Here is a 57,064-nt window from a genome sequence, read left to right as displayed (position 1 = left end):
GACCGACCCCTTGGCGTAGGCGACGCCGCTCGGTGACGCCTCGGAGGTCTTCCACTGGGCGACCGGGTCGTGATACCCCTCCTCGCCGGACTTGCCCTCGACGTCCGGCCAGCCGTAGTTGTCACCGGACTTGATCTCGTTCAGCTCGTCCCAGGTGTCCTGGCCGAACTCCGAGGCCCACAGCCGCTTCTTCTCGTCCCAGGCGAGACCCTGCACATTGCGGTGGCCGTACGAATAGACGGGGGAGTCGCCGAAGGGATTGCCGGGGGCGGGCTCGCCGTCCGCGGTGAGGCGCAGGATCTTGCCGCCCAGGGACTTCTTGTCCTGCGCCAGGCCGGTGTCGCCCGTCTCGCCCGTGCCCGCGTACAGCATCTTGTCCGGGCCGAAGGCGATCCGGCCGCCGTTGTGGATCATGCCCTTGGGGATGCCCTTGAAGAGGGTGTCGGGTGCGCCCAACTGCTCGCCGGACGGCTTCTTCTCGTCGTACAGCATGCGGGCGATACGGTTGTCGGACTCGGTCGTGAAGTACGCGTACACCATGTGGTCCGACGCGTACGCCGGGGAGATGGCGAGGCCCATCAGGCCGCCCTCGCCGCCGGGGGCGACGCCGGGCACGGAGCCGAGCTCCGTCTTCTTGCCCGACGTGGCGTCGACGCGGGTGATCGTCCCCTCGTCGCGCGAGGACACCAGCAGGTCCCCGTCCGGGAGCGCCGCGAGGCCCCAGGGGGACTTCAGGTCCTTGGTGAGGGTGCGGGTGACTTTCGCCGAGCCCTTCTCCGGCGGGGCGTCGGCGCCCGGCTTCCCGCTGGGGGACTGGCTCGGCCTCCCCGGCTCCAGCGGGCTGTCGCGCCCGCCGGAATCGTCACCTCCACCGGATGAGCACCCGGCCGCGAAGACGAGGGCGGCGGCGGCCAACACGGCCGTAACAGCAGGTCGTTGCACGATCAGGTCCCTTCGACGCAGCGCTTCTACTGTTCATACACCGCTCGCGCCCCGCAGGTTCCCGATCCACCGCCACGAGAGCCGAACGGTCTCAGTCCCACGACCCCAACGCCGCGGGCAGCGCCGCGATCTCGCTCAGGTCCTTCGCCGTCAGCCGCACCGCGGCGGCGCCCGCGTTCTCCACCGCCCAGCGCTCCCGCTTCGCGCCGGGCACCGGCACCACGTGCGGGCCCTGTTCGAGCACCCACGCGAGCGCGACCTGGGCGGGCGTCGCGCCGTGCCGCTCCGCGATCTTGCGCAGGCCCACCACCAGCGGCTGGTTGGCGGCCATCATCTCGGCGGTGAAGCGGGGGTGCCTGGCCCGCAGGTCGTCCGGCTCGAAGCCCTCTCCTGGCGTCAGCGTCCCGGTGAGGAAACCATTCCCCAGCGGCATCGCGGCGAGGAAGCCGACCCCGCGCGCCGCGCACCAGGGCAGCAGCGCGTCCAGCGCCTCCGGCGACCACACCGAGAGCTCGGCCTGCACGGCGCTCACCGGAAAGACCTGCTGCACCCGCTCCAACTGCCGGATCGTCGCGTCGTGCAGCCCCGCCGCCGGTCGGCCGGGCGCCGGCCGGCGCCGGGCGCGCGCGCCCATCGCGCACAGGCCGAGCGCCCGCACCTTCCCCGCGGCGACGAGCTCCGCCATCGCGCCCCAGGTCTCCTCGACGGGCACCTCGGGGTCGGCGCGGTGCAGTTGGTACAGGTCGATGGTCTCCGTCTGCAGCCGCCGCAGCGAGGCGTCGCAGGCCCGCTTCACATAGCCGGGGCGGCCGTTGGCGACGATGTGTTGATCGCCCACGAGCAGCCCGCACTTCGTCGAGACGAACGCGTCCGCACGCCGCTCCTTCAGCACCCTGCCGAGCAACAGCTCATTGGTGAAGGGGCCGTACATGTCCGCCGTGTCCAGCAGCGCCGCCGCCTGCCCCGAGGCGTCCAACGCGGCGTGCACCGTGCGCACCGACGCGTCGCCCCGCTGCCGCGAGCCGCTGTAGGCCCAGCTCATCGGCATGCAACCGAGTCCGACCGCTCCCACTTCGAGTGCCGCCGCACCGATCGTCCTGCGCTCCACCTGGTCGTGCCCTCCCCACTCCTCACTCCTCGTTCGGAGATCATCCAAACTAACCGCTGCCGTCCCGGTCCCGAGCGGGGCCTCCCCGCGGGCCGCGCGCGGGGCGGCGCATTAGCCTCCTGACCATGACGACAGACGTATGGCTTCCGTTCGAAGCGCACGAGATCGAGGGGCTGCCCGCGGCCGCCGACGCGGGCCTCAACTACCGCTACTGGGACGGCGGTCCGGACTTCCCCGCCGACCCGGCCGACTGCGCCTTCTACGTGGTGCCGTACATGAAGGGCACCGAGGTCGCGGTACGCCCGCTGTCCGCGATGACGTCCGTACGTGTCGTACAGACACTGACCGCCGGGATCGACCATGTGGAGCCGGGGGTTCCGTTCCTCGCGCCCGGCGTGCGCCTGTGCAACGCCCGCGGGGTGCACGAGACGAGCACGGCCGAACTCGCGCTCACCCTGGTCCTCGCGTCGCTGCGGGGGCTGCCGCGCTTCGTGGAGGGGCAGCGGCAGGAGGAGTGGCACGCCGGGTTCTATCCGGCGCTCGCCGACAAGTCCGTGCTGATCGTGGGTTACGGATCGATCGGTTCCGCTATTGAGGACCGGCTCGTTCCGTTTGACTGCGCGCGGGTGGCGCGCGTCGCGCGCTCTGTGCGTGCCACGGAGCGCGGCCCCGTGCATCCGCTCGTCGAACTGCCCTCGCTGCTGCCCGACGCCGACGTCGTCATCCTCTCGACGCCGCTCACCGAAGCCACTCGTGGCCTGGCAGGAGCCGACTTCCTGAGCCGCATGAAGGACGGCGCCCTGCTGGTGAACGTCGCCCGCGGCCCCGTCGTCGACACCAAGGCGCTCCTCGCCGAACTGGAGTCCGGCCGCATCACCGCGGCCCTCGATGTGACCGATCCGGAACCGCTGCCCGCAGGTCACCCGCTGTGGCACGCTCCTGGAGTGCTCATCAGCCCGCACGTGGGCGGATCGAGCTCGGCCTTCCTGCCCCGCGCGAAGCGGTTGCTGGCCGATCAGCTGAGCCGCTACGCGGCCGGGCAGCCTCTGAGCAACGTCGTGCTGACCACGGGCAGTTGATCGCCTGACACCCACTCGCGCACGCTCCGCACCCGCCCGTGTGCGCCCCGTGTCCACTTCGCTGCCGGTAGTCACGGAGCGTAGAGAGGCTATGTCCCTGAGTGACGAGACTGGTGTATCGTCCCGACAGGGGATGCGCCGTGGAGCGTTCGGCGCGGGGATGAGACATCAGACGCGAGGGGGGCGACGGGCGATGCACGGCCTATGGGCGAACGATCCGACGCGGCGGGACAGCCGCCGGCGACTCTCGCGCGCACCGGCCCGCAGACGCAGGCGGTGTACCTGTCGCACGAGCGGCCGGCGCCGTACTCATCAGCGACAGAGCCAGCACGGCTGTCCCGGGGGCCGGACGGACACGGGGGCGGCGCGGACCAGGGCGGCCCGGTGAATGCCCGCCCGTCCGGCGCCACCGTCCTCGACGGGGGCCTGGCGACACCACTGCCTCCCAGGGCCCCACTGACCCGCCGCCCCCTGCCGGGCGGCCGCGGTCTCGTCTCCCAGCTGGTCCTGCTGATCATCTGCGGCGGGTACGCGACGGGCTCGGCGCTCGGCTGGGGCTCCGGTCGACTCGCCCTGTTCATGGGCGACTTCGGGCTGAGCATCGCGGCATCGATCGCCGCGATCTCCTGCTTCCGCTACTCCCGCACCCGCCGCAGCCGGTTTCGACCCGCATGGCTGCTCTTCGCGCTCTCCTCCGCGATGGCAGCCCTCGGGAACGGGGTGTGGGGCTGGTACGAGGTCGTCCTCGAGCGGCCCGTGCCGAGTCCGGGGCTCGCCGACCTGTTCTTCCTGTGCTTCGCCCCGCCCGCCATCATCGGCCTCCTCGTGCTAGCCAAGCGGCCGGTGACGAAGGCCGGTTGGGTGTGCCTCGCCCTCGACTCCTGGCTCATCGGGGGCTCGCTCCTCACGCTCTCCTGGAGCCTGGCACTCGCGCACACCGCGCGGTTCGAGGGCCAGAGCGTCGCGCACGCCGCGCTCTCGCTCGCCTACCCGCTCCTGGACATCGCGCTGGTCAGCATGGTCCTGGCGCTGCACTTCAGGCGATCGTCCGCCAACCGCACCGCGGTGAACACCGCGATCGGCGCCCTCGCCCTGACCGTGATGTGCGACGCGCTCTTCACCTCGCCGCTGCTGCACGCCAGTTACCGCTCGGGGCAGATGCTGGACGCGGGCTGGTTCGCCGGTTCGCTGCTCCTCGCGTACGCACCGTGGGCGGCACCCTGGCACGCGCACGGGGGCACCGGCCGCGGGCACGCGCACGTGACGTACGACAGCGGCCCCGAGGAGCCGAGGGCCCTCGCCGCCGCGACCCGTCCGATCGCCGGTTCGCTGGCCGCCCTCACGCCCTATCTGGCCGCCGCCGTCTGCACGTTGGGGATCCTCTACAACATCCTCAGCGGGCGCAGCGTCGACCACGTGGTGCTCTTCACCGCGGGCACCGTCGTGCTCGCCCTCGTGGTGCGCCAGGGCATCATGCTCCTGGACAACATCACCCTCACCCAGGAGCTGGCCCAGAAGGAGAACCACTTCCGCTCCCTGGTGCAGGGCTCCAGCGACGTCATCATGATCGCCGCACCGAACGGCATCCTGCGGTACGTGAGCCCGGCCGCCGCCGGGGTCTACGGACGCGACGCCGAAGAACTCGTCGGCTCCGAACTCGCCTCGCTCATGCACCCGGAGGACCTCGGCCGGGTCGTCCACGAGGTCCGCAGATTCCTCGCGGCCAATCCCGTGGAGGAACCCACCACCCGCATCGAGTGCCGCTTCCGGTCCGGCGACGGCGACTGGCTGAACGTCGAGTCCACCGTCAACCGCCACCAGGGCGGCCTCATCTTCAACAGCAGGGACGTCACCGAACGGGTCAGGCTCCAGGCGCAGTTGCAGCACAACGCCGAGCACGACCCGCTCACCGACCTGCCCAACCGCGCCCTGTTCACCCGGCGCGTCAGCCAGGCCCTGACCGGCCGCAGAGTCACCGACCGCGGCACGGCCGTGCTCTTCATCGACCTCGACGGCTTCAAGGCCGTCAACGACACCATCGGCCACCAGGCCGGGGACGAGCTCCTCATCCAGGCCGCGCGCAGACTTCAGGAGGCGGTGCGTTCGGGCGACACCGCCTCCCGGCTCGGCGGCGATGAGTTCGCGGCCCTCATCGTCGGCGACGGCACCAGAGACCAGGCCGCGCGGGAGCAGCACATCTTCGAGCTCGCCGACCGGCTGAGAATCACCCTGTCCCAGCCCTACGCCATCGACGGCAACGACGTGCGCGTAGCGGCCTCCATCGGCGTGTCCTTCGCCGAACCGGGCATCGGCGCGGGGGAGCTGCTGCGCAACGCCGACCTCGCGATGTACCGCGCCAAGGCCGCGGGCAAGGGCCGCGTCGAGCTCTACGCCCCGCAGATGCAGGCCGACGTCGTCCGCAAGGCGCAGCTCGCGACCCGGCTGCGCGCCGCCCTGCACGACGGCGAGTTCGCGCTGCTCCACCAGCCGGTGGTCTCCCTGGAGAGCGGCCGGATCACGGCGGTCGCCGCGCAGGCCCGCTGGCGCTCGGCGCAGGGCATCCTCTTCACGCCCGGCGAGTTCCTGCGCGTCACCGAGAACGGCGAGGGGCGGGAGGGCGACCGCACGGCCGAGCTCGGCCGCTGGATGCTGGAGGAGGCCGTCGAACAGGCCGCGGAGCGAGGCCGCACCGGTCACGCGGTGCCCGTGGCCGTACGGATGAGCGCGCGTCGGCTCCTGGACCGCTCCATGCCGCTCGGCTCCATCGAGGCGCTGCTCACCCGGCACGGCCTGCCCTCGGGCGCGCTGATCATCGAGCTCGCCGACAGCGACCCGCGGGTGCCGCTCGACGACCTGGAGCGCCGTCTGACGGCCCTGCGCAGGCTCGGCGTACGCGTCGCGCTCGACGGGTTCGGCAGCGGCTACGCGGCCATCACGGCGCTGCGTCGGCTCCCCGTCGACGTACTGAAGCTGGACCGCGGCCTGATCGAGGGCGTCGTCGAGTCCGCGCGGCTCTACAAGATCACCTCGGGTCTCCTTCGCATCGCGGGCGACCTCGGGCTGCTCTCCGTGGCCGACGGCGTCGACCTGCCCGAACAGGTGGTCGCGCTGCGCGCGATGGGCTGCACGCACGGGCAGGGCATGGCGTTCTCCGGGCCCCTCGACGAGTACCGGCTGCGCCGGGCGCTCTCGACGGGCGAGTACCGGGTGCCGCGCTGCCCGGCCGAGCCGGTGTTCGCGGGCGGGCCCGCCGCTTCGTTCGCGGGCGGGGCATCGGGGTCGTTCGCGGGCGGGGCGCCGGGAACGCTCACGGCGGACGCCCCGAGCTTCGTCCGCTCACATAATGAGACCCCCGTCCCACCTACTTGACAGGTACTGCGTGCCGGAGGGAGGGTCAATGCCATGCGCACCCGAATTCTCGTACTTGGAAAGCGCGTCGGCTGAAGCTGGGACTGACCGGTCCGAACACCGGAACCCCTGCGACCGCACCCGGCGCGCTCCCCTCGCTTGCCTCACGGCACGAGGGGTTTTTTGTTGCACTGGCACCTGCCAAAACCCCGCAAACACCCCGCAAAAACCCTCAGCTTCGAGAAGAGAATGCCGATGACCGAGCAGGCCACCGGGGCCCACCATCCGCAGCCGCGGCCCCGAACCTCAGGACAGCAGTCCGCCCCCGTCGAGCACGTGACGGGTGCGCAGTCCCTCATTCGTTCTCTCGAGGAAGTCGGGGCCGACACGGTGTTCGGCATTCCCGGCGGCGCCATCCTTCCCGCGTACGACCCGATGATGGACTCCACCCGGGTGCGCCACGTCCTGGTCAGGCACGAGCAGGGCGCGGGCCACGCGGCCACCGGATACGCGCAGGCCACCGGCAAGGTCGGCGTCTGCATGGCGACGAGCGGCCCCGGCGCCACCAACCTGGTCACGCCGATCGCCGACGCCCACATGGACTCCGTCCCGATGGTCGCGATCACCGGTCAGGTGGCCTCCAAGGCGATCGGCACCGACGCCTTCCAGGAGGCGGACATCGTCGGCATCACGATGCCGATCACCAAGCACAACTTCCTGGTCACCAAGGCCGAGGACATCCCGCGGACCATCGCGGAGGCGTTCCACATCGCCTCGACAGGACGCCCGGGCCCCGTCCTCGTGGACATCGCCAAGGACGCCCTCCAGGCGCGGACCACCTTCACCTGGCCGCCGCAGCAGGACCTGCCCGGCTACCGTCCGGTGACCAAGCCGCACGCCAAGCAGATCCGCGAGGCCGCCAAGCTCATCACCGCCGCCAAGCGCCCGGTCCTGTACGTGGGCGGCGGCGTCCTGAAGGCGCGGGCCACCGCCGAACTGAAGGTCCTGGCAGAGCTCACCGGAGCGCCCGTCACCACCACACTGATGGCGCTCGGCGCATTCCCCGACAGTCACGAGCTGCACGTGGGAATGCCGGGCATGCACGGTGCGGTCACCGCCGTCACCGCGCTGCAGAAGGCCGACCTGATCGTCGCCCTCGGGGCCCGCTTCGACGACCGCGTCACCGGCAAGCTGGACAGCTTCGCGCCGTTCGCGAAGATCGTCCACGCCGACATCGACCCGGCGGAGATCGGCAAGAACCGCGCCGCCGACGTGCCGATCGTGGGCGACGCGCGCGAGGTCATCGCCGACCTGGTCCAGGCCGTCCAGGCCGAGCACACCGAGGGCCACGTCGGCGACTACACCGCCTGGTGGAACGACCTCAACCGCTGGCGCGACACCTACCCCCTCGGCTACACCCAGCCCGAGGACGGCTCGCTCTCGCCGCAGCAGGTCATCGAGCGCGTCGGCCAACTGGCCCCCGACGGCACGATCTTCGCGGCGGGCGTCGGTCAGCACCAGATGTGGGCCGCGCACTTCATCCAGTACGAGAAGCCCGCGACCTGGCTCAACTCCGGTGGCGCGGGCACGATGGGCTACGCGGTCCCGGCCGCGATGGGCGCCAAGGCCGGTCAGCCCGACCGCACGGTCTGGGCGATCGACGGTGACGGCTGCTTCCAGATGACCAATCAGGAACTGACCACCTGCGCCCTGAACAACATCCCGATCAAGGTCGCCATCATCAACAACGGCGCCCTCGGGATGGTCCGCCAGTGGCAGACGCTCTTCTACAACCAGCGTTACTCCAACACCGTCCTGCACAGCGGTCCCGACGACATCGGCCCCAACAAGGGCACGCGCGTCCCCGACTTCGTGAAGCTGTCCGAGGCGATGGGTTGTGTGGCGCTGCGCTGCGAGCGGCCCGAGGACCTGGACAAGGTCATCGCCGAGGCGAACGCCATCAACGACCGGCCCGTCGTGGTCGACTTCATCGTCCACGAGGACGCCCAGGTCTGGCCGATGGTCGCGGCGGGTACCTCGAACGACGAGGTCATGGCGGCCCGGGGCGTCCGCCCCGACTTCGGCGACAACGAAGACGACTGAGACCGAGAGCGAAAGAGAGACCTCCCGTCATGTCCACCAAGCACACGCTCTCCGTCCTGGTCGAGAACAAGCCCGGTGTCCTCGCCCGGATCACCGCCCTGTTCTCCCGCCGCGGCTTCAACATCGACTCGCTCGCCGTGGGCGTCACCGAGCACCCCGACATCTCACGCATCACCATCGTCGTGAACGTCGAGGACCTGCCGCTCGAACAGGTCACCAAACAGCTCAACAAGCTGGTCAACGTCCTGAAGATCGTCGAACTCGAGCCGGACGCCGCGGTGGCGCGCGAACTGGTCCTTGCCAAGGTCCGCGCCGACAACGAGACCCGCTCGCAGATCGTCGAGATCGTCCAGCTGTTCCGCGCCAAGACCGTCGACGTCTCCCCGGAGGCCGTCACCGTCGAGGCCACCGGCAGCAGCGACAAGCTGGAGGCCATGCTCAAGATGCTGGAGCCCTTCGGCATCAAGGAGCTCGTCCAGTCCGGCACCATCGCGATCGGCCGGGGCTCCCGCTCCATCACCGACCGCAGCCTGCGGGCGCTCGACCGCTCGGCCTGACCGGCCGGAACGAGCCGCGGTCGCGCCCGCATGGCGAGACCTGAAAACTTTCTTCCCTTCGCCCGCCGTACGGTGGGTCGCAACACCAGCACACATAGGAGATTCCCAGTGGCCGAGCTGTTCTACGACGACGACGCCGACCTGTCCATCATCCAGGGCCGCAAGGTCGCGGTCATCGGCTACGGCAGCCAGGGCCACGCCCACGCGCTGTCGCTGCGTGACTCGGGTGTCGACGTCCGCGTCGGTCTGCACGAGGGCTCCAAGTCCAAGGCCAAGGCCGAGGAGCAGGGCCTGCGGGTCGTCACGCCCGCCGAGGCCGCGGCCGAGGCCGACGTCATCATGATCCTGGTGCCGGACCCGATCCAGGCGCAGGTCTACGAGGAGTCCATCAAGGACAACCTCAAGGACGGCGACGCGCTGTTCTTCGGCCACGGCCTGAACATCCGCTTCGGCTTCATCAAGGCCCCCGAGGGCGTCGACGTCTGCATGGTCGCCCCCAAGGGCCCGGGCCACCTGGTCCGCCGTCAGTACGAGGAGGGCCGCGGCGTTCCGTGTATCGCGGCGGTCGAGCAGGACGCCACGGGCAACGGCTTCCCGCTGGCGCTCTCGTACGCCAAGGGCATCGGCGGCACGCGTGCGGGCGTCATCAAGACGACCTTCACCGAGGAGACCGAGACCGACCTCTTCGGCGAGCAGGCCGTCCTCTGCGGCGGTACGGCCGCGCTGGTCAAGGCGGGCTTCGAGACCCTGACCGAGGCCGGTTACCAGCCGGAGATCGCGTACTTCGAGTGCCTCCACGAGCTGAAGCTGATCGTGGACCTCATGTACGAGGGCGGCCTGGAGAAGATGCGCTGGTCCGTCTCCGAGACGGCCGAGTGGGGCGACTACATCACCGGTCCGCGGATCATCACGGACGCCACCAAGGCCGAGATGAAGAAGGTTCTCGCGGAGATCCAGGACGGCACGTTCGCCCAGCAGTGGATGGACGAGTACCACGGCGGTCTGAAGAAGTACAACGAGTACAAGACCCAGGACGAGAACCACCTCCTGGAGACCACGGGCAAGGAGCTGCGCAAGCTGATGTCTTGGGTCAACGACGAGGAGTGATGGTGCTCGGGTCCGGGGCTGATGCCTCGGGGCTCCGCCCCGGACCCCGCTCCTCAAACGCCGGAGGGGCTGATTCTTGGCCCCCCGCTCCCCGTGCGGGTGATCCTTCTCCCCGGCAGGGAAAAGTGGTCCCAGCACGCCACTACACTGCTGTTCAACATTCGCGTCGGGCCCACAGCGTCGTGCGTCTTCCACGCGGCTAGCACCCTCCACCGCCTGCGGCCGTCGGGACGGCCGTCCGCAATGGACTTGTGAGGACTCACGTGAGCACTGCTGCCAACGGCAAACCCGTCGTACTCATCGCTGAAGAGCTGTCGCCCGCCACCGTCGACGCCCTGGGCCCGGACTTCGAGATCCGGAAGTGCAACGGCGCGGACCGCGCCGAGCTGCTGCCCGCGATCGCCGACGTCGACGCGATCCTGGTCCGCTCCGCGACCAAGGTCGACGCCGAGGCCATCGCCGCCGCCAAGAAGCTGAAGGTCGTCGCCCGCGCGGGCGTCGGCCTGGACAACGTCGACGTGTCCGCCGCCACCAAGGCCGGCGTGATGGTCGTGAACGCCCCGACCTCGAACATCGTCACGGCCGCCGAGCTCGCCTGCGGCCTGCTCCTGGCCACCGCGCGCAACATCCCCCAGGCCAACACCGCGCTGAAGAACGCCGAGTGGAAGCGCTCCAAGTACACGGGCGTCGAGCTCGCCGAGAAGACCCTCGGCGTCGTCGGCCTCGGCCGCATCGGCGCCCTGGTCGCGCAGCGCATGAGCGCCTTCGGCATGAAGGTCGTCGCCTACGACCCGTACGTGCAGCCCGCGCGCGCCGCACAGATGGGCGTCAAGGTGCTCTCGCTCGACGAGCTCCTCGAAGTCTCCGACTTCATCACCGTGCACCTGCCCAAGACCCCCGAGACCCTCGGTCTCATCGGCGACGAGGCGCTGCACAAGGTCAAGCCGACCGTCCGCATCGTGAACGCCGCGCGCGGCGGGATCGTCGACGAGGAGGCGCTGCACTCCGCCCTCAAGGAGGGCCGCGTCGCCGGTGCCGGTCTCGACGTGTACGCGAAGGAGCCCTGCACGGACTCCCCGCTCTTCCAGTTCGACCAGGTCGTCTGCACCCCGCACCTCGGCGCCTCCACGGACGAGGCGCAGGAGAAGGCGGGCATCGCGGTCGCCAAGTCGGTGCGCCTCGCGCTCGCCGGTGAGCTCGTGCCGGACGCCGTGAACGTCCAGGGCGGCGTCATCGCCGAGGACGTGCGCCCCGGCCTGCCGCTCGCCGAGAAGCTCGGCCGGATCTTCACCGCGCTCGCGGGCGAGGTCGCGGCCCGGCTCGACGTCGAGGTGTACGGCGAGATCACCCAGCACGACGTCAAGGTGCTCGAACTGTCCGCGCTGAAGGGCGTGTTCGAGGACGTCGTCGACGAGACCGTGTCGTACGTGAACGCGCCGCTGTTCGCGCAGGAGCGCGGCGTCGAGGTCCGCCTGACCACGAGCTCGGAGTCGCCCGACCACCGCAACGTGGTCACCGTGCGCGGCACGCTCTCGGGCGGCGAGGAGATCGCCGTCTCCGGCACGCTGGCCGGTCCCAAGCACCTCCGCAAGATCGTCGCCATCGGTGAGTACGACGTGGACCTGGCGCTCGCCGACCACATGGTCGTCCTGCGGTACGCGGACCGTCCGGGCGTCGTCGGCACGGTGGGCCGGGTCCTCGGCGAGGCGGGCATCAACATCGCGGGCATGCAGGTCGCTCGTGCTGACGTGGGCGGGGAGGCGCTGGCCGTTCTCACCGTGGATGACACTGTGCCGCAGCCGGTGCTCAATGAGTTGGCTGCGGAGATCGGGGCGGAGTCCGCGCGTGCGGTTGATTTGACGGACTAGGTGGCTGGTCGGCGGGTTCGGCTGGTGTCGATCACCGGCTTCGCCGAGTTCGTCCTCAATCGCCGGAGGGGCTAGATATTTCGAGCGCCGGACGGGCTGGAATCATCCAGCCCGTCCGGCGTTCGTGTTGTGCGGCTCCGTCAGGCCGGAGCCTTCTCCGGCTCAGGCTCCGGCTTCGGCTCCTGTACCTGCACCCTCCGCAGCGTCACCGCCGCCAGTACCGCCGCCGCGAGCAGGATCGTCGTGCCCGTCAGTGCCGCTACGTGCAGGCCTTCGGTGAACGCGGAGCGGGCCGCGGTCAGGAGGTCGTCCGCTGCCGCGGACGGCAGGTGGTGGGCTGCCGCCACCGCGCCGCCGAGCGTCTCGCGGGCCTCTGTGGGGGCGGAGTCAGGGATCTTGGAGTGGTAGACCGCGTTGCCGATGGAGCCGAGCAGGGCCATGCCCATCGCGCCGCCGAACTCCTGTCCCGTCTCCAGGAGTGAGGAGGCCGTGCCCGCCTTCTCCGCGGGGGCGGCGCCGAGCGCGAGGTCGGTGAGCTGGGAGCCGATGATGACGGCGCCGCAGGCCAGGACACCCGCACCGGCGAGGGCCAGCCAGAGCGAGTCGGTGTCGGTCAGGGCGAGCAGGCCGTAGCCGCAGGCGGAGATGAGGAAGCCGGTGGCGACGACGTTGGCGCGGTTCATGCCGCGCTGCACGAGTGCCGTGGCGACGGGCCCCGCGAAGCCGATCAGGACCGAGGGGAGCAGCGCCCACAGCGCGGCTTCCATGGCGCTCTTGCCGAGTACGGACTGCAGGTACTGGGTGGTGAAGTAGGCCGAACCCATCATCGCAAGCGCGGAGATGAGGTTCAGCGAGACGGCGGCGCTGAAGGCCCGGCCGTTGCCGCGGAACAGCTCAGGCGAGATCATCGGCGACGCGGCGGTGCGCTGGCGGTGCACGAACAGGGCGGCGAAGACGAGGCCGACGGCCACGGACGCCAGGTACTGGAGCTTGACGCCCTCGGCGGGCAGCTCCTTGAGGCCCCAGACCAGCGGCAGCACGGCGGCCATCGAGAGCGGCACGCTCAGCAGGTCGAAGCGGCCGGGCCGCGGGTCCTTGAACTCGGGGATCAGGATCGGCGCGAGGACCAGCAGCAGCACCATCGCGGGCAGGTTGACCAGGAAGACCGAGCCCCACCAGAAGTATTCGACGAGGACGCCGCTGAGCACCGAGCCGAGCGCGATGCCCGCGACGAGGACGCCCTGCCACAGGCCGATCGCCTTCGCGCGCTGCCCGGGGTCGCGGAACAGGTTGCGCACCAGGGCCAGCGTGGACGGCATCAGGGTCGCGCCGCCGATGCCGAGCACCGCGCGGGCGGCGATCAGGGTCTCGGCGCTGTTGGCGTACGCGGCGGTGAGCGAGGCGAGACCGAACGCGGCGGCGCCGAAGAGGAGCAGCTTGCGGCGGCCGATGCGGTCGCCGAGCGAGCCCATCGTCATCAGGAGTCCGGCGAGCACGAACGCGTAGATGTCGAAGATCCACAGCTGCTGGGTGCCGCTCGGCGCCAGGTCGGCGCTGATCTCCGGTATCGCGAAGTAGAGGACGGAGACGTCCATCGAGACCAGGAGCAGCGGGAGCATCAGGACGGCGAGGGCGGTCCATTCCTTGCGGGTGGCGCGGGGGTTCGTCTGCATGGACAGGAACTGTACGGGCGTCATAAACGCTTGTCTAGTACGGATGTATAGAACGCGTGTGTAGGACGCGCTTGTAGGACGTGCGTGTAAGACAGTGGTCTAGGACGGTTGTATGGCGCGGGCGTAGGCTGGTCGCATGGGACACCGCGAAGATCTGCTCGAAGGCGCCAAGCGCTGCCTGCTGGACAAGGGGTTCGTCCGCACGACGGCCCGCGAGATCGTGAAGGAGTCGGGGACCAACCTCGCGTCCATCGGCTACCACTACGGATCCAAGGACGCTCTCCTCGTGGAGGCGTTCCTCGCGCTCCTGGAGGAGACGACCGGCACCTTCGGGCAGGCACCGCCCGACGGCGGTGCGGGCGAGGTCGGTTCGTTCGAGCGCTTTCAGGAGACCTGGGAGGGTGTCATCCGCTCGTTCCCGGAGTCCAGGTCCCTGTGGATGCTCAACCTGGAGGTCGTCACCCAGGGGGATCGGCTCGCCGGGGTGCGTGAACTGCTCGCCAAGGCGCAGGTGGAGGGGCGCAGGGGGCTCGCGTCGGTCTTCACCGGCGTGCCGGAGGGCGACGTCCCCGACGACGTGGTGGAGGCCGAGGGCCGCTTGTACTCGGTCCTGCTCAACGGCCTGCTCGTCCAGTGGCTCTTCGACCCCGAGACGGCGACCACCGCCGAGCAGCTCACCGAGGGAATGCGGCGCGTGATGGACCGGGCAGCCACGAAGGCCTGAGGCCGGTGCGGGGTGCGTGCTCCCTGGTGTGGGCGACCAGGCGGCGCAGCCCCGGGTGCCGGTTGCCGGGGTGCCAGATCAGGGACCAGGGGTAGACGGGCGTCGGCGTGACGATCGGGATCCGGGTCAGGTTCTGGTGCAGGGACCAGACGATCCGGGTCCGCTCACCGACGTACGTGATCAGGGAGCGTGACTCGCTGATGACGTCCAGGAGCGGCTCGATGCCGAAGTCCGGGCCCGTCGGGTCGATGGTCAGACCGAACTCGTCCGCCAACTCCCGGTAGAAGTCCGCCCATTCGCTGCCCTTGATGATGCCGGGCATCCACGCCTCGTACGCGGCGAGAGCGGCCAGGTCGACCGACGTGGCCCCGGCCAGCGGATGCCGCTCGCCGACGACGATCTCCAGGGCCTCCAGGAAGACGGGGGCGTCGTCGAGCCGCGAGTCGATGTCCCGTACGGGCTCGCGCAGATGGACGAACGCCGCGTCGATCTCCCCGTCGAGCAGGGCCTGGGCGGCGGCGCTCGCACCCGTCAACGTCACGGTCTCCAGCGGGAGTTCGGGGTGACCGCGGTGGAACTCGCGCAGCAGGTCCGTCGAGGCGAGTCTGCTGCCGAGCACGTCGACGCGGAGCGGGCGCGTCTCGCGCTGCACCGACTCCACGGCTTGGCGCGCCGCGACGAGGACGGCGCGGGCGTGCGGCAGGAACGTCCGGCCGTCCGGCGTCAGGGCCGCGCCGGTGGGGACGCGCCGGAACAGCGTCACGCCGAGGGAGTCCTCCAGCGCCGCGACGCGTTTGGACACCGCCTGCTGGCTGATGCCGAGCCGGGCGGCCGCGTGCCGGAACTGCCCTTCCTCGGCCACGGCGACGAAGGCGCGCACGGACTCCAGATTCATCGCACGGACGCTATCAGCAGCCTCGGAAAAACCAGCGGTCCCCGAACAACCAGTGGTTGTTCAGGCGGCGCCTTCGTTGTTTGATCGGCCCTTTCGAACGGGGCTTTCATGGCCACTCCGACAACGCGCTGTTGTAGCGATCAGGAGTGGCATCCCTTGACCGACAAGCCGCCTTTCACGCATCTGCACGTACATACGCAGTACTCGCTGCTCGACGGTGCCGCGCGGCTCAAGGACATGTTCGACGCGGCCAATGAGATGGGCATGACCCATATCGCGATGTCGGACCACGGAAACCTGCACGGTGCGTACGACTTCTTCCATACGGCGAAGAAGGCGGGGGTGACGCCGATCATCGGGATCGAGGCGTACGTCGCCCCGGAGTCGCGTCGGAACAAGCGGAAGATCCAGTGGGGCCAGCCGCACCAGAAGCGCGACGACGTGTCGGGTTCGGGTGGCTATACGCACAAAACGATCTGGGCGGCGAACGAGACGGGGCTGCACAACCTCTTCAAGCTGTCCTCGGACGCCTACGCCGAGGGCTGGCTGCAGAAGTGGCCGCGCATGGACAAGGAGACCATCTCGCAGTGGTCGGAGGGCCTGATCGCCTCCACCGGCTGCCCCTCGGGTGAGTTGCAGACGCGGTTGCGCCTGGGGCAGTTCGACGAGGCGGTGAAGGCGGCCGCCGAGTACCAGGACATCTTTGGCAAGGACCGGTACTTCCTGGAGTTGATGGATCACGGCATCGACATCGAGCGCCGGGTCCGCGATGACCTGCTGCGGGTGGGCAAGAAGCTCGGCATTCCGCCGCTGGTGACGAACGACTCGCACTACACGTACGCGCACGAGTCCGTGGCGCACGATGCCCTGCTGTGCATCCAGACCGGTAAGAACCTGTCCGACCCGGACCGTTTCCGGTTCGACGGGACGGGTTATTACCTGAAGTCGACGGATGAGATGTACGCGATCGATTCGTCGGACGCGTGGCAGGAGGGCTGCCGGAACACGCTTTTGGTGGCCGAGCAGATCGATACGACCGGCATGTTCGAGAAGCGCGATCTGATGCCGAAGTTCGAGATCCCGGAGGGCTTCACCGAAGTCACCTGGTTCCGGGAAGAGGTCTTCAACGGGATGCGGCGGCGCTTTCCCCAGGGGTGGGACGAGCGCTATCAGAAGCTGGTCGAGTACGAGATGGACATCATCATCCAGATGGGGTTCCCCGGATATTTCCTCGTGGTCGCCGACTTCATCATGTGGGCCAAGAACAACGGCATCGCGGTCGGCCCGGGGCGCGGTTCGGCGGCAGGCTCCCTGGTGTCGTACGCGATGGGGGTCACCGACCTCGACCCGATCACGCACGGGCTGATCTTCGAGCGGTTCCTGAATCCCGAGCGCGTCTCCATGCCCGATGTCGACATCGACTTCGACGAGCGTAGGCGCGTCGAGGTGATCAGGTACGTGACGGAGAAGTACGGCGCCGACAAGGTCGCCATGATCGGCACGTACGGAAAGATCAAGGCGAAGAACGCCATCAAGGACTCCGCGCGCGTGCTCGGATATCCGTACGCGATGGGCGACCGGCTCACCAAGGCGATGCCCGCCGACGTGGGCGGCGCCGGAATCGAATTGGCCGGGATCACCGATCCCGCGCATCCCCGCTACGGCGAGGCGGGGGAGATCCGGGGGATGTACGAGAACGAGCCGGACGTGAAGAAGGTCATCGACACCGCGAAGGGTGTGGAGGGCCTGGTCCGGCAGATGGGTGTGCACGCGGCGGGCGTGATCATGTCCAGCGAGCCGATCGTGGACCACGCGCCGCTGTGGACGCGGCACACCGACGGCGTGACCATCACGCAGTGGGACTACCCGCAGTGCGAGTCGCTCGGCCTGCTCAAGATGGACTTCCTGGGCCTGCGCAACCTCACCATCATGGACGACGCGGTGAAGATGGTGCGCGCCAACACCGGTGCGGAACTGGAGCTGTTGGAGCTTCCGCTCGACGACACCACGACGTACGAATTGCTCGGGCGTGGTGACACGCTCGGGGTCTTCCAGTTCGACGGAAACGCCATGCGGTCGCTGTTCCGGCTGATGAAACCCGACCAGTTCGAGGACATCACGGCCGTCACCGCGCTCTACCGGCCGGGGCCGATGGGCATGAACTCCCATACGAACTACGCCCTGCGCAAGAACGGGCAGCAGGAAATCACCCCCATCCACGCGGAACTCGAAGAGCCGCTGCGCGAGGTGCTCGGGCTCACCTTCGGCCTCGTCGTCTATCAGGAGCAGGTGCAGAAGGCGGCGCAGGTCCTCGCCGGATACACCCTGGGGCAGGCCGATCTGCTGCGGCGGGCCATGGGAAAGAAGAAGAAGGAGGTCCTCGACAAGGAGTTCATCCCCTTCCGGGAGGGATGCAGGGAACGCGGGTACTCCGACGCGGCGATCCAGGCCGTGTGGGACGTCCTGGTGCCCTTCGCCGGTTACGCGTTCAACAAGGCGCATGCCGCCGCGTACGCGCTCGTCTCGTACTGGACCGCCTATCTGAAGGCGAACCACCCGGCCGAGTACATGGCGGCCGTCCTCACGTCGGTGCGTGACGACAAGGACAAGTCGGCGGTCTATCTGAACGAGTGCCGCCGCATGGGCATCAAGGTGCTGCCGCCGGACGTGAACGAGTCGGTGCACCATTTCGCCGCGCAGGGCGACGACGTGATCCTCTTCGGTCTGGAGGCCGTCCGTAACGTCGGGACGAACGTCGTGGACGCCGTCATCCGGTCGCGGAAGGCGAAGGGGCGGTTCACCTCCTTTCCCGACTACCTCGACAAGGTGGAGGCCGCCGCGTGCAACAAGCGCACTACGGAGTCGCTGATCAAGGCGGGCGCGTTCGACACCATGGGGCACACCCGCAAGGGCCTTTCCGCGCAGTACGAGCCGATGATCGACAACGTGGTCGCGGTCAAGCGGAAGGAGGCGGAAGGTCAGTTCGACCTCTTCGGGGACGGCGGTGCGGGAGACGGTGGTGAGCCGGGCTTCGGGCTCGACGTGGAGTTCTCCGAGGACGAGTGGGAGAAGACGTATCTGCTCGCCCAGGAGCGGGAGATGCTCGGTCTGTACGTCTCCGACCACCCGCTCTTCGGCCTGGAGCACGTCCTGTCCGACAAGGCCGACGCGGGCATCGGGCAGCTGACCGGCGGTGACTTCTCCGACGGCGCCGTACTCACCATCGGCGGCATCGTCTCGGGCCTCCAGCGCAAGATGACCAAGCAGGGCAACGCCTGGGCCATCGCGACCGTGGAGGACCTCGCGGGCTCCGTCGACTGCATGTTCTTCCCCGCGACGTACCAACTGATCGCCACTCAACTCGTCGAGGACGCCGTGGTGTTCGTCAAGGGACGCCTGGACAAGCGCGAGGACGTGCCGCGGCTCGTCGCCATGGAGATGCGCGTCCCCGATCTGAGCCGAGTGGGGGAGGACGCGCCCGTCCACCTCGATCTGCGCGAGGCGCAGGTGACGGCGGACGCGGTCCGGCGGCTGAAAGAGGTCCTGCACGCGCACCCGGGGCCGACCGAGGTGCGGCTCCGGGTGCGCGGCCGGGCGAAGACGACCGTCTACCGCCTCGGGTACCACGTGGAGGTGCGGCCCGCGTTCTGGGCCGACCTCAAGGCCGCGGTGGTTATGACCACTTGATGCAGGCGGCGGGGATCCAGCCGCGCTTGGCGCCGAACTGGCTGCCGTACAGCCACTGGGTGCTGGTCTTGCCGCACAGCTTGTACTTCTGGCCCTTGTAGAAGTGGCCGTCGTTGCAGAGACTGCCCTTCTTGCCCTTGTTCCACTGGCTGTAGGCAGTGGCCCCCAGCTTCTTGCTGGCGCGCACCTTGACCGTCTCCTTGGCGGGGACGTTGACGATCTGCCGGGAGCAGTCGGGCTTGGACGCGGCGACGGCGGTCCCGCTCGTGGCGACGGTGGTGCCGACGAGCGCGAGGGCGGAGAAGGCGACCGCGGGGGCCATCAGTCTGAACTTCATGGGGTGTTCGTTCTCCCGTTTATGCGTGTGGGGGACGGATGTTCGGACGCGGAGAACCGTACCGCCCCACGATCATGGCTGTAATCGTTCGTTGCGCGGTCCTTACAGTCGTGACGACTTCAGCACCATGTGCAGCAGCAGCCGGTCCTCGCCGTCGTCCAGGTCGAGACCGGTGAGCTGTTCCACGCGCGAGAGCCGGTAGTAGAGCGTCTGGCGGTGGATGCCCAGCTCGGCCGCCGTGCGGCCCGCCTGGCCCGCGCAGTCGAGGAACACCTCGGCGGTGCGCGCCAGTTCGCGGTGGGCGGGGCTCAGGAGCTGGGTGCCCACCGGGTCGTGCGCGGCCTCCGGGGGCAGCGCCGTCAGGAGCCGGAAGGGGCCCACGTCCGACCACTGCGCCACCGGGCCGAAGCGCCGCTCGGCGAGCGCGGCGCGTGCCGCGCCCGCCGCCTCCCACCAGGCGGCCCCCAGGTCGTCCAGGCCGTGCCTGGCCCCGGCGATCCCCGCCGTGGCGCCCGGCGCCGCGTCGAGCAGGCGGGCGGCCGCCGTGTGCGCGGGTGCCAGCGAGTCCGCGGTCCGCAGCCGCACCAGGGCCGCCAGGGACTGCGCGGTGGCGCCCCACGGCACCGCGCACACCGCGGCCGCGCCCGGCACCGCGCGCGCCGCGGGGGCGTCGTCCGGGTCGGCCGAGCGCGACGGAGCCACGCACACCACCGCGTGCAGGCCCTCGCCGCGGGCGCCGAGCGCGGTGCGCAGGGCGGCCACCGCCATGTCCCGCTGCCAGCCGCGCTCGGCCGTGAGGACCGCGCGGAACTCCCGGGTCAGGTCCGCGCCCGCCTGCGCCTCGTCGGCGAGCAGCGCGCCGATCCGGGTGGCCACCTCCAGGGCGGCGGTCAGCTGCTGCTCACTGGGGCCGGGATCGTCGTCGAGCAGCCACACGTACCCCAGGGTGAAACCCCTGTGGCGTACGGGAAGGCAGATCCTGCCGCGGTAGACCCCGGCCTCCGGGGTGGGCGGGATCCGGACCGGGCCCGTGGCCCGGGTGATGCCGAAGCCCTCGAACCAGGCGCGGACCTCGGCCGTGGAGCGGCGGGTCAGGATCGAGCGGGTCCGCACCGGGTCGAGGACGGTCGCGTCAAAGCCGCTGTCGCCGTCGGCCCCGCCGTCGTGCGCGCCGAAGGCGATCAGCTCGAAATCGCGGTTCTCCAGGGTCGCCGGGGCGCCGAGCAGCGCCGAGATCTCGTCGACCAGTTCTTGGTAGTCACCTTTCACCCCACCATTCTCACGCAGCCCGCCGGATCCTTCAGACAGATGTCTGAGATCCAGGGCACGGATGCGTGACAGCTGTCGATGGCCCAGGATCGGAGGGATCCTTAAATTTCACGGTGGTTCTCCGTGCCGTACCGCCGCATTCCCCTTTTGTAGGGCTATGCCGGTAAGGCACCCGCTTTCGTACACCCGTGGAGGTGCCCCGTGCTGGGTCCCGTGATCCTCGCCGCGTCGCGCAGCGACAAGATGCGCCGTTTCGTTTCGGCGGCCCCGGGCACCAAGCAGGTCGTCGACCGGTTCATCGCCGGTGAGGGCGTCGACCAGGTCGTGCCGATCATCGTGGACGCCGCCGACAAGGGCCTCGAGGTCACCCTCGACGTCGTCGGCGAGGACATCACCACGGTCGAGCAGTCCCACGCCGCCCGCGACGCCTACCTGGAGCTCATCGAGCGCCTGAAGGACCTCGGCCTCGGCACCAAGGCCGAGATGTCCGTGAAGCTGTCGATGTTCGGACAGGCGCTTGAGGACGGCCACGAGCTGGCCCTCGCCAATGTCCGCCCGGTCGTCGAGGCCGCCGCCGCCATCGGCACCACGGTCACCCTGGACGCCGAGGACCACACCACCCTCGACTCGATGTTCGCCATCCACGAGGAGCTGCGGAAGGACTTCCCGCAGACCGGCTGCGTCATCCAGGCCTACCTCTTCCGCACCGAGGACGACGCCAGGCGCCTGGCCGAGAACGGCAGCCGCGTCCGCATCGTGAAGGGCGCCTACAAGGAGCCCGCCGAGGTCGCCTTCCAGGAGAAGCCCGAGATCGACAAGGCGTACGTCCGGATCCTGCGCACCCTCATGGAGGGCGAGGGGTACCCGATGATCGGGTCCCACGACCCGCGCCTGATCTCCATCGCGCAGGAGCTCGCGCGGCGCGCGGGGCGCAAGCTGGACGAGTACGAATTCCAGATGCTGTACGGCATCCGCAGCGACGAGCACCTGCGGCTCGCCGCCGAGGGGCACCGCATGCGCGTCTACACCGCCTACGGCACCGACTGGTACGGCTACTTCATGCGCCGTCTCGCGGAGAAGCCGGCCAACCTGCTCTTCTTCGCCCGCTCCATCCTCACCAAGGGCTGAGCCGCCCCCGACAGCCGCCCGACCCGTACAAAGCCCCCGCACAAAGGAGCTCAGGAACTCATGGACGCTGTGACCCAGGTCCCCGCCCCGGTCAACGAGCCGGTCCACGGCTACGCCCCCGGTTCCCCGGAGCGTGCCCGTCTCGAGAGCAAGCTCAAGGAGCTCGCCGAGAACCCGATCGAGCTGCCCATGACCATCGGTGGCGTCAAGCGCCTCGGTGGCGGCGAGCCCTTCCAGGTCGTGCAGCCGCACAACCACAAGGCCGTCATCGGCACCGGCCGCGGCGCCACCCAGCAGGACGCCCAGGACGCCGTCGACGCCGCGCTCGCCGCCGCCCCGGCCTGGCGCGCGATGTCCTTCGACGACCGCGCCGCGATCATCCTGCGCGCCGCCGAGCTGCTCTCCACCACCTGGCGCGAGACGCTGGCCGCCTCCACGATGCTCGGCCAGTCCAAGACCGCCCAGCAGGCCGAGATCGACACCCCGTGCGAGCTCGTCGACTTCTGGCGCTTCAACGTGAAGTACGCCCGTGACCTGCTCGCCGAGCAGCCCCCGGCGAACTCCACCGGCGTCTGGAACCGCCTGGACCACCGCCCGCTCGAGGGCTTCGTCTACGCGATCACGCCGTTCAACTTCACCGCCATCGCGGGCAACCTGCCCACCGCCCCGGCCCTGATGGGCAACGTGGTCGTGTGGAAGCCGTCCCCGACGCAGACCCACGCCGCCGTGCTGCTCATGCAGCTCCTGGAGGAGGCCGGGCTGCCCAAGGGCGTCATCAACCTGGTCACCGGCGACGGCATCGCGGTCTCCGAGGTCGCCCTGACCCACCGCGACCTGGCGGGCATCCACTTCACCGGTTCGACCCCGACCTTCCAGCACCTGTGGAAGACGGTCGGCGAGAACATCGCCAACTACCGCACGTACCCGCGTCTGGTCGGCGAGACCGGCGGCAAGGACTTCGTCGTCGCGCACCCGTCCGCGGACCGCGCGATCCTGAAGACCGCGCTGACCCGCGGCTCCTTCGAGTTCCAGGGCCAGAAGTGCAGCGCCTCGTCGCGTGCGTACGTTCCCGCCTCCATCTGGAACTCCGGCTTCAAGGAGGAGTTCGCCGCCGAGGTCGACGGCATCACCATGGGTGACGTCACCGACCTGTCGAACTTCATCGGCGCCGTCATCGACGAGCGCGCGTTCGCCAAGAACAAGGCGGCCATCGACCGCGCCAAGGCCGACGACTCCTGCACGATCGTCGCGGGCGGCACCTACGACGACTCGGTGGGCTACTTCGTGCGCCCGACCGTCGTCGAGTGCGCCGACCCGGAGAACGAGGTCTTCAAGACCGAGTACTTCGGCCCCATCCTCGCCGTGCACGTCTACGAGGACGACAAGTACGACGAGATGCTGACCCAGATGGAGTCGGCGTCGGACTACGCGCTCACCGGCTCGGTCATCTCCGGTGACCGCGCCGCCGCCGCGTACACGATGGAGAAGCTCCGCTACGCCGCGGGCAACTTCTACATCAACGACAAGTCGACCGGCGCCGTCGTCGGCCAGCAGCCCTTCGGCGGCGGCCGCGCCTCCGGCACCAACGACAAGGCCGGTGCCCCGCAGAACCTGCAGCGGTGGACGCTGACCCGCGCCATCAAGGAGACGCTGGTCCCGCCGACCGAGTACGGCTACCCGCACATGGGCTGACGCCCCTCCCGGGCCCGCTGGGCCCGCCCCTGAACCCCGCCTCCGATCTGGGCCCCACCCCGGTCGGAGGCGGTGTCGTGTCCGGGGTCAGCCCAGCGCGTCGACGACGATCCGGGTGATGTCCTCGGCGATCCGGTCCTCGCCCGGGGTGTCCGGGTCCAGGCGGGTCGTGTACACGGAGACGACCAGCGGTGCCCGCTTGGGCGGCCACGCCACGGCGACGTCGTTGACCCCTCCGTAGGCGGGGGATCCCGTCTTGTCGCCGACCCGCCAGCCCTCGGGGAGCCCGGCGCGGATCCGCTTGTCGCCGGTGGTGTTCTCCAGGAGCCACCGGATCAGCTGATCGCGGTCGAGCGGGTGGAGGGCGTCGCCGAGGACGAGCCTGCGCAGGTTCTCCGTCATCGCCGCGGGCGTCGTCGTATCGCGGCGGTCGCCCGGGATGTTGGTGTTGAGGTCGGTCTCCCAGCGGTCCAGACGGGTGCGGGAGTCGCCGATCGAGCGCGCGAACTCGGTGATGCCGGTGGGGCCGCCGATGCGGCGCATCAGCAGATTGGCGGCGGAGTTGTCGCTGTAGGTGAGCGTCGCGTCGCACAACTCCCGCACCGTCATGCCGGTTTCGAGGTGCATCTCGGTGCGCGGCGAGTACTCGACGAGGTCGTCACGGCCGTACCTGATCAGTACGTCGAGCAGGCCGGGCTCCCGCTCGCGCGCCCGGCGCAGGATCGCCGCGGCGGCCAGGACCTTGAACGTCGAGGCGATGGCGAAGCGTTCGTCCGCGCGGTAGGCGACGGTGGCTCCGGTGCCGGTGTGCAGCGCGTGCACGCCGATCCGGCCGGGGTAGCCCTTCTCCAGCTCGCGCAGCCGCCGCCGGACGTCGTCGGGGGCGGCCGCCGCGTGCGCGGTGCCCGCGCCGGTGCCGGACAGCGAGAGGAGTGCGGGGGCCGCGGCCGCGGCGCCGAGGAGTGTCCTGCGGGAGGAGGTTAATTTCATGATCCCGACGGTACCGGGCGGGATCGTGGCTGGGGCGTGGGGCGTGGGGCGTGGAGCGAGGGGTGTGGGACTGCGGCTGGGCTGTGGGGCCGCGGTTACGCCGTGGGCTGCGGGGCTGCGGGGCTGCGGGGCTGCGGGGCTGTGGGGGTGCGGGGGTGCGGGGGTGCGGGGGTGCGGGGGTGCGGGGCTGCGGGACTGCGGGGGCGCGGGGCTGCGGGACTGCGGGGGGTGCGGCTATGCCGTGGGCTGCGGGTGCCGGGCCGCCGCCGAGATCACCTCGTTCAGGACCTCCCGCGCCCGCAGCAGATCCGCCACCTGCCCGTCGATCCGCTCCCGCTCCCTGACCAGCTCGTCCGCGAGCCACGGCGTGGCCTGCTCGGAAGGGCCGCCGTCCTTGTCCCGCATGCACGGCAGGAGTTGGTAGATCTTCGCGCTGCACAGGCCCGCGGCGAACAGCTCCTGGATGTGGACGACCCGGTCGACCGCGGCCTCCGAATAGTCGCGGTGGCCACCGGGGGTGCGCTCCGCGTGCAGCAGGCCCTGCTTCTCGTAGTAGCGCAGGGACCGCTCGCTCACAGCGGTACGCTTCGCCAGCTCGCCGATCCTCATGTCCCGGGCTCCTTCACACTCGCCTCTGATCGTCGCGGTCGCATCCGATCTTCGCACTTGAATCTGACACTGATGTCAGCTTCTACCGTTCCGGCATGACGAACACCGCGCTTCTCGCCCCCTATTCCGCAGGCCCCATCGGCCTCCTCCCCAACCGCGTCGTGATGGCCCCGATGACCCGCGCCCGCGCCGCTGACGACGGCACCCCGCTGGCCGTCGTCGCCGACCACTACGCCCAGCGCGCCGGCGCGGGACTCATCGTCACCGAGGGCATCTGGCCCAGCAGCCGCGGCCAGAGCGGCTGGCGCTACCCCGGCCTGGAGACCGCCGCGCACATCGAGGGCTGGCGGCGCGTGACCGACGCCGTGCACGCCGCGGGCGGCCGGATCTACGCGCAGCTGATGCACGGCGGCCGCAACGGCCACCCGCTGGCCCGCATCGACGGCGACCTGCCGCTCGCCCCCTCGGCCGTGACCCCGCCGGGACACGCGCACGGCCCGGACGGCGCCAAGCCCGACTATGTCGCCCCGCGCGAGATGACCAGGGACGACATCCACACGGCCGTCCAGGACTTCGTGGCCGCCGCCCGCAACGCCGTCGAGGCCGGTTTCGACGGGGTCGAACTGCACGGCGCCAACAGCTACTTGATCCACCAGTTCCTCGCCGACAACACCAACCTCCGTGACGACGAGTACGGCAGGGGATCGATCGCCGACCGCATCCGCTTCGCCGTCGAGGTGGTCCGCGCCGTCGCCGACGCCATCGGCGCCGAGCGGCTCGGCCTGCGGCTCTCGCCCGGCAATCCGCAGTTCGGCATGGCAGAGGCCGATCCGGCGCCGGTCTACCGCGCCCTGCTCGCCGAGCTCGACGGCCTCGGCCTCGCCTACCTCCACCTCACCGACAACGACCGCTATCCGGCCCTCGCCGACCTGCGCCCGCGCTGGCACGGCCTGCTCATCGGCAACGTCGGCGAGAACGGCGACCCGACGACGCGCGAGGCGGGCGAGGCCGTCCTCGCGTCCGGCCTCGCCGACCTCGTCTCGTACGGGAGGGCGTTCATCTCCAACCCCGACCTGCCCGCACGCCTCGCGACGGGCGCGCCGCTCCAGGAGATCGACCACGCGCACCTCTACACGAACGGCGCGCGGGGCTACACCGACTACCCCTTCCTGGAGCGGGAGTTGGTGGCGTCCGGTCAGTCCGGTCAGTCCGGTCAGTCCGGTCCGGCCGGTCAGACCTCCACGAGCACCTGATCGAGGGATTTCCGTACGAGATCGGGGACCTCGCAGTCCGCCGCCGGATAGCCCACGGGGATCACCGCGAACGCCTTCTCGTTCTCCGGCCTGCCGAGCACCTGCGAGAGGAACCGCATCGGGCTCGGCGTGTGGATCAGCGCGGCGAGGCCCGACAGATGCAGCGCGGACAGGAGCATTCCCACCGCGATGCCGACCGACTCGTCGACGTAGTAGTGCTTGTGCTTGGTGCCGTCCTCGCCCAGCCAGTAGCGCTGCTGGAAGACGACGATCAGCGCGGGCGCGTCCGTCAGGTGCGGCTTCACCTCGTCCGTGCCGAGCGGGCGCAGGGCCGCGAGCCACTCCTCGCCGAGCCGCCCGTCGTAGGAGATCTGCTCCTCGTGCTCGGCGGCCTCGCGGATGCGGCGGCGGATGTCGGGGTCCTGGACGAGGACGAACGTCCACGGCTGCTGGTGCGCGCCGGACGGCGCGGTCGCCGCGCACGCGATGGCGTCCCGCACCACCTGCGCGGGCACCGGGTCGGTCGCGAACTGGCGCACCGTGCGCCGCTCGTCCATCCGCGTCCTCAACTCGGCCGCGTGCGCCAGTGATTCGGCCTCCGGCATGCGCTCCGGTCGGTAGGGCACGGAGCGGTAGGGCGCGCCGTGGATGGGGGTCCAGGCGGGGGTCCGCTCCTGCTGCTTTTCAGTCTCAGACATGGTCAGATTCTGCGGCGGGGGACGGGGTTCGCGCCATGGTGCAGACCAATTGTGTGGCGGGGGTGGCCGGTTCGACTGGCGATGGTGGCCGGTTCAGCTCCAGCCCGCGACGATCAGCGAGAGCCCGGCCGCGAAACCGGCGCCGAGCAGCGCCAGGTACCGCCCGTAGAACCGTCGGAACCGGTGCGCGAGAAATCCGAACGCTCCGAAGGCGAGGCCCACCGTGAGGGTGCGGGAGCCGCGCGAGAGGGCCGAGCGGGCCAGCCAGTCGGACGGTGCGACGTCGGCGCGGCCCGCCTCCCGCGCGTACACCTTGAAGGGGATCCCGTTCCAGGGCTGGTGCCGGACGGCTGCCGCCGACTCCAGCGAGAGTTCGTGGCGCACCTCGGAGCGCATCCGGTCCGTCGTCAGGGGGGCTGGCAACTGGGCGCCGAGGGTGGATATTTGGAGGGCCAGAAGGCCGCCCGCCAGGCTGCCCGCGAGTGCCGCGAGCGACAGCTTCAGGGCCCGGCGCGGCACCGCGACGCACGCGAAGGCGAGGAACAGTTCCGGCATCAGCGGCCAGCTCAGCGCCTCCGCGCAGGCCCAGAGGAAGGCGAGCGCGAGCCCGCGGCGGGTGTTCATGACCGCGGCGATCCGCTTGCGGGCCGCGGAGTCCCTGAGGGGTTCTTCGACCGTACGCCGATGCAGCGCGGTCACCGCGTCGCGCGCCTGTTCCGGCGTGGCCGACGCGGGGAGCGGCTCGCCGATGGTGACCCGTACGAGGGCGGGGCGGAGCCTGCCGTGTTTGGGCAGGAGCCGGTCCGTGCCCGCGATGCCTACGGGGACCACGGGCACGCGCGCGTGTTCCGCGAGCACGAGGGCGCCCCGGTGGAAGGAGCCGAGTTCGCCCGCCCGTGCGCGGGTGCCCTCGGGGAAGAGCACGACGGCGCGGCCCGCCCGGAGGTCGTCCGTCCGCGCCAGGAGGTCGGACATGCCGCCTCCGGTGCGGCGGACGGGGAAGCCCGCGGCGAGGCGGCTGCAGATGCGTCTGCGCCACGGTGAGGCGAACCAGTAGTCGGCGGCGGCGCCTATCGCGGGGGCGTGGTGGGCGTCCAGTGCGGCCAGGAGGGCGGCGGTGTCGGCGTGGGAGGAGTGGTTGGCCACGACGACGCAGCCTCCCGGGGGGAGGTGGCCTCGGCGTTCTACCCCTCCGGTGAGGGTGAGCAGGGATTTCCATAGGGCTCGGCGGAGTCGCGCTGACGCGGGGCTCCGCCCCGGACCCCGGTCCTCAATCGCCGGACGGGCTGAATTTCCTGCCCCCTCGTCCGCAGGCGCGGGGCCCACCACGGGGCTCCGCCCCGGACCCCGGTCCTCAAACGCCGGACGGGCTGAAATTCCCGCCCCCCGGGCTGAATTTGCCGACCGGCGGGCTGAAGTATCTGCGCGGCGCGCTGGATTCTGAGGCCTCACAGCGTCACCACCATCGTCGCCAGCAGTGCCACAAGAAGTGAGTCGATGCGGTCGAGGAGGCCGCCGAAGCCCGGGAGCCAGGTTCCCGCGTCCTTGACGCCCGCCTCGCGCTTGACCATCGACTCCAGGAGGTCACCGGCCACGCAGCCCGTCAGTACCGCCGCCCACAGAGTGGGGGAGAAGGCGGACAGCGCCGCCAGCGCCGCGGCCGTCGCGGCTGCGGCGCCCAGGACGCCCGCCCACGTCTTGTTCGGCGAGAGCGGGGAGAGGGGGCGGGACAGCGGGCCCGCGCGGCCCAGGGCCGTGCCGCCGCACCACGCGCCCACGTCGCCGAACGCCACCGCGACGCCCACCGCCACCGCCGTGTCGCCGAGCAGTACGAGGCCGGTCAGGGAGAGGGGGATCCACAGCAGGCCGAACGCCGTGCGGCACGCGCGCGTGAAGCCCGTCGAGGTGTCCGACGAGAAGAGCGCGATCGCTGTCGCGGCGAACAGGAGCAGGCCCGCCGTCCGCAGGTCGAGCGCTCCCGGTGCCGCCCACGCGAGACCGGGCAGTGCCACGGCCGCCGCCGCGAGCACCGCCTGTTCGCCGCGGGGCAGCGCCGCCAGCCGCGCGTACTCGCCGACAGCCACTACGCCGAGGCAGGCCGCCAGCGCGAACGTCCCCGCCGTACCGAGGAAGAACGCCCCCAGGAACAGCGGCGCCGCGAGTGCCCAGGTCCGCCAGCGCCTGCGCAGTTCCGCCCGCATCCGCACCCGCGAGGGCAGCGCCGCCACGGCGACCCCGCCCGCCCCGAGCACCCCCGCCACCACGGGCACCGCCCGCCCCGCGACCTCACCGGCCAGGAACGCCGCGCTCATCGCGCACCCGCCGTGCCCAACTCGCGCCACAACCGCGCCAGTCGCAGCCCCGCCGTCAGCACCGACCCCGCCGCGAGCACCGCGAGCACCGGCACCGTCGCGCCGGTCGCCGCCGCCACCACGACCAGCGCGCACCGCTCCGTCTTGCCGACCGGGCCGCCGTTGAGACGATCCGCGCCCGCCGCCGCGCCCGCGAGCGAGATCCAGGACGGCAGCGTCGCCGCGAGGCCAGCCGTCGCCACCAGCCACAGCGGGGCCAGCGGCAGGAACCCGGCGAGGACGATCAAGTCCGCGGCACGGTCGCCGAGTTCGTTGAGGAGGGCGCCCCTGCGGGTGGTGCGGCCCGTGTCGCGGGCCAGCGCGCCGTCCAGGTTGGCGAAGGCGAGGCGCGCGGCGAGGAACACCGCGACCGGCAGCGCCGCCACCGGAGCGGGCAGCCAGGCCAGCGCGGCGGCCGCGCCCGTCGCGCACACCACGCCCGCCGCCGTGAGGGTGTCGGGTGACACCTCGCGCCGGACCAGGGCGGCACGCGCGCCGGACAGTCTGTCCGCGTACCAGGGCTTGAGAGCGTAGAGGCCGTTCATGGTGTCGACTCTGCCGCCGGGAAGCCGCTGCCGAATCGGGGTGCGTACTCATCCGGGGCCTGAGTACGGTGGGTGGGTGACCTCCCTGCGTACCGCCCACACCAGCGATTTGACCCCGAGCGACCTGGTGGACACCCGCCGCCTCCTCGACGCGGCCTTCGAAGGCGACTTCAGCGACCAGGCCTGGGAGCACGGCCTCGGTGGCATACACGCCCTGGTGCGCGACGACTGGGGGGACCTCGTCGCGCACGGCTCCGTGGTCCAGCGCCGGATCCTGCACAACGGCCATTCGTCGCGCGTCGGTTACGTCGAAGCGGTCGCCGTCCGGCCCGACCGGCAGCGGCAGGGGCTCGGCGGGCAGGTGATGGACGCGCTGGAGCGGATCATCGACAAGGCTTACGACTTGGGGGCGCTCTCCGCGTCCGACGAGGGGCAGCGGCTCTACATCGCACGCGGCTGGCAGGAGTGGAAGGGCGCGGTCGGCACGCTCGGTCCCGACGGCGTGCTGCTCCTTCCCGACGAGGACCCGCCGCTGCTCTGGGGCGCGAACCTCGACCCGACGTACGACATGCTCATCGACTGGCGCGATGGCGACGTCTATTAGTTCGTGTATTAGTTCGTGCAGTTCGTGCAGTTCGTGCAGTTCGTTTAGTTCGTGGGCGCGTGGACGATCGTCTTTCCTCGGTTCTCGCCCAGCAGCATTCCCAGGAACGCGTCCACGATCCGGTCGAAGCCCTCGGTCACCGTCTCGTCGAGGCGTACGCGTCCGCTCTGCAGGTGCGGCACCACGAACTCGTACAACTCCTCCTGGAGATGCGGGTAGTCGCGGACGAGGAAGCCCTCCATGCGCAGGCTCTTCTCGACGATGTCCGGCAGATTGCGCAGTGCGTACGGCGCGCCCGTGGCGTTGTACTGCGCGATCGTGCCGATCCGTACGATGCGGCCCCGCTCGCGCAGTGCGGAGATCGCCGCCTCCAGCTGCTCGCCGCCCACGTTGTCGACGTACAGGTCGATGCCGTCGGGCGCGGCCTTGGCCAGGAGGTCGGCGGCCGGGGCCGCGTGGTGGTCGAAGACCTCGTCGTAGCCGACGTGTTCGGTCAGGTACGCGGCCTTCGCCGCCGAGCCCGCGCTGCCCACGAGCCGTCCCGCGCCCATCAGCCGGGCGAGCCGCCCGGTCGCCGTGCCGACGCCGCCCGCCGCCGCGGAGACGAACAGGTCCTGCCCCTCGCGGAGTTGGGCGATGCGGGTGAGGCCCACGTAGGCGGTGAGGCCGGTGCCGCCGAGGATGCCGAGGTAGGCGGAGAGCGGCACGCCGTCGAAGCGCGGAAGGCGGCGCACCTCGTCCGGGGCGACCACGGAGTGCGTGCGCCAGCCCTTGCGGTGGAGGACGATCTCGCCCTCGGCGAGCGCCGGGTCGCGCGATTCGACGACCCGGCCGATGGTCCGGCCCTCCAGCGGGGCGTTCAGCGCGAAGTCGCCGTCCATCATCTCGCGGTGGTACGGGTCGACGGACCAGTACAGGTTCTCGACCAGGGCGGTGCCGGGGGCGGGCACGGGCGGCGCGGACTCCACGAAGGCGAAGTGGTCCGGGGTGGGGAAGCCGTAGGGGCGGGCGGTCTGGTGCACGGTGAGCGCGGTCTCGGTCATGTCCGAGAACGTAGGCAGGAATGCGGATGCCGGGCAGCGGGTTGCGCTCATGGAACGCCCCGACCCATGAAGACTCCTCATAGAGGCAGGCAGGACCCCTGATGACGACAGCTTCCGGCAGTACGCCCGCGTCGGGTGCCGCCAGGGCCGGGGACCTCGCGCCCCACGAGCTCCGCATCCTCGTCGCCGTCGCGCGCGAGGGCGGGTTCTCCGCCGCCGCGGGGGCCCTCGGCGTCACCCAGTCAGCCGTCTCCCACTCGGTCCGCGGCACCGAGCGCAAGGTCGGCGCCGTGCTCTTCGAGCGGGGGCGCAAGGGAGCCGTGCCGACCGCCGCGGGAGCCGCCGCCGTCGCACACGCCCGGCGGGTGCTGCGGCTCCTCGACGCGCTGGTCAGCGAGGCCCGCGGGGCCGACAGCGGCACCGTCGAGGGGCCGCTGCGCATCGCCGCCTTCCGCAGCGTCGCCCTGCACCTGCTGCCCGCGGCCCTGGAGCGTCTCACCGCGCGCCACCCCGGCCTCGTGCCGGAGGTGCGCGTCGTGCGGGAGCTGGGCGCGGGCACGGCGGGCGAGGTCGCCGAGGGGCGCGCCGACCTGGGCATCGCGACGATCAGCGGCACCTCACCGGTTCCCGCGGGGCTCATCGGCGGCGTACTCGTCGAGGAGCCCTACTCCCTCGTCCACCCCGCCGGGCACCCGGACCCCCGCTCGCTGCCGCTGATCGACTGGCACGAGAACTGCGGCTCGTACACCAGGCAGTGGTGGGCGGGCCAGGACTGGATCCCGAAGGCGACCGTCCTGACCGAGGACGACGGCGCGGTGCTCGCGATGGTGGGCGCGGGGCACGGCATGGCGATCATGCCGGGGCTCTCGCTGACCGGAGCGCCGGACTCCGTGGAGATCACCGATCTCGGCGTGGACCGCCCGATCCGCTCCGTGGGCTATGTCACCACCCCTGAGCTGGCCAGATCCGTCGCGGTGCGGGCCCTCATCCGGGAGCTCAGGGAGTCCGCCGTCTCAGATAGTAGGAAGTCCGAGTAATTGTGGAGACAGGCGCTCCGTCCTCGCTTAGCTTGGTAGGAGCCGAACGTCTCGCTCGATCAAGCGAATGGCGGTCGTGAGCCGGAGCCCCACGCAGGCGAACCCTGTCGCTCCCCGCTCCCCGCCCCTCCGGCGTCTCGAATGCACCCGTCCCTCAAGGATTGGACCTCCCATGGCCGAGACGACCGTCCGTCGAGTCCGTCACACCTCCCGTACGAGCGATGCCGAGCGCAAGAACGCCGCCGCGGCCCTCCAGCGCGCCCTCGACCGCAGGGACAACGGCGGCGAGACGGGCCACTGAGCCGCATCCCGCGCTAGGTTCCCCGCACCACCTCGAAGTGGTCGACGCGCTCGCCGTTCTCGGCGAGCGCGGAGACCGAGAGCCTCGGGTGCGCGCCGGACGTCACCTCCACCGCGAGGAACGAGAAGCCGGTGTAGCGCACCCGTGACCACTCCACGGTGTCCGGGTCCGCCGCGCGGGACTTCGTCCAGCGGAAGGTCGCGATGCTCTCGCGATCGTGGACGTTGCCCTCGTAGCTGTCCTTGACGCCGGGGCCGAACCCGTAGAGGTCCTTGCCCGCGCCGCCCGCGGTGACGTACACGATGCCGTCGCGCGTCGGATCGGTCGACGCGCCGACCGGCACGGGCTTGCCGACCTGCCCGCCCTTGATGGCGTCGGTGCGTTCGTAGACGTGGTTGTGGCCGTTGATCACCAGATCCACCTGGTGCTCGGTGAAGAGCGGCAGCCACGCGTCGCGCACCCCGCCGTCCGAGGCGTGCGTCGACGTCGAGTAGGCGCAGTGGTGGAAGAACACCACGACGAAGTCCACCGACGGGTCCGCGCGCAGCGCGCGGAGCCGCCTGTCCAGCCAGGCGGTCTGCCGCCCCTGTGAGTAGCCACGGTTGGCGGGGATCTCGTACGAGACGTCGTTGGCGTCGAGGGCGACGACGCCGACGTTGCCGTACCGGAAGGAGTAGACGCCGGGCGCGGCCTTCGGATCGAAGCCGTTGCCGGGCAGCGACCAGCGGGCCGACTGGCCCCCGTAGCCGTTCGGCGAGTACCACGCCTCCATGTCGTGGTTGCCGGTCGTCACCATCCACGGCACGGACTTGGCCACGCACTCCGTCTGCGCGAGGAAGGTGTCCCACACCCGCGCGTCGTAGGTGTCCGATTCCTTGCCGTGCCCGGTGGTGTCGGCGTAGCAGATGTCGCCCGCGTGCAGGTGGAAGGCCGGGTTCTGGCCCAGGATCACCTGGTCGTTGGCGAGTGCGTGGTAGCTGACGCCCTGGTCGCCGAAGGCCGTGAAGGTGAACTTCTCCGCCCGTTCGGGGGCCGTACGGAAGGTGCCGACCGTGCCGAGCCGCTCGGGTGATGCCGGGTCGAAGCCGTCGTGGCCGACGCCGTAATAGTACGTCGTGCCGGGGCGCAGCCCGTCGAGGGCCGCGTGCAGGTAGTACTGCTCGACGGCCGGGAGCTTCTTGGAGAGGGCGGGCGTGTGCAGGTCGCGCACCTCGGCGGTGACCTTCTCGCCGAGCTCCCAGGGCTTCAACCCCACGCGTACGAAGGGGGACTTGACGGCGAGCGGCACCTGCCAGGAGATCCGCATCTGGGTCCTCGGGTCGGCCCCGAACGCCAGATGCCGCCCGAAGGGTGCCACCAGCGAGCCCGCGACGCGCGCCGGGGCGGACGGCGCGGCCGACACGCGGTACGCGGAGGGGGCGCCCTCGTGCGCGCCGCCCGAACTGCCGGTGAGCAGGCCCGCGCCGCCGGCCGCGCCCGCCGTGGCGAACGCTCCGGCGAGCACCCTGCGCCGGGAGAACCTCCCGCGCAGATACGCGTGCTGCTCCGGCATGCTCAGCCTGCTCGCGAGCTGTTCCGGTATGCCGACATCGGGGGTGTCCATGTCCGGAGAAGTTCCCAGCGCCACCCAACTCCCGCCAGACCTACGGGTGAAGAAGGAGTGTCCAAGTGATGGCGTACCCGCCGAGTGACCAGGCATGTCCGCATGCCGGACAGCGTGTGTCAGCCCCTGGGACGAAGAGTAGGCTGCCCGCATGTCGGCAAGCTCTCGCATCCTCAATCTCGCAGTCATCCCCGGAGACGGCATCGGCCCAGAGGTCGTGGCCCAGGGGCTCAAGGTCCTCAACGCCGTTCTCCCGCAGGACGTGAAGCTGGAGACGAAGGAATTCGACTTCGGCGCGAAGCGGTACCACGCGACCGGTGAGACCCTCACCGACGCCGACGTCGAGGCCCTCAAGCAGCACGACGCGATCCTCCTCGGCGCGATCGGCGACCCCTCGGTCCCCTCCGGCGTCCTGGAGCGCGGCTTCCTGCTGAAGCTCCGCTTCCTCTTCGACCACCACGTCAACCTGCGTCCTTCGAAGCTGCTCCCGGGCGTCGCCACGCCGCTCAAGGGCCAGCCCGAGATCGACTTCATCGTCGTACGCGAAGGCACCGAGGGCCCCTACACGGGCAACGGCGGCTCGATCCGCACCGGGACCCCGCACGAGGTCGCCACCGAGGTCTCCGTCAACACCGCTTTCGGTGTCGAGCGCGTGGTCCGCGACGCGTTCGCCCGCGCGCAGGCCCGCCCGCGCAAGAAGCTGACGCTGGTCCACAAGAACAACGTCCTGAGCTTCGCCGGTCACCTGTGGACCAACATCTTCACCAAGGTCGCGGCGGAGTTCCCGGACGTCACCACCGACTACCTGCACGTGGACGCGGCGACCATCTTCCTGGTCACCGACCCCGCGCGGTTCGACGTGATCGTCACCGACAACCTCTTCGGCGACATCATCACCGACCTCGCCGCCGCCGTCTCCGGCGGCATCGGCGTCGCGGCCTCCGGGAACATCAACCCGGGCCGTGAGTTCCCCTCGATGTTCGAGCCCGTGCACGGTTCGGCGCCCGACATCGCGGGCCAGGGCAAGGCCGACCCGTCGGCCACCGTCCTCTCCGTCGCCCTCCTGCTGCGCCACCTCGGGTACGAGCCCGAGGCCGCCCGCATCGAGGAGGCCGTCTCCGCCGACCTCGCCGAGCGCGGCGACACGGTCCGCAGCACCGAGCAGATCGGCGACGCGCTCGCCGTACGGGTAGCGGGCTGACCCGGTAGCGCGCGATCACACAGAAGCCGCCGGGTCTCCAAGGCACCCGGCGGCTTCTCGTATGCGGCCCCCGGGTGTCACCATCGACCCCCGGGCCGCATTCATGCCGTTTCTTCCTCGGGACCCCGCGAGCGATAATCGAACGTGGGGCCGTGAAAGACAGGGAAGCTCGGACGTCCTAGTACCGGAGGTACGGGCGTGAGCGCGGTCCGTCACCATCACACGTGAAGGACGAAGTACTCATGACGACGACGCCGACCATCGAGCTCAAGCCCTCATCGGCCCCGCTGGCTGCCGCGGAGCGCGAGGCGATCCTGGCCAACCCCGGGTTCGGCCGCCACTTCACCGACCACATGGTGACGATCAAGTGGACGGAGGGCCGCGGCTGGCACGACGGCCAGCTCGTGCCGTACGGCCCGCTCGCCATCGACCCGGCCACCAACGTCCTGCACTACGCCCAGGAGATCTTCGAGGGCCTCAAGGCCTACCGCCAGCCCGACGGTTCGGTGGCCTCTTTCCGCCCCGACGCCAACGCCCGCCGCTTCCAGGCGTCCGCCCGGCGCCTGGCCATGCCCGAGCTGCCCGTCGAGACGTTCATCGAGGCCTGCGACGCGCTGGTCAAGCAGGACAAGGACTGGGTGCCCGCGCACGGCGGCGAGGAGTCCCTCTACCTGCGCCCCTTCATGATCGCGACCGAGGTCGGCCTGGGCGTGAAGCCCGCCAACGAGTACCTCTTCATCGTCATCGCCTCGCCCGCGGGCGCCTACTTCCCCGGTGGCGTCAGGCCCGTCTCGATCTGGCTCTCCGAGGACCGCGTGCGCGCCGTGCCCGGCGGCATGGGCGACGCCAAGACCGGCGGCAACTACGCCGCGTCGCTGCTCGCGCAGGCGGAGGCGGCGGCCAAGGGCTGTGACCAGGTGGCCTACCTCGACGCGGTCGAGCACAAGTGGGTCGAGGAGCTCGGCGGCATGAACCTGTACTTCGTGTACGGGAACAAAATCGTCACGCCTACGTTGACCGGTTCGCTCCTCGCCGGTGTCACCCGTGACTCGCTCCTCACGGTCGCGCGTGACCTCGGCTACGAGTCCGAGGAGGGCCGCGTCTCCATCGACCAGTGGAAGACCGACTCCGCGAACGGCACGCTCACCGAGGTCTTCGCCTGCGGCACGGCGGCGGTCATCACGCCCGTCGGCACGGTCAAGTGCGCCTCGGGCGAGTGGTTCCAGAGCGAGGGCAAGCCGGGTGACGTCACGCTGAAGCTGCGTGAGGCCCTCCTCGACGTCCAGCGGGGTACGTCGCAGGACACGCACGGCTGGATGCACGACCTCGGCTGAGGGCTTGGGCGGTACGCACGACGGGGTCGGCCCCGGGAGTCTGGGCTCCCGGGGCCGACCCCTGTGCTTTGTCCTTCGCCCGCGGGCCGGTGGGGGCTGGCCGCGCAGTTCCCCGCGCCCCTAACGGGGCCCCGTTAGGGGCGCGGGGAACTGTGCGAGCAACTCGCGACGGCCCGCACGTGTCGAACTGTCAGGCGGAAGCTCCGTCAGGAACCCTGCTGGTCCGGCTCCGGCTTCGCGTCCGACTTCTCGTCCTGCTTGGGGACGTTCGACCCCACCGGGGTGAGCGGCCCGCTGGTGATCGCGTCGACGATGCCGAGCACCGCCGCCCCCGCCCCCTTGGCCGCGCGGACGCCGAGTCCGATGAGTTCTTCCATGTCGTACTCCCCGTGCTGCTATGCCCCCGCTGATCAGGTCCGTATCAGGCTACGTGATCGACGGACGCGGCCCGCGGCGTGGTCGTCAGCGCCAGATGGAGGGAGACCGCGAGCAGGCTGACGCCCGCGCCGAGCGTCCAGGACGCCGTGGCCCTGACGTGCCACCCCGCGCGGTACCAGTAAGTACCGCCCCTGGAGCGGCGGTTGAAGACCTGGAGGGCCTCCGCGTCGTACTCCCCGCGGCAGCGCGCGAAGCCGATCAGGGTGATCACCGCCCAGGGCGTACGCGACGACGCCGAGGATCAGCAGCGCCGTCATGCCGAGGGCGAGGACGCGCGAGAGCCGGAGCGGTACGCGGTAGCCGTGCACCGCGCCCGTCACGGTGGCGGCGGCGAGCAGGGCGTAGACGAGGGCGTACGAGAGTCCGCCCGTCGGCAGGCCGAGCAGGCGGTGCGGCGCGCCCACCGTCACGTCGCCGCCGATCCGGATGGTCAGCGCGGTGTAGCCGAGGGAGAGCAGCAGCCCGACGACGGAGCCGACCAGGCGGCCGCGCACGCCGAACTGCGCGCCGGACGAGGTCGAGAGGTTCGTGCCGGTGCGCAGCGAGACGAGGGCGAGCGGCGCGGTCAGGGCGGTGCCGATGACGGTGCCCGCCACCACCGCGCTCACCGACTCCCTTCCCCAAGCTCTTAATGAGCAGGGGAGACCCGGCGGAGGGTCGAGCCGATCAGGATCGACACGAGGTCACGAGGGCCGCTGGTGCGTTCCTCGTCCGGGATGGTGTCGACTCCGCGCTGTTCTATCGGCTGAGGCTGCCCCTGACGCTCGCTGGCTCTGGTCCCGATGGCTGCCCTACTTTTGAGCAGCGCTCAATGTGGCGCGAATGAACCCCTCACGTCAATGCTTCCCGCGTGCGGATTTCGTGGTTAGAGTGTTGCTCTAAATGTGAAACGTGATCGGCAACAGGGAGGAACGGCGCGTGCGACTCACGCCCACCGAACGCGACCGGCTGCTGCTCTTCGGAGCCGCCGAGCTCGCCAGGTCCCGCAGGGCGCGCGGCCTCAGGCTCAACGTCCCCGAGGCCACCGCGCTGATCGCCGACACGGTGTGCGAGGCGGCCCGCGACGGCGCACGGCTCGCCGAGGCCGTCGAGCGGGCCCGCGCGATGCTCGGCCCCGACGACGTCCTGCCGGGCGTCGCGGACGTGGTGACCGAGGTGCACGTGGAGGCCGTCTTCGACGACGGGTCCCGGCTCGCCGTGGTCTCCGATCCGATCGGACAGGGCCTCGGCGACGCGGCGCCCGGCGCGCTGCTGCCAGGGCCCGCCCACCAGGAACCCGAGCCGGTCGTGACGCTGGGCGTGCGCAACACCGCCACCGTGCCCGTCTCCGTGACGTCGCACTTCCACTTCTTCGAGGCCAATCCGCGGCTCGACTTCGACCGTGCGGCCGCGTACGGGATGCGGCTTGCGGTGCCGGCGGGCTCCTCCGTGCGGTTCGGTCCCGGCGAGAGTGTCGAGGTGGGGCTGTTGCCCATCGGCGGCGAGCGGATCGCGATCGGTTTCGCGGGTCTGGTGGACGGCCCGCTGGATGCGCCGGGTGCGAAGGAAGAGGCCCTGCGCAGGGCGGCGGCGTGCGGCTACCTCGGAGTGGAGGGGGAGCGATGAACCCGTATGAGTACGCGGCCACGCACGGCCCGCGCGCCGGTGACCACGTCCGGCTCGGCGACTCCGGTCTGACGATCCGGGTCGAGTCCGACGCGCAGAAGCACGGCGACGAATTCCTCGCCGGTTTCGGCAAGACGGCGCGTGACGGGCTGCATCTGAAGGCCGCCGCGGTGCGTGAGACGTGTGACGTCGTGATCAGCAATGTCGTCGTCATCGATGCCGTGCAGGGCATTCGCAAGGTGTCGATCGGGATCAGGGAAGGGCGGATCGCCTCCATCGGGCGGGCCGGGAATCCCGACACCCTCGACGGCGTCGACGTCGTCGTCGGCACCGGCACGTCCATCGTGTCGGGGGAGGGCCTCATCGCCACCGCCGGGTCCGTGGACACGCACGTCCACCTGCTGTCGCCGCGGATCATGGAGGCGTCGCTGGCGTCCGGTGTGACCACGATCATCGGGCAGGAGTTCGGGCCGGTGTGGGGTGTGGGCGTCAACTCGCCCTGGGCGCTGCGTCACGCGTTCAACGCCTTCGACGCCTGGCCCGTCAACATCGGCTTCCTGGGCCGTGGTTCGTCCTCGCACGACGCGCCGCTGATCGAGGCGCTCGCCGAGGGCGGCGCGTCCGGGTTCAAGGTGCACGAGGACATGGGCGCGCACACCAGGGCGTTGGACACGGCGTTGCGGGTGGCGGAGGAGCATGACGTCCAAGTCGCCCTGCACAGCGACGGGTTGAACGAGTGCCTGTCGGTGGAGGACACGCTCAGCGTGCTCGACGGGCGTACCATCCACGCCTTCCACATCGAGGGTTGCGGCGGTGGGCACGTGCCGAACGTGCTGAAGATGGCGGGTGTGCCGAACGTGATCGGTTCCTCGACCAATCCGACGCTGCCGTTCGGCCGTGACGCGGTCGCCGAGCACTACGGGATGATCGTCTCGGTCCATGACCTGAAGACGGATCTGCCCGGTGACGCGGCGATGGCCCGGGACCGGATCCGGGCCGGGACGATGGGCGCGGAGGACGTGCTGCACGATCTGGGGGCCATCGGGATCACCTCCTCGGACGCGCAGGGCATGGGGCGGGCGGGCGAGACCGTGCGCCGGACCTTCGCGATGGCCGGGAAGATGAAGGCCGAGCTGGGCCCGATGGAGGGCGATGGCGAGCGGGACGACAACGCGCGCGTGCTGCGCTACATCGCCAAGCTGACCATCAATCCCGCCCTGGCCCACGGCCTTGCCCACGAGGTCGGCTCCCTCGAAGTCGGCAAGATGGCGGACATCGTGCTCTGGCGCCCGCAGTACTTCGGCGCCAAGCCGCAGATGGTCCTCAAGTCCGGCTTCCCCGCCTACGGGGTCACCGGCGACCCCAACGCCGCCACCGACACCTGCGAACCCCTCGTCCTCGGACCGCTGTTCGGCGCGCACGGGGCGGTGCCCGCCGACATCTCCGTGGCCTTCGTCGCGCGGGCCGCCGTCGAACAGGGCAACGACCTCATGCCCACCCGGCGCAGGCGGGTCGCGGTGCGCGGCACCCGTGGCATCGGGCCCGCCGACCTGCTCCTGAACTCGCGTACCGGCGCCGTCGACGTGAACCAGCGCACCGGCCTCGTCACCCTCGACGGCGATCCGCTCCGCTCCGAGCCCGCCGAATCCGTCTCCCTCAACCGCCTGTACTTCCTGTGAGGACCCCGCGATGACCTTCCGCATGCCCCCCGAGTGGGCCCCGCACGAGCGCACCTGGATGGCGTGGCCCGGCCCCAACCCCACCTTCACGAACGAGCGGGAACTCGCCGAGGCGCGCACCGCCTGGGCGGGCGTGGCCCGCGCCGTGCGCCGCTTCGAGCCCGTCACCATGGTCGTCGGAACCGGCCAGAGCGAGTCCGCCCGCGCGCTCGTCGGCCCCGACGTGGAGCTCGTCGAGCGGGAGATCGACGACGCGTGGATGCGGGACATCGGCCCCACCTTCGTACGGAACGGTGACCAACTGGCCGCCGTGGACTGGACGTTCAACGGCTGGGGCGCCCAGGAGTGGGCCCGCTGGGAGCACGACGCGAAGATCGGCCGGTACGTCGCCGACCTCGCGGGCGTACCCGTGCACCCCTCGCCGCTCGTCAACGAAGGCGGCGGCATCCACGTGGACGGCGAGGGCACCGTCCTGCTCACCGACACCGTCCAGCTCGACCCGCACCGCAATCCAGGCCTGACCCGCGAGCGGGTCGAGGAGGAGATCCACGCCCGCATCGGCACCCGGAAGGCCATCTGGCTGCCGCGCGGCCTCACGGGCGACTACGGACAGTTCGGCACCCGGGGGCACGTCGACATCGTCGCCGCCTTCGCGGCGCCCGGCGTGGTCCTCGTGCACTCCCAGCGCGATCCCGCCCACCCCGACTTCGAGGTCAGCAAGGAGATCATCGCGACCCTGGAGGGGCAGACCGATGCCAAGGGCCGCACCCTGAAGATCGTCGAGGTGCCCGCGCCGACGGTCCTCGAGGACGACGAGGGCTGGGTCGACTACTCCTACATCAACCACTACCTCTGCAACGGCGGCGTCGTCCTGTGCGCCTTCGGCGACCCGAACGACGAGATCGCGGCGGGCATCTTCCGCGGCCTCTTCCCCGACAGGACCGTGACGCTCGTCGACGCCCGTACGATCTTTGCCGGGGGTGGTGGCATCCACTGCATCACCCAGCAGCAGCCGAAGGTGTGATCGATAAATCGACTAGGAGTGCTCCATGGCAGGTGACGGTCGGTCCCGCGCGCGGAAGAACGCCCCACCGCGTGAGGACGTGCTGGCCGCCGCCATGGAGATGATCGCCGAGCGCGGCCTGGAGAAGCTCACCATGGCCGCGCTCGGCCGCGCGGTCGACATGAGCTCCGGCCACCTCCTGTACTACTTCCGCACCAAGGACGAGCTGCTCCTTCGCACCCTGGAGTGGAGCGAGGGCCGCCTCGGCGCCGAGCGCGGCCGCCTCCTGGCCGGGCAGGGCACGGCCCGCGAGCGCCTGGACGCGTACGTCGAGCTGTACGTCCCCGACGGCACGGGCGACCCGCACTGGACGCTCTGGCTGGAGGTCTGGAACCGCTCCCTGAACGCCGACGAGCACGGCCGCGACCGGCAGGCCGCGATCGAGGGCGCCTGGCACCGCGACCTGGTGGCGCTGCTCGCCGAGGGCGTCTCGCGCGGTGAGTTCGGCGCGATCGACCCCGACCGCTTCGCGGCCCGCCTCAGGGCGCTGCTCGACGGCTTCTCGATCCATGTGGCGATCGGCCTGCGCGGCACCGGAAGGGCCCAAGTGCTCGCGCACGTACGGGAGTTCCTGGACGGGGCGCTCGCCACGGACGTCCGGCGGCCTGTCTAGGTTGTACGCAATCCAGCGGATTGCCTGCAGCCTGGCGGTGCGTTTGTATCCCCGTGGGCCCCGGTGTCGGGCCGGAGGCGAGACAGGTCTTTGGGGGAAGCCATGTCCACTGCCAGACGTGTGCCCGTTGCCAGACATGTGTCCGCTGCCAGACGTGTGTCCCTGAGTGTCGTGGTGGCCGCCGCGCTCGGGGCCGCCGCGTTACCGGCCACCGCGGCGCAGGCCGCGCCGCCGCCACCCGCCCCCAGGACCGAGCGGGTGAGCGTCGCGGCCGACGGGACCGAGGCCGACGGCGCGTCCGGCGCGGCGTCCCTGTCGGGCGACGGCCGCCACGTGGCCTTCCGCAGCGACGCCGAGAATCTGACGGAGGGTCACCAGGGTCCGTATGACTACGGATTCGTGCGCGATCTCCGCACGGGCGAGGTGACCCGGCTGAAGAACTCCATGGGCGCCCCCGTCATCAGCGACGACGGCCGCTACGCCGCGCACACCGGCTGGGGCACGCACGGCATCAACGTCTTCCTCACCGACCTGAGTACGGGGGAGCGCAGGCAGATCGACGGCAGGGGCTTCAAGGACAGCTCGGCCCACCCGTCCATCAGCGCGAACGGCCGCTACGTCGCCTATCACCTGCAGCCGCGCCACCCCGGGGATCCCGCCCGCGTCGAGGTCTACGACCGCGAGAGCGACACCCGCGAGGTCGTCAGCGAGGGACCGCAGGACTCGGCCCGCGACATGATCGACCCGTCCATCAGCGCCGAAGGACGCCACGTCGCCTACGAGGACAAGGGCACAGGGCAGGTCTGGCTCCGCGACCGCGCCACGGGCGGGCTCAGCCGTGTCGACGACGGCACCGCGTCCACGCTGGTGCAGGTCAACGGGCGCAGCGTCGCGATGAACTCCGCGACAGGCGCGTACGTACGCGATCTGCGCACCGGAGAGGTCCGGCGCCTGCCGGGCGCCCACGCGCAGGCCCTGAGTCGGGACGGACGCCAACTCCTCTACGGGGACGGGCAGTCGAACGTCCTGCTGCGCCGCCTCGCCAGTGGCCACGAGGTGACCGTCGGCCACGGCTCGGCGGGGCCCGGCGCGTTCGCCGCGACGGGGCGGGGCGTCGTCTACAGCTCGGAGGACACCGACATCGTGCCGGGCGACACCAACGGCCTGCGTGACGTCTTCAAGTGGACGGCGCGTTGAGGACCGGCGCCGCGACAGCCGTTCTCGCGGGGGTCGTCGCCCTGGCTCTCACCGGCGCCGACGCCGGAGCCACAGGCTGGGCGAAGCCGCCCGCGCCCCGCACCGAGCGCGTCAGCACCACGAGCGCGGGCGGGCAGCTGGACGGCCACTCCCGCCAGGGCGTGCTCAGCGACGACGGGCGCTACGCCGCCTTCTCCACGAAGGCCGTCGAGTTCGGCTGCGAGCGCAACGTCTACACCTGCCTACGGCTGAAGGACCGGGCCACCGGCGAGGTGACCGCGGTGCCCGGCGCGGACGGGTTCTCCTGGGCGCCCCCGGTCATCAGCGGCGACGGGCGCCACGTGGGCTTCACCGCGGGCACCAAGGTCCCCGTGCCCGAGGTGTACGACCGCACGACGGGCACCTCCGTGCGGGTCCTGCCGGAGTCCGACGGCGAGGCGTGGACCGGCGAGCTGTGGTCGCTCAGCCGCGACGGCGCCCACGTCGCCTACGGCGCGGGCACCCGCCCCCGGCCCACCCAGCGGCTGTACGTCCGCGACATGGCGCGCGGCACCGACGACCTGATCTCGGGCGAGGCGGACGGGGACAAGGAGTACGCCTCGGTGAGCGCCGACGGCACCCGCGTCGCCTACCAGCTGCGCACGGCGGGCGACGACTCCGCCGACGTCCTGGTCAGGAACCGCACGACCGGCAGGACCGTCCAGGTCGACAAGGGCCTGGGCAGGGCGGGCCTCGTCCAACTCGGCGCCGACGGACGGCAGGTGGTCTTCACCGCCGACGGCGGCACCTACGTACACGACCTGCGTACCGGCAGGACCCGGCACCTCGCACAGACACCCGCCGTCTCCGCGAGCCGCGACGGACGGTACGCGCTCATCGGCGCGGCCGACGGGGACACCCTGACGCTGCTCGACCTGCGCACGGGCAGCCGCACGCCCGTGGGCCCCGGCGACGCCGTGCCGGGCGCCGTCACGGCGCGGGGCCGCGAGGTGGCGTTCACCTCCGCGGCCACGGACCTGGTGCCGGACGACACGAACGGCGACTCCGACATCTTCGTACGCCACACACGCTGAACCACATCGGGGGACAAGACCATGTACTGCACCCAGCGCAACCGACTCGCCCTGGCCGTCGCGGCAGGCGTCGCCGCGGCCACCGTCATCGCCCTGCCCGCCGCCGTCGCCGTCCCCGCCGGGGTGCTGGCGCCCCGCACCGAGGGCGTCAGCGTCACCGCGTCGGGCGCGGCGGGCAACGACCGCTCCTCGCAGGAGTCGATCAGCAGGAACGGGCGCTACGCGGCGTTCGTCTCCGGCGCGAGCGACCTGGTGGCCGGGGACACCAACGGCCGGAGCGACGTCTTCGTACGCGACCTGCGCGGCGGCGGGACGGAGCGGATCGCCCTGGACGGGCGGGAGTTGAGCAGTCCGTCGCTGAGCGCCGACGGACGCTACGTCGCGTTCGTCGCCTCGACCGTCGAGGGCTGGCCGACCGTGCGGGACGTACGGCTGTACGACCGCAGGACCAAGAAGACCGAGCGCCTGGACGTCGAGCTGCCCGAAGGATTCCCCGGCGACAGCGCGGGCACGGTGTCCCTGAGCGCGAACGGGCGCTACGCCGTCTTCAGCACGGACGGGCCCCGCTTCGACGGCACGGCGGTCTTCCTGCGCGACCGGCGGACCGGCACCACCGAGCGGATCAGCCATCCGTACACGGGCGGCGACGGGGAGCGCGACGCGCACTCGCCGACCGTCAGTGACGACGGCCGCTACGTCGCCTACGCCAACTCCTTCGTGAACGGCCCGCGCGGCGACGACTGGAGCGACCTGTGGCTGCGCGACCGCGCGACCGGGAAGCTGACGCAGGTCGACCGCTCGTACGACGGGTCCAAGACCGAGAAGGAGTCCCTCGACGTCTCCGTCAGCGGCGACGGCCGCACGGTCGTCTTCGAGTCCCGCGACACCCATCTGGTGCCCGACGACAACGACGCCGCCTGGAACGTCTTCGTCCACGACGTCGCGAGCGGCACCAACCAGCGCGTCCACGGCACCCAGGGCGGCCCCGGCGAGGTGTACACCCGCTCGCCCGCGATCAGCGCCGACGGCCGCTACCTCACCTATATGTCGGAGCTGGCCGAGCCCGGCAGCGAGTACGGAAAGGAGTGGCCCACCTACCTCCGTGACCTGAAGAAGGGCACCACCACGCTGGTGACCCCGGACGCGGAGGGCGGCGCCGCGACCGCCAACGTCCTGCCCGGCGGCATCTCCGGCGACGCCCGACGCATCGCCTTCGAGTCGGCGGACGCCTCGCTGTTGCCCGGCGACGCCAACGACGGCGACGACGTCTTCGTGCGCCACGTGCGCTGAACCAGGACGACGCGGGCGGCGTGTCCACGCGCCGCCCGCATCGTGAGACAGGACCCCCATGGACGGCGAAAGCGTGGCAAGCTGCCTCCGTGCTCTCGTTCGCCATGATTATTGGCAGCAGGCGCGCCGGTCCGCAGTGACCGCCTCGTACCACCATGTACGGGCGGACACCGTCGTCCTCGACCCGCGCGCAAACCTCTCGTACCCGCGAGGGGTTTTTTCGTTTCCCGGCCCAACTGCAGCCGGACGCGGAGCGCGCGGGATCATTGAGGGCGGTGGAGCCGGTCCTTCCGGTAGACCGAGATCCAACACAGGAGCCAGATCAGCATGACGGAAACCAGCACACCCGACGATTCCTTCCACGTCTTCGACACGACGCTGCGCGACGGCGCGCAGCGCGAAGGCATCAACCTCACCGTCGCGGACAAGCTGACCATCGCCCGGCATCTGGACGACTTCGGCGTGGGCTTCATCGAGGGCGGCTGGCCCGGCGCCAACCCGCGCGACACCGAGTTCTTCGCGCGGGCGCAGCAGGAGATCACCTTCCGGCACGCCCAGCTCGTCGCCTTCGGCGCCACCCGCCGCGCGAACGCCAAGGCCGCCGAGGACCCCCAGGTCAACGCCCTTCTCGCGTCCGGCGCCCCCGTCATCACCCTCGTCGCCAAGTCCCACGACCGGCACGTCGAACTGGCCCTGCGCACCACCCTGGAGGAGAACCTGGAGATGGTCCGCGACACCGTCTCCTACCTGGTCGCCGAGGGCCGTCGCGTCTTCGTCGACTGCGAGCACTTCTTCGACGGCTACCGCGCCAACCCCGAGTACGCCAAGGCCGTCGTGCGCGCCGCGTCCGACGCGGGCGCCGACGTCGTCGTCCTGTGCGACACCAACGGCGGCATGCTGCCCGCGCAGGTCCAGGCCACCGTCTCCACCGTCGCCGCCGACACCGGCGCCCGGCTCGGCATCCACGCCCAGGACGACACGGGATGCGCCGTCGCCAACACTCTGGCCGCCGTCGACGCGGGCGCCACCCACGTGCAGTGCACCGCCAACGGCTACGGCGAGCGGGTCGGCAACGCCAACCTCTTCCCCGTCGTCGCCGCCCTGGAGCTCAAGTACGGCAAGCAGGTCCTGCCCGACGGCGCGCTGCGCGAGATGACCCGCGTCTCGCACGCCATCGCCGAGGTCGTGAACCTCACCCCCTCCACGCACCAGCCCTACGTCGGCGTCTCCGCCTTCGCCCACAAGGCCGGACTCCACGCCTCCGCGATCAAGGTCGACCCGGACCTCTACCAGCACATCGACCCGGACCTGGTCGGCAACCGCATCCGCATGCTCGTCTCCGACATGGCGGGCCGCGCCTCCATCGAGCTCAAGGGCAAGGAGCTCGGCGTCGACCTCGGCGACGACCGCGAGCTGGTCGGCCGCGTGGTGGAGCGGGTCAAGGAACGCGAGCTCCAGGGCTACACCTACGAGGCCGCCGACGCCTCCTTCGAGCTCCTGCTCCGCGAGGAGGCCGAGGGCAGGGCCCGCCGCTACTTCCGCGTCGAGTCCTGGCGGGCCATTGTCGAGGACCGCCCCGACGGCACGCACGCCAACGAGGCCACCGTGAAGCTGTGGGCCAAGGGCGAGCGCATCGTCGCCACTGCCGAGGGCAACGGCCCGGTCAACGCCCTGGACCGGGCGCTGCGCGTCGGGCTGGAGCGCATCTACCCGCAGCTCGCCAAGCTGGAGCTCGTCGACTACAAGGTCCGCATCCTGGAGGGCAAGCACGGCACGTCCTCCACCACGCGCGTGCTGATCTCCACCTCCGACGGCGTCGGCGAGTGGTCGACGGTCGGCGTCGCGGAGAACGTCATCGCCGCCTCGTGGGGCGCGCTGGAGGACGCGTACACCTTCGGTCTGCTGCGGGCCGGAGTCGAACCGGTGGAGTAGCCCTACCGGGTACGTCGTCGCGGGCCCGTCTGGGTTACGTTCGAAGCATGAGGAATCGGACGAAGCGGATCACCATCGTTCTGACGGGGCTGCTGCTCGCCCTGGGCGCCGTGTCGTTCACGGCACCCGGGGCCCTGGCGGCGTCCAGCACCTCGGTGGTGACCGACGCCTGGGAGAAGAGTCCGGTGTACGTCGACCCGGAGGCGTCCGACCAGCTGTCGGCAGCCCAGGCCGACGCCCTCGCCGAGAAGATCAAGAAGGCGGACAAGCCGGTCTTCGTCGCGGTCCTGCCGAAGAGCTTCCCGCGGCCCGAGCTCTTCCAGAAGCTGCGCACCGAGACGGGCGTGACCGGCGTGTACGCGGTACGCCTCGGCAACGCCTTCGACGCCAAGGCCGACCACTCCGTCCTGACGAAGAACGCCGTCGGCAACCTCGTCTCCCTGGTCCAGGGCGAGGACGCGAACACGCAGCTCAACCGCTTCGTCGACCAGGCACTCGTACAGGCGAAGGGCCAGGCGCCGCAGTCCTGGGGCGGGGGCGGCGGCTCGGACGACGGCGTTCCGGTGGGCGCCCTGATCGGCGTCGGCGCGGTCGTCGTGGCAGGCGGCGCGGGCGCGTACGCGGTGGTCAGGCGCAACAGGCGGCGCCGCGAGGAGGAGCAGCGCGAGGCGCTGCGCAAGCTGGCGGTCGTGGTCGACGAGGACATCACCGCCTTCGGCGAGGAGCTCGACAGGCTCGACTTCCACCCGGCGGAGGCGGGCGCCGACGACGCGATGCGCGCCGACTACGAACGGGCCCTCGACGCCTACGAGAAGGCGAAGTCGTTCATGGCGGCGGCGACGCGCCCCGAAGAGGTGCGGGGCGTCACCCAGGCCCTGGAGGACGGCCGCTTCTCGCTCGCGCTGCTCGCCGCCCGCAGGGAGGGCAAGGAGCTGCCGGAGCGGCGCGCCCCCTGCTTCTTCGACCCGCGGCACGGCCCCTCCGTCCAGGACGCGCACTGGACACCGGCCGGCGGCGCCGAGCGCGAGGTCCCGGTCTGCGCGGCCGACGCGGCCCGCCTGGCCGACGGGCAGGACCCGATGGTGCGCACGGTGACCGACGAGTCCGGCGGCCGGCGGCCCTACTGGGAGGCGGGCCCGGCGTACGGCCCGTGGGCGGGCGGCTACTTCGGCGGCGGCATCCTGCCGGGCCTCCTGGTCGGCACGATGCTCGGCGGCATGATGGCGAGCCCGGCCTACGCGGCCGACTACGGCTCCGGCTACGGGGACTTCGGCGGCGGCTACGACGGCGGCGACTTCTCCGGGGCGGACTTCGACCCGGGCGACTTCGGGGGCGGGGACTTCGGTGGCGGTGGGGACTTCGGCGGCGGTGGGGACTTCGGAGGCGGCGGCTTCTGAGCGGGGCGCCCCGTAAGGGGCGCGGGGAACGGCGCGCCCAGCCCCCACGAACCCGCGGCTGCGAACCGACCCTTCAGTCACCCTGGGGCGCAGGCGCAGGCGCAGGCGCAGGCGCAGGCACCGGACCTGACACCCGCCCCCCACGGGGCACTGCCCCGGTCCCGGCGGCGGGGCCAGTCACCGCCCACCGCCCCGAGTGCCCAGGCGGCAACGCCAAGTCCCTGCGCACAGCCGCGTAATACCCTTCGCGGGCGCCCCGCTGACGCTCCAGCAGATCGGCCCACGCCCCCGGATCCCGCCGATCCGCCCGCAGGAAACGCTCCATCTCGATCACGGCGACGACCCACGTCCGCGCCTTGTCCACCACGTCGGGCGCCCCGAGCAGCAGCAGCGCCTCACCCGCGGGGTCGCGCGCGTCGGCGGCCTCCGTGAAGTCCCGTTCCGCGGCCTCGGGGGAGAGGGGATGGGGATGCGGGTCGTTGCCGAGATGGGCGGCGACCCGGTAGGTCAGCGTGACGGACTGCTTGAGGACTCGGGCGTACTCGGTGTAGACGGCGAGTCTGCGCTCCTCCCAGCGGGCCTCCTGCTCGCGCCGGAAGCGGGCCCGGTCGCCGCGCATGATCGCCACGTACGAACCGAGCGCACCGATGATCACGCCTATGAGGGCGGGGAGTTGCTGCATGAACTCGGACACGACGGAACCGTAGCGCGGCCGTCGTGGGTACGTTCGGGAGATGACTTCAGTGATCCTTCTGCTCTCCGGAAGCATGCGCTCGGGCTCGTCGAACGAACTCGTCCTGCGCACCGCGCGCGCGGCGGCGCCCGAGGGGATACGCGCCGTGCTGTACGAGGGGCTCGGCTCGCTGCCCCACTTCAACCCCGACGACGACGGGGACCCGCTGCCCGCCCCGGTGGCCGAGCTGCGCGCGGCGATCGACGGGGCGGCGGCCGTCCTGGTCTGCACCCCGGAGTACGCGGGCACGCTCCCCGGCTCTTTCAAGAACCTGCTCGACTGGACGGTCGGCGGCACGGAGATCGGCGACAAGCCCGTCGCCTGGGTGAACGCCGCGGCGCCCGGCCGGGGCGAGGGCGCGACGGCCACGCTCCGCAGCGTGCTCGGCTACACCGGCGCGGCGGTCGTGGAGGAGGCGTGCGTACGCCTCCAGGTGGACCGGGGGTCCCTCGACGAGGACGGTCTCATCGGGGACCCCGCGGTCCGCGAACAGCTGGCGAAGTCGCTCGCCCTGCTCATTCGCCGCCCTTGACGTCCTTGATCGCGGAGATGTCGAAGTTCAGCTTGATCTTGTCGGAGACCAGCACTCCGCCGGTCTCCAGGGCGGCGTTCCAGGTCAGGCCCCACGCGGAGCGCAGGATCTCCGCCTTGCCCTCGAAGCCCACGCGCTCGTTGCCGAACGGGTCCTTGGCCAGGCCGTTGAACTCCAGGTCGATGCTGAGCGGCTTGGTGGTGCCGAGGATCGTCAGGTCACCGGTGATGCGGTAGTCGTCGCCACCCAGGGACTCCGCGGCGGTGGAGCGGAACGTCATCTGCGGGAACTCGTCGGTCTTGAAGAAGTCCGCGCTCTTCAGGTGCCCGTCGCGGTCCGCGTTGCCGGTGTCGATGCTGTCCATGGTGACGTCGATGGAGGCCGTGGACCGGGACGGGTCCGCGCCGTCCAGGCTCAGCGTGCCGGAGGCGTCGCGGAAGGAGCCCTTGACGTTGGTGACCATGGCGTGCCGGGCGACGAAGCCGATCGTGCTGTGCGCGGGGTCGATCGTGTAGGTGCCGGTCAGCGCGGCGAGATCGGCGCTCGCGGGGGCCGGTGCGGCGGCCGTCGCGGTGGTGGTGTCCGTGTCGTTCTTGCGGTTGAAGAGACCCATGACGTGCTCCTTGGGGGACGGGCTCCGGTGCGGAGCATCTGTTGAATGTTCAACGAGATTGAATGTAGCGCGATTCGGTTCAATATTCAACCTATGTCGGAAAGTGTCCTGTCGATCACTTAACGCGACTGACGTCCAGTGTCTCCATGTCCTGAGGATTCCGCGCGACGTGTGCGAGCCACTCGCGGGCGACGGAGGCGGCGGGCTGGGTAGTGACCGCGCGGGCGTGGTGCCGCATGGGGCCACGGTGGCGCCAAATTCGCCCCGCGCCGAGGTGTCCATGCTCCCGGGGTGGAGATTCGTCGGCTGGTGCCACGCGGATGGCGTCCCTGACCTGCGAAAACACCCTCTTCGGCACCTCGTGGCGCCAAATCCCCCGCCACGGCTACTTGCAATGGCATCATCGTGGCGCCATGATGGTGCCATGAACCTCACGCAGTACGTCGATCAGCTCAGGCAGGAGCTCGCGGTGGCCGCCGAAGCAGGCGGTGACGACGCCCGCGCCCTCGCCGAGCGCCTCACCGCACCGCTGGAGTCGGCGGCCCGGCTCACCCTGCTGAACGCGCTCTCCGCCGCCGCCGAAGAGATCACCGGCGAGCTCGTGCCGGGCTCGGTCGACCTGCGGCTGCGCGGACTCGACCCCGAGTTCGTGGTGACGCTGCCGCCCGCGGCGGAGGCGTTCGACGCCCAGGCCGAGTACGAGGCGCTCATGGCGCCGCCCCCGGCCCCGGCGCCGCCGCCCCCGCCGGCCGCCCCCGACGCCGGGGACGACGGCGGCACCGCGCGCATCAACCTCCGTCTGCCCGCCCACGTCAAGTCCCGCGTCGAGGAGGCCGCGAACCGCGAAGGGCTCTCGGTCAACGCCTGGCTGGTCCGCGCCGTCTCCGGCGCCCTGGACCAGCCCGAAGGCGGCCGGGCGGCGCGGGGCGCGGGGCGCCGTGACGCCCACCAGAACTTCGGGAGCGGCTTCACCGGCTGGGTGCGGTAGGCCCGCCCCCCGGGCGCGCGACCTCACGGCTTCCGCCGTGCGACCTCACCGCCACCCGGCACGCGAACCCACCGCCACCCGGCACGCGAACCCACCGCTTCCGGCGCACGCCTCACCGCTTCCGGCGCACGACTTCACTTCTCACCGAGCCAACAGGACGGGACAGCCATGCCTACTTTCGACACCCCCAAGCCCATCTCCGCCTCCGTCGAGTTCTACGTCGGAACCCTCCGGATCGTGGCGGAGGACCGCGCCGACACCGTCGTCGACGTCCGCCCCACCGAGGCCTCCAGTGACCTGGACGTCAAGGCGGCCGGGCGCGTCCGCGTCGAGTTCGCCAACGGCAAGCTGCTGGTCAAGGGCCCCAAGGAGCACTCGCTTTTCAGCAGGACGAGCCCGTCGGTCGACGTGGAGATCCTGCTGCCCGCCGGATCCGAACTGCGGGCCGCGACCGCCATGGCGGGCCTCGCCGCCCACGGCAGCCTCGGCGACTGCTCGTACAAGACGGGCGCCGGTGACATCCAGGTCGAGCAGGCGGGCGCGCTGGACCTGAACACCGGCTACGGCGAGGTGTCCGTGGGCCGCGCGACGGGCTCGGTCGAGGTCTCCACGTCCTCCGGCGAGGTGCGCGTCGGCGAGATCGCGGGGACCGCGGGGATCAAGAACTCCAACGGCCCGACCAAGATCGGCGAGGTCGCCGGTGACCTCACGGTGCGGGCCTCCAACGGCAGCGTCACCGTCGACCACGCGGGCGCCGACGTCACCATCAAGACCGCCAACGGACCCGTAACGGTAGGGGAGTTGGTGCGCGGCTCCGCCGTGCTGGAGAGCGCCGCCGGCAAGATCGAGATCGGTGTCCGCGAGGGCACGGCCACCTGGCTCGACGTGCGGACCAAGGCGGGCACCGTACGCCAGTCCCTGGAGGAGTCGGGGGCGCCGGGCGAGTCCACGGACGCGCTCAAGGTGCGGGCCCGCACCTCGTTGGGCGACATCGTGATCCACCGCGCCTGACGCCGCCCCCGCCCCAGCGCCGCCCCACCCCCCGTACCTCCCCCCTCCGCCCCTCTGCTGCCGCCCAGGCAGCCGCCCGGGATCAGTTTCGAACTGGTGTCCGGTGTCGAGGCTGCCCACACCCGAAAAGGAACGGACATGGCAACGCCTCATCCCGCGCGACCGGCGGCCATCACCGCCACCGGTCTGCGCAAGTCCTTCGGTGAGAAGACCGTCCTCGACGGCATCGATCTGCACGTCCCGCAGGGCACGATCTTCTCCCTGCTCGGCCCCAACGGCGCGGGCAAGACCACCGCCGTGCAGATCCTGTCGACGCTCATCACCCCCGACGCGGGCGACGTGCGCATCGCGGGCCACGACCTGCGCCGCGAGCCCGACGCGGTGCGTGCCGCGATCGGCGTCACCGGCCAGTTCTCCGCCGTCGACAACCTCCTGACCGGCGAGGAGAACCTGATGCTCATGGCCGACCTGTACGGCTTCGGGCGCCGCGGGAGCAGGCAGGTCGCCGCCGACCTCGTCGAGAGGTTCGACCTCGTCGACGCGGCGCGGAAGCCTGCCTCGACCTACTCGGGCGGCATGCGGCGCCGCCTCGACATCGCGATGACCCTCGTGGGCAGCCCCCGCATCATCTTCCTCGACGAGCCGACCACCGGCCTCGACCCACGCAGCAGGCACGGCATGTGGGAGATCGTCCGCGAGCTCGTCGCCGACGGCGTCACCATCTTCCTGACCACGCAGTACCTCGACGAGGCCGATCAACTCGCCGACCGCATCGCGGTCCTGAGCGGCGGCAAGCTGGCCGCCCAGGGCACCCCCGCCGAACTCAAGCGGCTCGTCCCCGGCGGCCACGTCCAGCTGCGCTTCGCCGACCTCGAAGGGCTGGAGAAGGCCGCGCGGTTGCTCGGCGTCGGCACCCGCGACGACGAGGCCATGACCCTCCAGGTCCCCAGCGACGGCAGCCTGAAGTCCGTCAAGGCGGTGCTCGACTGGGTCGACGCCGCCGAGATCGAGGTCGAGGGACTCGGCATCGACACCCCCGACCTCGACGACGTCTTCTTCGCCGTGACCGGCCGCCCCGACCACCAGGAAGTGACGACCCGATGAGTACTGTCACCAGCACCCCTGCCGCCGTGCGCACCCGGGGCCCCGCCCCCGCCCCCACCTCCGCGCTGCGGAACTCGATGACGATGCTGCGCCGCAACCTCATGCACGCGCGGCGCTACCCGGCGATGACGATCAGCCTGGTGAGCATGCCGATCGCCATGCTGCTGCTCTTCAACTACGTCTTCGGCGGCACGATGTCGGCGGGCATCGGCGACGCGTCATCCGGCGAGTACATCGACTACCTGGTCCCCGGCATCCTGCTGATGGCCGTCGGCTCCGGCGTCCTGCCCACCACGGTCGGCGTCTGCACCGACATGACCGAGGGCATCGTCGCCCGTTTCCGTACGATGCCGATCAACGGGGCGTCGGTCCTGACGGGCCGCGCAGTCGGCGCGGTCGTCCAGACGCTGCTCAGCATCGTCCTGCTCCTCGGTGTCGCCTTCCTGGTGGGCTTCAGGTCCGGCGCCGAACCGCTCGAATGGGTCGCGGCGGCCGGGCTCCTCACGCTGATGTGCGCCGCCCTCACCTGGCTCGCTGTCGCGCTCGGCCAGCTGGTCCAGGCTCCGGAGGCGGCCAGCAGCGTCGCCCTGCCCTTCTCCTTCCTGCTGCCCTTCCTCAGCAGCGCGTTCGTGCCGCTCGACTCGATGCCGGGGTGGCTGAGCCTCTTCGCGGAGTGGCAGCCGTACACCGCCTTCATCGAGACCCTGCGCGGGCTGCTGCTCGGCAGCGAGATCGGCAAGTTCGGTCCGTTGGCGGTGGGTTGGGGCGTGGCCATCACGCTGCTCGGCTTCTTGTGGTCGCGTTCGCTCTTCCGTCGCGACGCGACGCGATAGCTCCGCGCTTGGACGGGATCGGTTGTCGGGGCGCTGCGGGCCCGCTGTGGCTGGGCGCGCGGTTCCCCGCGCCCCTTACGGGGCCCGGACCAATCTCTGTCAGAGGTATAGACAGCGCTTTCTATCTGTTGATAGGCCCCTGTCGCATGACGCCCACCCGTCGCACATTTCTCGCCGCAACCGCTTTCGGTACGGCCGGAGCCGCCGCCATGTTGAACCTCCCTTCCCAGGTGTACGCCGCCGAAGCGGACGACGAGTTCGAGACCCTGCGCAAGCGCTGGCTGGAGATATCCCTCGGTACCGGCTACGACCCCACCGCCGAGCCGTACGCCGCCCGTCTGAAGGAGATCGGCGAACTCGCGCGCGGCTTCCGGGCGTCGATGGCTCCCGCCGCCAACTCCCTGTGGCCCACCGCCCCGTTCGACCCGCCGGCAGGCATCACCCTCAGCTACAGCAGGCTGTGGACGATGACCCAGGCGTACGTGTACGAGGGGACGGGGTCCACCGGGGACGCCGGACTGCTCGACGGCATCCTGCGCGGGCTCGACCACGTGGGCGCCACCGTCTACAACGCGTCCACCACCCGCTACGGCAACTGGTGGGAGTGGCAGATCGGCAGCCCGCGCCTCCTGATGGACATCGTGGCCGCGCTGTACGACGAGCTCACCGAGGAACGGCGCGAGGCCGCCTTCGCCGCCGTCGACCACTTCGTCCCCGACTCCGCGATCGGCGACTACACCGGCACGTCGACCGGCGCCAACCGCGTGGACCTGTGCCGCTCCGTCGCCCTGCGCGGCGTCCTCGGCCGGAACCCGGCCAAGGTCGCCCTCGCCCGCGACGCGCTCTCGCCGGTCTTCCCGTACGTCACCAAGGGCGACGGCCTCTACGCGGACGGCTCGTTCATCCAGCACACCTGGGTCGCCTACTCCGGGACGTACGGCCAGGTCATGCTCGATGGACTCGGGCGGCTGTTCGCCCTGCTCGCCGGGTCGACGTGGGAGGTCGAGGACCCCGAGAAGCAGATCATCCTGGACAGCGTGGAGCACGCCTATGCCCCCCTCGTCCTGGACGGCCTCGCCATGGACAGCGTCAACGGCCGTGCCGTCAGCCGCGGTTACCTCAAGGGCGACGACCGCAAGATCATGCGCAGCGACCACTTCCACGGGCAGGGCCTGATCGCCGCCATGGCCATGCTCGCGGGCGGCGCGAGCCCCGCGGAGCGCACCCGCTGGCACGCGCGGATCAAGGGCTGGATCGAGCGGGACACCGTCACCCCGATCCTGGCCGCCCGGCAGCTCGGCGTCGCCGACCTCGCCCGCCTGCACGCGGTGGCGGACTCCGCCGTGCGGGCCGCGCCCGAGCCGGTCGGGCACCGGCTCTTCGCCGCCATGGACCGTGCCGTGCACCGCCGCCCCGGTTTCGCCGCGAGCCTCTCGCTGGCCTCGGAGCGGATCTCGTACTACGAGTGCGGCAACGGCGAGAACCCGCGCGGCTGGCACACGGGCGCCGGAATGCTCTCCTGGTGGCCCGCGGGAAAGCCGTCGGACCAGTTCACCGACTGGTTCTGGCCGACCGTCGACCCCTACCGGCTGCCCGGCACGACCGTGTCCACCAAGCGGCTCGCCGACGGGGCGGGCGGCGAGTGGGGCGCGGCCAGGCCCGCGGTGAGCTGGGTCGGCGGGGCCACGGACGGCGAGTTCGCCGCGGTCGGCCAGCACCTCAAGGGCCTCGGCTCGACCCTTCAGGCCCGCAAGTCGTGGTTCTGTGTGGCCGACGCCGTGATCTGCCTCGGGGCGGGGATCACCGCGACCGACGGCGTCCCCGTCGAGACGGTCGTCGACAACCGCAACCTGGGCGAGGCGGGCACCGCGGCCCTC

Annotated in this window: 48 protein-coding genes and 1 pseudogene (2 of these 49 running past the window's edge); 31 read left to right on the top strand and 18 right to left on the bottom strand. The window is 71.0% G+C overall.

Translation table 11 applies throughout. The annotated features are described in order from the left end of the window. Positions 1 to 948, bottom strand: the 5' portion of a protein-coding gene (locus CP970_RS12655) for a PQQ-dependent sugar dehydrogenase (RefSeq protein WP_055544787.1). The gene continues 219 nt to the left of window position 1, outside the view; the window shows 948 of its 1,167 coding nt (coding positions 1-948); its start codon is at positions 946 to 948; the stop codon falls past the left edge of the window. A gap of 85 nt (positions 949 to 1,033) precedes the next feature. After that, positions 1,034 to 2,050 carry an aldo/keto reductase gene (locus tag CP970_RS12650; RefSeq protein ID WP_055544786.1) on the bottom strand — a complete coding sequence of 339 codons (1,017 nt, stop codon included), beginning with the start codon at positions 2,048 to 2,050 and terminating at the stop codon, positions 1,034 to 1,036. Between the two features lie 125 nt (positions 2,051 to 2,175). Here CP970_RS12650 and CP970_RS12645 point away from each other — a divergent pair, with 125 nt between their 5' ends. The 6 genes from CP970_RS12645 (at position 2,176) to serA (ending at position 12,112) form a co-directional block, all read left to right on the top strand. Continuing rightward, positions 2,176 to 3,129: a 2-hydroxyacid dehydrogenase gene (locus CP970_RS12645; RefSeq protein WP_055544785.1), complete on the top strand. Its 954-nt coding sequence runs from the start codon at positions 2,176 to 2,178 to the stop codon at positions 3,127 to 3,129. Positions 3,130 to 3,513: 384 nt separating this feature from the next. Beyond that, positions 3,514 to 6,498, top strand: a complete 2,985-nt coding sequence (locus tag CP970_RS12640; RefSeq protein WP_055544830.1) for a putative bifunctional diguanylate cyclase/phosphodiesterase — start codon at positions 3,514 to 3,516, stop codon at positions 6,496 to 6,498. A gap of 234 nt (positions 6,499 to 6,732) precedes the next feature. Further along, entirely contained in the window at positions 6,733 to 8,580 is a 1,848-nt protein-coding gene (locus tag CP970_RS12635; RefSeq protein WP_191094908.1) for an acetolactate synthase large subunit, read from the top strand. A gap of 29 nt (positions 8,581 to 8,609) precedes the next feature. Then, positions 8,610 to 9,137 (top strand): acetolactate synthase small subunit, encoded by a 528-nt coding sequence (gene ilvN, locus CP970_RS12630; RefSeq protein WP_055544783.1) that lies wholly within the window; start codon positions 8,610 to 8,612, stop codon positions 9,135 to 9,137. Positions 9,138 to 9,245: 108 nt separating this feature from the next. After that, the gene (ilvC, locus tag CP970_RS12625) at positions 9,246 to 10,244 is read left to right on the top strand and encodes a ketol-acid reductoisomerase (RefSeq protein ID WP_055544782.1); all 999 of its coding nucleotides are present in this window, start codon (positions 9,246 to 9,248) and stop codon (positions 10,242 to 10,244) included. 263 nt (positions 10,245 to 10,507) lie between these two features. After that, positions 10,508 to 12,112 (top strand): phosphoglycerate dehydrogenase, encoded by a 1,605-nt coding sequence (serA, locus tag CP970_RS12620; protein WP_055544781.1) that lies wholly within the window; start codon positions 10,508 to 10,510, stop codon positions 12,110 to 12,112. Positions 12,113 to 12,252: 140 nt separating this feature from the next. Here serA and CP970_RS12615 read toward each other — a convergent pair whose 3' ends face one another. Further along, positions 12,253 to 13,785 (bottom strand): MFS transporter, encoded by a 1,533-nt coding sequence (locus tag CP970_RS12615; protein ID WP_107098846.1) that lies wholly within the window; start codon positions 13,783 to 13,785, stop codon positions 12,253 to 12,255. 136 nt (positions 13,786 to 13,921) lie between these two features. Here CP970_RS12615 and CP970_RS12610 point away from each other — a divergent pair, with 136 nt between their 5' ends. Then, positions 13,922 to 14,509 carry a TetR/AcrR family transcriptional regulator gene (locus CP970_RS12610; RefSeq protein WP_055544779.1) on the top strand — a complete coding sequence of 196 codons (588 nt, stop codon included), beginning with the start codon at positions 13,922 to 13,924 and terminating at the stop codon, positions 14,507 to 14,509. Here CP970_RS12610 and CP970_RS12605 read toward each other — a convergent pair. Continuing rightward, entirely contained in the window at positions 14,460 to 15,404 is a 945-nt protein-coding gene (locus CP970_RS12605; RefSeq protein ID WP_055544778.1) for a LysR family transcriptional regulator, read from the bottom strand. The two genes, CP970_RS12610 and CP970_RS12605, sit on opposite strands and share 50 nt — an antisense overlap. Positions 15,405 to 15,512: 108 nt before the next feature. On the opposite strand from CP970_RS12605, the gene dnaE reads away from it, so the two are divergent. Continuing rightward, a complete protein-coding gene (gene dnaE / locus CP970_RS12600; RefSeq protein ID WP_055544777.1) occupies positions 15,513 to 19,091 on the top strand; it encodes a DNA polymerase III subunit alpha in 3,579 nt (1,192 codons plus the stop codon). Here dnaE and CP970_RS12595 read toward each other — a convergent pair. Both CP970_RS12595 and CP970_RS12590 read right to left on the bottom strand, forming a co-directional pair. Then, positions 19,078 to 19,428: an SH3 domain-containing protein gene (locus CP970_RS12595; protein ID WP_055544776.1), complete on the bottom strand. Its 351-nt coding sequence runs from the start codon at positions 19,426 to 19,428 to the stop codon at positions 19,078 to 19,080. The two genes, dnaE and CP970_RS12595, sit on opposite strands and share 14 nt — an antisense overlap. Positions 19,429 to 19,530: 102 nt before the next feature. Beyond that, positions 19,531 to 20,715, bottom strand: a complete 1,185-nt coding sequence (locus tag CP970_RS12590) for a PucR family transcriptional regulator (RefSeq protein WP_079043255.1) — start codon at positions 20,713 to 20,715, stop codon at positions 19,531 to 19,533. Positions 20,716 to 20,898: 183 nt separating this feature from the next. Here CP970_RS12590 and CP970_RS12585 point away from each other — a divergent pair, with 183 nt between their 5' ends. Continuing rightward, positions 20,899 to 21,825 (top strand): proline dehydrogenase family protein, encoded by a 927-nt coding sequence (locus CP970_RS12585; RefSeq protein ID WP_055544774.1) that lies wholly within the window; start codon positions 20,899 to 20,901, stop codon positions 21,823 to 21,825. A 60-nt stretch (positions 21,826 to 21,885) separates the two neighbouring features. After that, the gene (gene pruA, locus CP970_RS12580; protein ID WP_055544773.1) at positions 21,886 to 23,517 is read left to right on the top strand and encodes an L-glutamate gamma-semialdehyde dehydrogenase; all 1,632 of its coding nucleotides are present in this window, start codon (positions 21,886 to 21,888) and stop codon (positions 23,515 to 23,517) included. A gap of 87 nt (positions 23,518 to 23,604) precedes the next feature. Here the strand turns inward: pruA and bla are convergent, their stop codons facing one another. Both bla and CP970_RS12565 read right to left on the bottom strand, forming a co-directional pair. Further along, positions 23,605 to 24,507: a class A beta-lactamase gene (bla, locus tag CP970_RS12575; protein WP_055544772.1), complete on the bottom strand. Its 903-nt coding sequence runs from the start codon at positions 24,505 to 24,507 to the stop codon at positions 23,605 to 23,607. Between the two features lie 234 nt (positions 24,508 to 24,741). Continuing rightward, entirely contained in the window at positions 24,742 to 25,116 is a 375-nt protein-coding gene (locus CP970_RS12565) for a MerR family transcriptional regulator (protein ID WP_055554839.1), read from the bottom strand. A 95-nt stretch (positions 25,117 to 25,211) separates the two neighbouring features. On the opposite strand from CP970_RS12565, the gene CP970_RS12560 reads away from it, so the two are divergent. Continuing rightward, positions 25,212 to 26,369: an alkene reductase gene (locus tag CP970_RS12560; RefSeq protein ID WP_055554837.1), complete on the top strand. Its 1,158-nt coding sequence runs from the start codon at positions 25,212 to 25,214 to the stop codon at positions 26,367 to 26,369. Here CP970_RS12560 and CP970_RS12555 read toward each other — a convergent pair. From CP970_RS12555 to CP970_RS12540, 4 genes are all read right to left on the bottom strand, one after another. Further along, the gene (locus CP970_RS12555) at positions 26,348 to 27,067 is read right to left on the bottom strand and encodes a nitroreductase family protein (protein ID WP_191094907.1); all 720 of its coding nucleotides are present in this window, start codon (positions 27,065 to 27,067) and stop codon (positions 26,348 to 26,350) included. The two genes, CP970_RS12560 and CP970_RS12555, sit on opposite strands and share 22 nt — an antisense overlap. Positions 27,068 to 27,160: 93 nt before the next feature. Further along, positions 27,161 to 28,393, bottom strand: a complete 1,233-nt coding sequence (locus CP970_RS12550; RefSeq protein WP_398654991.1) for a lysophospholipid acyltransferase family protein — start codon at positions 28,391 to 28,393, stop codon at positions 27,161 to 27,163. A gap of 122 nt (positions 28,394 to 28,515) precedes the next feature. Beyond that, on the bottom strand, positions 28,516 to 29,379 hold the full coding sequence (locus tag CP970_RS12545) for a phosphatidate cytidylyltransferase (RefSeq protein ID WP_150493300.1): 864 nt from the start codon (positions 29,377 to 29,379) through the stop codon (positions 28,516 to 28,518). Beyond that, positions 29,376 to 29,963, bottom strand: a complete 588-nt coding sequence (locus CP970_RS12540; RefSeq protein ID WP_150493298.1) for a CDP-alcohol phosphatidyltransferase family protein — start codon at positions 29,961 to 29,963, stop codon at positions 29,376 to 29,378. The genes CP970_RS12545 and CP970_RS12540 overlap by 4 nt, the downstream gene beginning before the upstream one ends. Here CP970_RS12540 and CP970_RS12535 point away from each other — a divergent pair. Next, entirely contained in the window at positions 29,962 to 30,567 is a 606-nt protein-coding gene (locus tag CP970_RS12535) for a GNAT family N-acetyltransferase (RefSeq protein WP_150493296.1), read from the top strand. The two genes, CP970_RS12540 and CP970_RS12535, sit on opposite strands and share 2 nt — an antisense overlap. Positions 30,568 to 30,611: 44 nt before the next feature. Here the strand turns inward: CP970_RS12535 and CP970_RS12530 are convergent, their stop codons facing one another. Then, positions 30,612 to 31,610, bottom strand: coding sequence for an NADP-dependent oxidoreductase (locus CP970_RS12530; protein WP_055553786.1), 999 nt, complete (start codon positions 31,608 to 31,610; stop codon positions 30,612 to 30,614). Between the two features lie 101 nt (positions 31,611 to 31,711). Between CP970_RS12530 and CP970_RS12525 the strand changes: the two genes are divergently transcribed. Further along, positions 31,712 to 32,647 (top strand): LysR family transcriptional regulator, encoded by a 936-nt coding sequence (locus tag CP970_RS12525; RefSeq protein WP_055553788.1) that lies wholly within the window; start codon positions 31,712 to 31,714, stop codon positions 32,645 to 32,647. Positions 32,648 to 32,819: 172 nt separating this feature from the next. Continuing rightward, positions 32,820 to 32,948, top strand: coding sequence for a hypothetical protein (locus CP970_RS45515; RefSeq protein WP_098244971.1), 129 nt, complete (start codon positions 32,820 to 32,822; stop codon positions 32,946 to 32,948). Between the two features lie 13 nt (positions 32,949 to 32,961). Here the strand turns inward: CP970_RS45515 and CP970_RS12515 are convergent, their stop codons facing one another. Further along, positions 32,962 to 34,551: a purple acid phosphatase family protein gene (locus CP970_RS12515; RefSeq protein ID WP_055553790.1), complete on the bottom strand. Its 1,590-nt coding sequence runs from the start codon at positions 34,549 to 34,551 to the stop codon at positions 32,962 to 32,964. 151 nt (positions 34,552 to 34,702) lie between these two features. Here CP970_RS12515 and CP970_RS12510 point away from each other — a divergent pair, with 151 nt between their 5' ends. Continuing rightward, complete coding sequence (locus CP970_RS12510) at positions 34,703 to 35,752, top strand: 3-isopropylmalate dehydrogenase (RefSeq protein ID WP_055553792.1); 1,050 nt, start codon at positions 34,703 to 34,705, stop codon at positions 35,750 to 35,752. Positions 35,753 to 35,994: 242 nt separating this feature from the next. Continuing rightward, positions 35,995 to 37,086 (top strand): branched-chain amino acid aminotransferase, encoded by a 1,092-nt coding sequence (locus CP970_RS12505; protein ID WP_055553798.1) that lies wholly within the window; start codon positions 35,995 to 35,997, stop codon positions 37,084 to 37,086. 206 nt (positions 37,087 to 37,292) lie between these two features. Here CP970_RS12505 and CP970_RS44170 read toward each other — a convergent pair whose 3' ends face one another. Further along, positions 37,293 to 37,463 (bottom strand): hypothetical protein, encoded by a 171-nt coding sequence (locus CP970_RS44170; RefSeq protein WP_157877795.1) that lies wholly within the window; start codon positions 37,461 to 37,463, stop codon positions 37,293 to 37,295. Positions 37,464 to 37,561: 98 nt separating this feature from the next. Continuing rightward, positions 37,562 to 38,308: pseudogene (locus CP970_RS12500) on the bottom strand (cytosine permease); the annotation flags it as partial. Positions 38,309 to 38,442: 134 nt separating this feature from the next. Here CP970_RS12500 and ureA point away from each other — a divergent pair. The 9 genes from ureA to CP970_RS12455 all read left to right on the top strand — a co-directional run bounded on the left by ureA (position 38,443) and on the right by CP970_RS12455 (position 49,373). Then, entirely contained in the window at positions 38,443 to 39,129 is a 687-nt protein-coding gene (gene ureA / locus CP970_RS12495) for an urease subunit gamma (protein ID WP_055553801.1), read from the top strand. After that, positions 39,126 to 40,808 carry an urease subunit alpha gene (locus CP970_RS12490; RefSeq protein ID WP_150493294.1) on the top strand — a complete coding sequence of 561 codons (1,683 nt, stop codon included), beginning with the start codon at positions 39,126 to 39,128 and terminating at the stop codon, positions 40,806 to 40,808. The genes ureA and CP970_RS12490 overlap by 4 nt, the downstream gene beginning before the upstream one ends. A 10-nt stretch (positions 40,809 to 40,818) precedes the next feature. Beyond that, positions 40,819 to 41,832 (top strand): agmatine deiminase family protein, encoded by a 1,014-nt coding sequence (locus CP970_RS12485; RefSeq protein ID WP_055556937.1) that lies wholly within the window; start codon positions 40,819 to 40,821, stop codon positions 41,830 to 41,832. A 25-nt stretch (positions 41,833 to 41,857) separates the two neighbouring features. After that, positions 41,858 to 42,484, top strand: coding sequence for a TetR/AcrR family transcriptional regulator (locus CP970_RS12480; protein ID WP_055556935.1), 627 nt, complete (start codon positions 41,858 to 41,860; stop codon positions 42,482 to 42,484). Between the two features lie 156 nt (positions 42,485 to 42,640). Continuing rightward, the gene (locus CP970_RS12475; protein ID WP_055556933.1) at positions 42,641 to 43,681 is read left to right on the top strand and encodes a TolB family protein; all 1,041 of its coding nucleotides are present in this window, start codon (positions 42,641 to 42,643) and stop codon (positions 43,679 to 43,681) included. Beyond that, on the top strand, positions 43,666 to 44,754 hold the full coding sequence (locus tag CP970_RS12470) for a TolB-like translocation protein (protein ID WP_055556931.1): 1,089 nt from the start codon (positions 43,666 to 43,668) through the stop codon (positions 44,752 to 44,754). The genes CP970_RS12475 and CP970_RS12470 overlap by 16 nt, the downstream gene beginning before the upstream one ends. Before the next feature lie 21 nt (positions 44,755 to 44,775). Beyond that, a complete protein-coding gene (locus CP970_RS12465) occupies positions 44,776 to 46,044 on the top strand; it encodes a TolB family protein (RefSeq protein WP_055556929.1) in 1,269 nt (422 codons plus the stop codon). 327 nt (positions 46,045 to 46,371) lie between these two features. Beyond that, the gene (gene cimA / locus CP970_RS12460) at positions 46,372 to 47,976 is read left to right on the top strand and encodes a citramalate synthase (RefSeq protein WP_055556927.1); all 1,605 of its coding nucleotides are present in this window, start codon (positions 46,372 to 46,374) and stop codon (positions 47,974 to 47,976) included. A gap of 47 nt (positions 47,977 to 48,023) precedes the next feature. After that, entirely contained in the window at positions 48,024 to 49,373 is a 1,350-nt protein-coding gene (locus CP970_RS12455; RefSeq protein WP_055556925.1) for a hypothetical protein, read from the top strand. A gap of 73 nt (positions 49,374 to 49,446) precedes the next feature. Here CP970_RS12455 and CP970_RS12450 read toward each other — a convergent pair whose 3' ends face one another. Further along, positions 49,447 to 50,067 carry a hypothetical protein gene (locus CP970_RS12450; protein ID WP_055557155.1) on the bottom strand — a complete coding sequence of 207 codons (621 nt, stop codon included), beginning with the start codon at positions 50,065 to 50,067 and terminating at the stop codon, positions 49,447 to 49,449. 40 nt (positions 50,068 to 50,107) lie between these two features. On the opposite strand from CP970_RS12450, the gene CP970_RS12445 reads away from it, so the two are divergent. Then, a complete protein-coding gene (locus CP970_RS12445) occupies positions 50,108 to 50,638 on the top strand; it encodes an NADPH-dependent FMN reductase (RefSeq protein ID WP_055557153.1) in 531 nt (176 codons plus the stop codon). Here CP970_RS12445 and CP970_RS12440 read toward each other — a convergent pair. After that, the gene (locus tag CP970_RS12440) at positions 50,622 to 51,251 is read right to left on the bottom strand and encodes a YceI family protein (RefSeq protein ID WP_055557151.1); all 630 of its coding nucleotides are present in this window, start codon (positions 51,249 to 51,251) and stop codon (positions 50,622 to 50,624) included. The two genes, CP970_RS12445 and CP970_RS12440, sit on opposite strands and share 17 nt — an antisense overlap. 424 nt (positions 51,252 to 51,675) lie before the next feature. On the opposite strand from CP970_RS12440, the gene CP970_RS12435 reads away from it, so the two are divergent. From CP970_RS12435 to CP970_RS12415, 5 genes are all read left to right on the top strand, one after another. Continuing rightward, positions 51,676 to 52,239 (top strand): hypothetical protein, encoded by a 564-nt coding sequence (locus CP970_RS12435; protein ID WP_150493292.1) that lies wholly within the window; start codon positions 51,676 to 51,678, stop codon positions 52,237 to 52,239. 168 nt (positions 52,240 to 52,407) lie between these two features. Beyond that, entirely contained in the window at positions 52,408 to 53,250 is an 843-nt protein-coding gene (locus CP970_RS12430) for a DUF4097 family beta strand repeat-containing protein (protein ID WP_150493290.1), read from the top strand. A gap of 138 nt (positions 53,251 to 53,388) precedes the next feature. After that, positions 53,389 to 54,354: an ATP-binding cassette domain-containing protein gene (locus CP970_RS12425; protein WP_150493288.1), complete on the top strand. Its 966-nt coding sequence runs from the start codon at positions 53,389 to 53,391 to the stop codon at positions 54,352 to 54,354. Beyond that, a complete protein-coding gene (locus CP970_RS12420; RefSeq protein ID WP_079043382.1) occupies positions 54,351 to 55,187 on the top strand; it encodes an ABC transporter permease in 837 nt (278 codons plus the stop codon). Before CP970_RS12425 ends, CP970_RS12420 begins: the two co-directional genes overlap by 4 nt. 146 nt (positions 55,188 to 55,333) lie before the next feature. Beyond that, positions 55,334 to 57,064 carry the 5' portion of a polysaccharide lyase 8 family protein gene (locus CP970_RS12415; protein WP_055545920.1) on the top strand. 618 nt of this gene lie beyond the right edge of the window, so the window shows 1,731 of its 2,349 coding nt (coding positions 1-1,731); it begins with the start codon at positions 55,334 to 55,336; the stop codon falls past the right edge of the window.

The sequence above is a fragment of the Streptomyces kanamyceticus genome, from assembly GCF_008704495.1.
In the GTDB taxonomy this organism is placed as follows: domain Bacteria; phylum Actinomycetota; class Actinomycetes; order Streptomycetales; family Streptomycetaceae; genus Streptomyces; species Streptomyces kanamyceticus.
Note: the sequence above shows the minus strand (reverse complement) of the source record. Positions and strands in the feature narration are given on the sequence as shown.

What these genes read in the sequence shown, in the direction of transcription:
- CP970_RS12610 (WP_055544779.1), top strand. Translation starts at nt 13,922, where the DNA reads ATGGGACACCGCGAAGATCTGCTCGAAGGCGCCAAGCGCTGCCTGCTG.
- CP970_RS12465 (WP_055556929.1), top strand. Translation starts at nt 44,776, where the DNA reads ATGTACTGCACCCAGCGCAACCGACTCGCCCTGGCCGTCGCGGCAGGC.
- CP970_RS12525 (WP_055553788.1), top strand. Translation starts at nt 31,712, where the DNA reads ATGACGACAGCTTCCGGCAGTACGCCCGCGTCGGGTGCCGCCAGGGCC.
- CP970_RS45515 (WP_098244971.1), top strand. Translation starts at nt 32,820, where the DNA reads ATGGCCGAGACGACCGTCCGTCGAGTCCGTCACACCTCCCGTACGAGC.
- CP970_RS12565 (WP_055554839.1), bottom strand. Translation starts at nt 25,116, where the DNA reads ATGAGGATCGGCGAGCTGGCGAAGCGTACCGCTGTGAGCGAGCGGTCC.
- CP970_RS12545 (WP_150493300.1), bottom strand. Translation starts at nt 29,379, where the DNA reads ATGAGCGCGGCGTTCCTGGCCGGTGAGGTCGCGGGGCGGGCGGTGCCC.
- CP970_RS12485 (WP_055556937.1), top strand. Translation starts at nt 40,819, where the DNA reads ATGACCTTCCGCATGCCCCCCGAGTGGGCCCCGCACGAGCGCACCTGG.
- CP970_RS12480 (WP_055556935.1), top strand. Translation starts at nt 41,858, where the DNA reads ATGGCAGGTGACGGTCGGTCCCGCGCGCGGAAGAACGCCCCACCGCGT.
- pruA (WP_055544773.1), top strand. Translation starts at nt 21,886, where the DNA reads ATGGACGCTGTGACCCAGGTCCCCGCCCCGGTCAACGAGCCGGTCCAC.
- dnaE (WP_055544777.1), top strand. Translation starts at nt 15,513, where the DNA reads ATGGCCACTCCGACAACGCGCTGTTGTAGCGATCAGGAGTGGCATCCC.
- CP970_RS12440 (WP_055557151.1), bottom strand. Translation starts at nt 51,251, where the DNA reads ATGGGTCTCTTCAACCGCAAGAACGACACGGACACCACCACCGCGACG.
- CP970_RS12615 (WP_107098846.1), bottom strand. Translation starts at nt 13,785, where the DNA reads ATGCAGACGAACCCCCGCGCCACCCGCAAGGAATGGACCGCCCTCGCC.
- CP970_RS12595 (WP_055544776.1), bottom strand. Translation starts at nt 19,428, where the DNA reads ATGAAGTTCAGACTGATGGCCCCCGCGGTCGCCTTCTCCGCCCTCGCG.
- CP970_RS12540 (WP_150493298.1), bottom strand. Translation starts at nt 29,963, where the DNA reads ATGAACGGCCTCTACGCTCTCAAGCCCTGGTACGCGGACAGACTGTCC.
- CP970_RS12445 (WP_055557153.1), top strand. Translation starts at nt 50,108, where the DNA reads ATGACTTCAGTGATCCTTCTGCTCTCCGGAAGCATGCGCTCGGGCTCG.
- ilvN (WP_055544783.1), top strand. Translation starts at nt 8,610, where the DNA reads ATGTCCACCAAGCACACGCTCTCCGTCCTGGTCGAGAACAAGCCCGGT.
- CP970_RS12425 (WP_150493288.1), top strand. Translation starts at nt 53,389, where the DNA reads ATGGCAACGCCTCATCCCGCGCGACCGGCGGCCATCACCGCCACCGGT.
- CP970_RS12635 (WP_191094908.1), top strand. Translation starts at nt 6,733, where the DNA reads ATGACCGAGCAGGCCACCGGGGCCCACCATCCGCAGCCGCGGCCCCGA.
- CP970_RS12505 (WP_055553798.1), top strand. Translation starts at nt 35,995, where the DNA reads ATGACGACGACGCCGACCATCGAGCTCAAGCCCTCATCGGCCCCGCTG.
- CP970_RS44170 (WP_157877795.1), bottom strand. Translation starts at nt 37,463, where the DNA reads ATGGAAGAACTCATCGGACTCGGCGTCCGCGCGGCCAAGGGGGCGGGG.
- CP970_RS12515 (WP_055553790.1), bottom strand. Translation starts at nt 34,551, where the DNA reads ATGGACACCCCCGATGTCGGCATACCGGAACAGCTCGCGAGCAGGCTG.
- bla (WP_055544772.1), bottom strand. Translation starts at nt 24,507, where the DNA reads ATGAAATTAACCTCCTCCCGCAGGACACTCCTCGGCGCCGCGGCCGCG.
- CP970_RS12430 (WP_150493290.1), top strand. Translation starts at nt 52,408, where the DNA reads ATGCCTACTTTCGACACCCCCAAGCCCATCTCCGCCTCCGTCGAGTTC.
- CP970_RS12420 (WP_079043382.1), top strand. Translation starts at nt 54,351, where the DNA reads ATGAGTACTGTCACCAGCACCCCTGCCGCCGTGCGCACCCGGGGCCCC.
- CP970_RS12560 (WP_055554837.1), top strand. Translation starts at nt 25,212, where the DNA reads ATGACGAACACCGCGCTTCTCGCCCCCTATTCCGCAGGCCCCATCGGC.
- CP970_RS12645 (WP_055544785.1), top strand. Translation starts at nt 2,176, where the DNA reads ATGACGACAGACGTATGGCTTCCGTTCGAAGCGCACGAGATCGAGGGG.
- CP970_RS12510 (WP_055553792.1), top strand. Translation starts at nt 34,703, where the DNA reads ATGTCGGCAAGCTCTCGCATCCTCAATCTCGCAGTCATCCCCGGAGAC.
- CP970_RS12530 (WP_055553786.1), bottom strand. Translation starts at nt 31,610, where the DNA reads ATGACCGAGACCGCGCTCACCGTGCACCAGACCGCCCGCCCCTACGGC.
- CP970_RS12490 (WP_150493294.1), top strand. Translation starts at nt 39,126, where the DNA reads ATGAACCCGTATGAGTACGCGGCCACGCACGGCCCGCGCGCCGGTGAC.
- CP970_RS12535 (WP_150493296.1), top strand. Translation starts at nt 29,962, where the DNA reads ATGGTGTCGACTCTGCCGCCGGGAAGCCGCTGCCGAATCGGGGTGCGT.
- CP970_RS12435 (WP_150493292.1), top strand. Translation starts at nt 51,676, where the DNA reads ATGAACCTCACGCAGTACGTCGATCAGCTCAGGCAGGAGCTCGCGGTG.
- CP970_RS12555 (WP_191094907.1), bottom strand. Translation starts at nt 27,067, where the DNA reads ATGTCTGAGACTGAAAAGCAGCAGGAGCGGACCCCCGCCTGGACCCCC.
- cimA (WP_055556927.1), top strand. Translation starts at nt 46,372, where the DNA reads ATGACGGAAACCAGCACACCCGACGATTCCTTCCACGTCTTCGACACG.
- CP970_RS12455 (WP_055556925.1), top strand. Translation starts at nt 48,024, where the DNA reads ATGAGGAATCGGACGAAGCGGATCACCATCGTTCTGACGGGGCTGCTG.
- CP970_RS12605 (WP_055544778.1), bottom strand. Translation starts at nt 15,404, where the DNA reads ATGAATCTGGAGTCCGTGCGCGCCTTCGTCGCCGTGGCCGAGGAAGGG.